The 55,981-nt window shown below is 59.0% G+C and carries 56 protein-coding genes, 2 tRNA genes and 1 rRNA gene (1 of these 59 cut by a window edge); 45 read left to right on the forward strand and 14 right to left on the reverse strand.

Annotated elements, in window-relative coordinates; translation table 11 throughout:
* Together AWX27_RS23295 and dkgB are read left to right on the forward strand one after the other, a co-directional pair.
* Positions 1-74: ribosomal RNA gene (locus AWX27_RS23295) — 23S ribosomal RNA — on the forward strand; the annotation flags it as partial.
* A 245-nt stretch (positions 75-319) separates the two neighbouring features.
* Positions 320-1,123 carry a 2,5-didehydrogluconate reductase DkgB gene (gene dkgB, locus AWX27_RS23300; protein ID WP_060425251.1) on the forward strand — a complete coding sequence of 268 codons (804 nt, stop codon included), beginning with the start codon at positions 320-322 and terminating at the stop codon, positions 1,121-1,123.
* Between the two features lie 46 nt (positions 1,124-1,169).
* Here dkgB and yafC read toward each other — a convergent pair whose 3' ends face one another.
* A complete protein-coding gene (gene yafC, locus AWX27_RS23305) occupies positions 1,170-2,054 on the reverse strand; it encodes a DNA-binding transcriptional regulator YafC (RefSeq protein WP_060425254.1) in 885 nt (294 codons plus the stop codon).
* 330 nt (positions 2,055-2,384) lie between these two features.
* On the opposite strand from yafC, the gene AWX27_RS23310 reads away from it, so the two are divergent.
* A complete protein-coding gene (locus AWX27_RS23310; protein WP_025160092.1) occupies positions 2,385-3,179 on the forward strand; it encodes an endonuclease/exonuclease/phosphatase family protein in 795 nt (264 codons plus the stop codon).
* A gap of 52 nt (positions 3,180-3,231) precedes the next feature.
* Here AWX27_RS23310 and mltD read toward each other — a convergent pair whose 3' ends face one another.
* Positions 3,232-4,614, reverse strand: a complete 1,383-nt coding sequence (mltD, locus tag AWX27_RS23315; protein WP_060440648.1) for a murein transglycosylase D — start codon at positions 4,612-4,614, stop codon at positions 3,232-3,234.
* A gap of 71 nt (positions 4,615-4,685) precedes the next feature.
* Positions 4,686-5,441: a hydroxyacylglutathione hydrolase gene (gene gloB / locus AWX27_RS24810; RefSeq protein ID WP_072265509.1), complete on the reverse strand. Its 756-nt coding sequence runs from the start codon at positions 5,439-5,441 to the stop codon at positions 4,686-4,688.
* Between the two features lie 44 nt (positions 5,442-5,485).
* Between gloB and AWX27_RS23325 the strand changes: the two genes are divergently transcribed.
* Entirely contained in the window at positions 5,486-6,205 is a 720-nt protein-coding gene (locus AWX27_RS23325; protein ID WP_060425259.1) for a class I SAM-dependent methyltransferase, read from the forward strand.
* Here AWX27_RS23325 and rnhA read toward each other — a convergent pair.
* Complete coding sequence (gene rnhA / locus AWX27_RS23330; RefSeq protein WP_004930193.1) at positions 6,202-6,669, reverse strand: ribonuclease HI; 468 nt, start codon at positions 6,667-6,669, stop codon at positions 6,202-6,204. The two genes, AWX27_RS23325 and rnhA, sit on opposite strands and share 4 nt — an antisense overlap.
* 72 nt (positions 6,670-6,741) lie before the next feature.
* Between rnhA and dnaQ the strand changes: the two genes are divergently transcribed.
* Both dnaQ and AWX27_RS23340 read left to right on the forward strand, forming a co-directional pair.
* Positions 6,742-7,485, forward strand: a complete 744-nt coding sequence (gene dnaQ, locus AWX27_RS23335; RefSeq protein ID WP_038871384.1) for a DNA polymerase III subunit epsilon — start codon at positions 6,742-6,744, stop codon at positions 7,483-7,485.
* 143 nt (positions 7,486-7,628) lie between these two features.
* Positions 7,629-7,705: transfer RNA gene (locus tag AWX27_RS23340), tRNA-Asp, on the forward strand.
* Between the two features lie 106 nt (positions 7,706-7,811).
* Here AWX27_RS23340 and AWX27_RS23345 read toward each other — a convergent pair.
* On the reverse strand, positions 7,812-10,052 hold the full coding sequence (locus AWX27_RS23345) for a TonB-dependent siderophore receptor (RefSeq protein ID WP_060425261.1): 2,241 nt from the start codon (positions 10,050-10,052) through the stop codon (positions 7,812-7,814).
* Positions 10,053-10,281: 229 nt separating this feature from the next.
* Between AWX27_RS23345 and AWX27_RS23350 the strand changes: the two genes are divergently transcribed.
* The 4 genes from AWX27_RS23350 (at position 10,282) to hpxK (ending at position 14,839) form a co-directional block, all read left to right on the forward strand.
* Positions 10,282-11,160, forward strand: coding sequence for a siderophore-interacting protein (locus tag AWX27_RS23350; protein WP_060425264.1), 879 nt, complete (start codon positions 10,282-10,284; stop codon positions 11,158-11,160).
* Positions 11,161-11,296: 136 nt separating this feature from the next.
* Positions 11,297-12,136 (forward strand): MurR/RpiR family transcriptional regulator, encoded by an 840-nt coding sequence (locus tag AWX27_RS23355; RefSeq protein WP_060425266.1) that lies wholly within the window; start codon positions 11,297-11,299, stop codon positions 12,134-12,136.
* A 208-nt stretch (positions 12,137-12,344) separates the two neighbouring features.
* Positions 12,345-13,589 (forward strand): pyridoxal-phosphate-dependent aminotransferase family protein, encoded by a 1,245-nt coding sequence (locus AWX27_RS23360; RefSeq protein ID WP_060425268.1) that lies wholly within the window; start codon positions 12,345-12,347, stop codon positions 13,587-13,589.
* Positions 13,586-14,839 carry an allantoate amidohydrolase gene (gene hpxK, locus AWX27_RS23365; RefSeq protein ID WP_060425270.1) on the forward strand — a complete coding sequence of 418 codons (1,254 nt, stop codon included), beginning with the start codon at positions 13,586-13,588 and terminating at the stop codon, positions 14,837-14,839. The genes AWX27_RS23360 and hpxK overlap by 4 nt, the downstream gene beginning before the upstream one ends.
* Here the strand turns inward: hpxK and AWX27_RS23370 are convergent.
* On the reverse strand, positions 14,831-15,604 hold the full coding sequence (locus AWX27_RS23370) for an amidohydrolase (protein ID WP_060425273.1): 774 nt from the start codon (positions 15,602-15,604) through the stop codon (positions 14,831-14,833). The two genes, hpxK and AWX27_RS23370, sit on opposite strands and share 9 nt — an antisense overlap.
* Complete coding sequence (locus tag AWX27_RS23375; RefSeq protein WP_060425275.1) at positions 15,592-16,752, reverse strand: pyridoxal phosphate-dependent aminotransferase; 1,161 nt, start codon at positions 16,750-16,752, stop codon at positions 15,592-15,594. Before AWX27_RS23375 ends, AWX27_RS23370 begins: the two co-directional genes overlap by 13 nt.
* Positions 16,753-16,911: 159 nt before the next feature.
* On the opposite strand from AWX27_RS23375, the gene AWX27_RS23380 reads away from it, so the two are divergent.
* Genes AWX27_RS23380 through AWX27_RS23390 form a run of 3 tightly spaced genes read left to right on the forward strand, consistent with a single transcriptional unit; the run spans position 16,912 to position 18,751 of the window.
* Positions 16,912-17,526, forward strand: coding sequence for a methylthioribulose 1-phosphate dehydratase (locus AWX27_RS23380; RefSeq protein WP_060425279.1), 615 nt, complete (start codon positions 16,912-16,914; stop codon positions 17,524-17,526).
* The gene (gene mtnC / locus AWX27_RS23385) at positions 17,523-18,212 is read left to right on the forward strand and encodes an acireductone synthase (protein WP_060425282.1); all 690 of its coding nucleotides are present in this window, start codon (positions 17,523-17,525) and stop codon (positions 18,210-18,212) included. The genes AWX27_RS23380 and mtnC overlap by 4 nt, the downstream gene beginning before the upstream one ends.
* Positions 18,209-18,751 (forward strand): 1,2-dihydroxy-3-keto-5-methylthiopentene dioxygenase, encoded by a 543-nt coding sequence (locus AWX27_RS23390; protein ID WP_060425285.1) that lies wholly within the window; start codon positions 18,209-18,211, stop codon positions 18,749-18,751. The genes mtnC and AWX27_RS23390 overlap by 4 nt, the downstream gene beginning before the upstream one ends.
* Positions 18,752-18,768: 17 nt before the next feature.
* On the opposite strand, the gene mtnA is transcribed toward AWX27_RS23390, so the two are convergent.
* Positions 18,769-19,797, reverse strand: coding sequence for an S-methyl-5-thioribose-1-phosphate isomerase (gene mtnA, locus AWX27_RS23395; protein WP_060425286.1), 1,029 nt, complete (start codon positions 19,795-19,797; stop codon positions 18,769-18,771).
* 146 nt (positions 19,798-19,943) lie between these two features.
* Here mtnA and mtnK point away from each other — a divergent pair, with 146 nt between their 5' ends.
* The 10 genes from mtnK to AWX27_RS23445 all read left to right on the forward strand — a co-directional run bounded on the left by mtnK (position 19,944) and on the right by AWX27_RS23445 (position 29,148).
* Positions 19,944-21,143 (forward strand): S-methyl-5-thioribose kinase, encoded by a 1,200-nt coding sequence (gene mtnK / locus AWX27_RS23400; RefSeq protein ID WP_060425288.1) that lies wholly within the window; start codon positions 19,944-19,946, stop codon positions 21,141-21,143.
* Between the two features lie 510 nt (positions 21,144-21,653).
* Positions 21,654-21,956: an urease subunit gamma gene (locus tag AWX27_RS23405; protein WP_025160087.1), complete on the forward strand. Its 303-nt coding sequence runs from the start codon at positions 21,654-21,656 to the stop codon at positions 21,954-21,956.
* Between the two features lie 55 nt (positions 21,957-22,011).
* Positions 22,012-22,458, forward strand: coding sequence for an urease subunit beta (locus AWX27_RS23410; RefSeq protein WP_087763216.1), 447 nt, complete (start codon positions 22,012-22,014; stop codon positions 22,456-22,458).
* A 3-nt stretch (positions 22,459-22,461) separates the two neighbouring features.
* Positions 22,462-24,177 (forward strand): urease subunit alpha, encoded by a 1,716-nt coding sequence (locus AWX27_RS23415; protein ID WP_060425291.1) that lies wholly within the window; start codon positions 22,462-22,464, stop codon positions 24,175-24,177.
* 12 nt (positions 24,178-24,189) lie between these two features.
* Positions 24,190-24,786, forward strand: a complete 597-nt coding sequence (gene ureE / locus AWX27_RS23420) for an urease accessory protein UreE (RefSeq protein ID WP_047572557.1) — start codon at positions 24,190-24,192, stop codon at positions 24,784-24,786.
* Entirely contained in the window at positions 24,783-25,469 is a 687-nt protein-coding gene (locus AWX27_RS23425; protein WP_049202285.1) for an urease accessory protein UreF, read from the forward strand. Before ureE ends, AWX27_RS23425 begins: the two co-directional genes overlap by 4 nt.
* A gap of 18 nt (positions 25,470-25,487) precedes the next feature.
* Entirely contained in the window at positions 25,488-26,123 is a 636-nt protein-coding gene (gene ureG, locus AWX27_RS23430) for an urease accessory protein UreG (RefSeq protein WP_019454316.1), read from the forward strand.
* Positions 26,120-27,067 (forward strand): urease accessory protein UreD, encoded by a 948-nt coding sequence (locus AWX27_RS23435; RefSeq protein WP_049202286.1) that lies wholly within the window; start codon positions 26,120-26,122, stop codon positions 27,065-27,067. Before ureG ends, AWX27_RS23435 begins: the two co-directional genes overlap by 4 nt.
* A gap of 19 nt (positions 27,068-27,086) precedes the next feature.
* Positions 27,087-28,064, forward strand: a complete 978-nt coding sequence (yut, locus tag AWX27_RS23440; protein WP_060425293.1) for an urea transporter — start codon at positions 27,087-27,089, stop codon at positions 28,062-28,064.
* 40 nt (positions 28,065-28,104) lie between these two features.
* Positions 28,105-29,148: a HoxN/HupN/NixA family nickel/cobalt transporter gene (locus AWX27_RS23445; protein ID WP_049271941.1), complete on the forward strand. Its 1,044-nt coding sequence runs from the start codon at positions 28,105-28,107 to the stop codon at positions 29,146-29,148.
* A gap of 73 nt (positions 29,149-29,221) precedes the next feature.
* Here the strand turns inward: AWX27_RS23445 and AWX27_RS23450 are convergent, their stop codons facing one another.
* Both AWX27_RS23450 and fadE read right to left on the reverse strand, forming a co-directional pair.
* Positions 29,222-29,374, reverse strand: coding sequence for a Hok/Gef family protein (locus AWX27_RS23450; protein WP_060425294.1), 153 nt, complete (start codon positions 29,372-29,374; stop codon positions 29,222-29,224).
* A gap of 289 nt (positions 29,375-29,663) precedes the next feature.
* Complete coding sequence (gene fadE / locus AWX27_RS23455) at positions 29,664-32,120, reverse strand: acyl-CoA dehydrogenase FadE (RefSeq protein ID WP_038871338.1); 2,457 nt, start codon at positions 32,118-32,120, stop codon at positions 29,664-29,666.
* 246 nt (positions 32,121-32,366) lie between these two features.
* Here fadE and lpcA point away from each other — a divergent pair, with 246 nt between their 5' ends.
* Complete coding sequence (gene lpcA / locus AWX27_RS23460; RefSeq protein ID WP_004930220.1) at positions 32,367-32,948, forward strand: D-sedoheptulose 7-phosphate isomerase; 582 nt, start codon at positions 32,367-32,369, stop codon at positions 32,946-32,948.
* A gap of 97 nt (positions 32,949-33,045) precedes the next feature.
* Positions 33,046-33,849, forward strand: coding sequence for a class II glutamine amidotransferase (locus tag AWX27_RS23465; protein ID WP_004930222.1), 804 nt, complete (start codon positions 33,046-33,048; stop codon positions 33,847-33,849).
* On the opposite strand, the gene dpaA is transcribed toward AWX27_RS23465, so the two are convergent.
* A complete protein-coding gene (gene dpaA / locus AWX27_RS23470) occupies positions 33,784-34,551 on the reverse strand; it encodes a peptidoglycan meso-diaminopimelic acid protein amidase (protein ID WP_060425295.1) in 768 nt (255 codons plus the stop codon). The genes AWX27_RS23465 and dpaA overlap by 66 nt on opposite strands.
* 553 nt (positions 34,552-35,104) lie before the next feature.
* On the opposite strand from dpaA, the gene AWX27_RS23475 reads away from it, so the two are divergent.
* From AWX27_RS23475 to AWX27_RS23520, 10 genes are all read left to right on the forward strand, one after another.
* On the forward strand, positions 35,105-36,454 hold the full coding sequence (locus AWX27_RS23475) for a Na(+)-translocating NADH-quinone reductase subunit A (protein WP_060425296.1): 1,350 nt from the start codon (positions 35,105-35,107) through the stop codon (positions 36,452-36,454).
* A gap of 3 nt (positions 36,455-36,457) precedes the next feature.
* On the forward strand, positions 36,458-37,699 hold the full coding sequence (locus AWX27_RS23480; RefSeq protein ID WP_033649926.1) for an NADH:ubiquinone reductase (Na(+)-transporting) subunit B: 1,242 nt from the start codon (positions 36,458-36,460) through the stop codon (positions 37,697-37,699).
* Entirely contained in the window at positions 37,689-38,483 is a 795-nt protein-coding gene (locus AWX27_RS23485; protein ID WP_015376731.1) for a Na(+)-translocating NADH-quinone reductase subunit C, read from the forward strand. Before AWX27_RS23480 ends, AWX27_RS23485 begins: the two co-directional genes overlap by 11 nt.
* The gene (locus AWX27_RS23490) at positions 38,476-39,105 is read left to right on the forward strand and encodes an NADH:ubiquinone reductase (Na(+)-transporting) subunit D (RefSeq protein WP_004930232.1); all 630 of its coding nucleotides are present in this window, start codon (positions 38,476-38,478) and stop codon (positions 39,103-39,105) included. Before AWX27_RS23485 ends, AWX27_RS23490 begins: the two co-directional genes overlap by 8 nt.
* A gap of 6 nt (positions 39,106-39,111) precedes the next feature.
* Entirely contained in the window at positions 39,112-39,708 is a 597-nt protein-coding gene (gene nqrE / locus AWX27_RS23495) for an NADH:ubiquinone reductase (Na(+)-transporting) subunit E (RefSeq protein WP_015376732.1), read from the forward strand.
* A 15-nt stretch (positions 39,709-39,723) separates the two neighbouring features.
* The gene (gene nqrF / locus AWX27_RS23500; RefSeq protein WP_033637209.1) at positions 39,724-40,947 is read left to right on the forward strand and encodes an NADH:ubiquinone reductase (Na(+)-transporting) subunit F; all 1,224 of its coding nucleotides are present in this window, start codon (positions 39,724-39,726) and stop codon (positions 40,945-40,947) included.
* Positions 40,948-41,979 carry an FAD:protein FMN transferase gene (locus AWX27_RS23505; RefSeq protein WP_060425297.1) on the forward strand — a complete coding sequence of 344 codons (1,032 nt, stop codon included), beginning with the start codon at positions 40,948-40,950 and terminating at the stop codon, positions 41,977-41,979.
* A gap of 7 nt (positions 41,980-41,986) precedes the next feature.
* Positions 41,987-42,214 (forward strand): (Na+)-NQR maturation NqrM, encoded by a 228-nt coding sequence (gene nqrM / locus AWX27_RS23510; RefSeq protein WP_004930244.1) that lies wholly within the window; start codon positions 41,987-41,989, stop codon positions 42,212-42,214.
* A gap of 422 nt (positions 42,215-42,636) precedes the next feature.
* Entirely contained in the window at positions 42,637-43,170 is a 534-nt protein-coding gene (locus AWX27_RS23515; protein WP_060425298.1) for a hypothetical protein, read from the forward strand.
* Between the two features lie 4 nt (positions 43,171-43,174).
* A complete protein-coding gene (locus AWX27_RS23520; protein WP_060425299.1) occupies positions 43,175-43,594 on the forward strand; it encodes a putative T6SS immunity periplasmic lipoprotein in 420 nt (139 codons plus the stop codon).
* A gap of 66 nt (positions 43,595-43,660) precedes the next feature.
* Here the strand turns inward: AWX27_RS23520 and AWX27_RS23525 are convergent, their stop codons facing one another.
* The gene (locus AWX27_RS23525) at positions 43,661-44,557 is read right to left on the reverse strand and encodes a glycerophosphodiester phosphodiesterase family protein (protein ID WP_060425300.1); all 897 of its coding nucleotides are present in this window, start codon (positions 44,555-44,557) and stop codon (positions 43,661-43,663) included.
* A gap of 183 nt (positions 44,558-44,740) precedes the next feature.
* On the opposite strand from AWX27_RS23525, the gene dinB reads away from it, so the two are divergent.
* The gene (gene dinB / locus AWX27_RS23530; RefSeq protein ID WP_016928981.1) at positions 44,741-45,802 is read left to right on the forward strand and encodes a DNA polymerase IV; all 1,062 of its coding nucleotides are present in this window, start codon (positions 44,741-44,743) and stop codon (positions 45,800-45,802) included.
* Between the two features lie 42 nt (positions 45,803-45,844).
* On the opposite strand, the gene pepD is transcribed toward dinB, so the two are convergent.
* On the reverse strand, positions 45,845-47,305 hold the full coding sequence (pepD, locus tag AWX27_RS23535) for a beta-Ala-His dipeptidase (RefSeq protein ID WP_060425301.1): 1,461 nt from the start codon (positions 47,303-47,305) through the stop codon (positions 45,845-45,847).
* Between the two features lie 338 nt (positions 47,306-47,643).
* Here pepD and gpt point away from each other — a divergent pair, with 338 nt between their 5' ends.
* The 6 genes from gpt to AWX27_RS23565 all read left to right on the forward strand — a co-directional run bounded on the left by gpt (position 47,644) and on the right by AWX27_RS23565 (position 52,699).
* The gene (gene gpt / locus AWX27_RS23540) at positions 47,644-48,102 is read left to right on the forward strand and encodes a xanthine phosphoribosyltransferase (protein WP_025301674.1); all 459 of its coding nucleotides are present in this window, start codon (positions 47,644-47,646) and stop codon (positions 48,100-48,102) included.
* Between the two features lie 141 nt (positions 48,103-48,243).
* Positions 48,244-49,491, forward strand: coding sequence for an esterase FrsA (gene frsA, locus AWX27_RS23545; protein ID WP_060425302.1), 1,248 nt, complete (start codon positions 48,244-48,246; stop codon positions 49,489-49,491).
* A gap of 60 nt (positions 49,492-49,551) precedes the next feature.
* Positions 49,552-49,953: a sigma factor-binding protein Crl gene (gene crl / locus AWX27_RS23550; RefSeq protein ID WP_033641981.1), complete on the forward strand. Its 402-nt coding sequence runs from the start codon at positions 49,552-49,554 to the stop codon at positions 49,951-49,953.
* A 116-nt stretch (positions 49,954-50,069) separates the two neighbouring features.
* The gene (gene proB / locus AWX27_RS23555) at positions 50,070-51,173 is read left to right on the forward strand and encodes a glutamate 5-kinase (RefSeq protein ID WP_015376738.1); all 1,104 of its coding nucleotides are present in this window, start codon (positions 50,070-50,072) and stop codon (positions 51,171-51,173) included.
* Between the two features lie 9 nt (positions 51,174-51,182).
* On the forward strand, positions 51,183-52,436 hold the full coding sequence (proA, locus tag AWX27_RS23560) for a glutamate-5-semialdehyde dehydrogenase (protein ID WP_060425303.1): 1,254 nt from the start codon (positions 51,183-51,185) through the stop codon (positions 52,434-52,436).
* Positions 52,437-52,623: 187 nt separating this feature from the next.
* Positions 52,624-52,699, forward strand: a tRNA-Thr gene (locus AWX27_RS23565).
* 324 nt (positions 52,700-53,023) lie between these two features.
* Here AWX27_RS23565 and AWX27_RS23570 read toward each other — a convergent pair.
* Complete coding sequence (locus AWX27_RS23570) at positions 53,024-53,431, reverse strand: helix-turn-helix domain-containing protein (protein WP_060425304.1); 408 nt, start codon at positions 53,429-53,431, stop codon at positions 53,024-53,026.
* Positions 53,432-53,740: 309 nt separating this feature from the next.
* Here AWX27_RS23570 and AWX27_RS23575 point away from each other — a divergent pair, with 309 nt between their 5' ends.
* The 3 genes from AWX27_RS23575 to AWX27_RS23585 all read left to right on the forward strand — a co-directional run.
* Positions 53,741-54,436 carry a response regulator transcription factor gene (locus AWX27_RS23575; protein WP_060425305.1) on the forward strand — a complete coding sequence of 232 codons (696 nt, stop codon included), beginning with the start codon at positions 53,741-53,743 and terminating at the stop codon, positions 54,434-54,436.
* On the forward strand, positions 54,433-55,617 hold the full coding sequence (locus tag AWX27_RS23580; protein WP_060425306.1) for a sensor histidine kinase: 1,185 nt from the start codon (positions 54,433-54,435) through the stop codon (positions 55,615-55,617). The genes AWX27_RS23575 and AWX27_RS23580 overlap by 4 nt, the downstream gene beginning before the upstream one ends.
* Positions 55,618-55,696: 79 nt before the next feature.
* Positions 55,697-55,981, forward strand: partial view of an efflux RND transporter periplasmic adaptor subunit gene (locus AWX27_RS23585; RefSeq protein ID WP_060425307.1) — the start only. 837 nt of this gene lie beyond the right edge of the window; only the first 285 of its 1,122 coding nucleotides appear in the window; its start codon is at positions 55,697-55,699; its stop codon lies off the right edge, out of view.

The raw sequence follows: 55,981 nt of genomic DNA on the forward strand, positions 1-55,981 counted from the left end.
GTTGATAGGCTGGGTGTGTAAGTGCAGCGATGCATTGAGCTAACCAGTACTAATGATCCGTGAGGCTTAACCTTACAACACCGAAGGTGTTTTGGTGAGACCGAGACAATATTCAGCTTGTTTACAGATTGGTTCTGATGGCTTTACGAGAGTGAAGCGATTGGAATGAAACAGAATTTGCCTGGCGGCAATAGCGCGGTGGTCCCACTTGTTGCCTGTTGATCAAAAGTCTTATGCCGAACCTGGCGTTTTTGCTCACTAAAAATATTGCCATACTCTCTCGCATCGCTATTTATCCACTAATGAGAGAGTAAACATTGTGAGCATTCCTGCATTTGGTTTAGGTACTTTCCGCCTTCAGGATCAGGTCGTTATCGACTCGGTGAGTACGGCGCTGGAACTGGGCTATCGGGCTATCGATACCGCACAGATCTATGAAAACGAAGCGGCCGTCGGCCAGGCTATCGCAGCCAGCGGTGTGCCGCGTGACGAGCTGTTCATCACGACCAAAATTTGGATCGCGAATCTGGCCAAGGGGTCATTAATTCCCAGCCTGCGAGACAGCTTGGTCAAACTGCAGACCTCGTATGTCGATCTGACATTGATTCACTGGCCATCGCCAAATGATGAAGTGTCGGTCGCCGAGTTTATGGCTGAATTGCTGGAAGCCAAGCGATTGGGGCTAACCCGTCAGATAGGGGTATCCAATTTCACGGTCGATCTGATGCAGCAGGCGATTGACGCGGTCGGTGCCGATCAGATCGCAACCAACCAGATCGAACTGTCGCCGTTCTTGCAGAATGAGAAAGTGGTGGCGTTCGCACGGCAGCATGGCATTGCCATCACCTCTTATATGACGCTGGCGTATGGCAAAGCGTTGCAGGAGGAGACGATCAAGCGTATCGCGGCGCGGCACAAGGCGACGCCGGCACAGGTGGTCCTGGCCTGGGCGCTGAAGCTCGGCTATGCGGTGATCCCTTCCTCGACCAAGCGTGAAAACCTGGAAAGCAACCTGCTAGCGCAGCAGCTGCAGCTGAGTGATGAAGATATGGCACAGATTGCCGCGCTGGAAAGCAACGGCCGGTTGGTCAGCCCGGAAGGTCTGGCACCCGACTGGGACTAATCTTCAGATATGATGACCTCAGGCGCTCGAGAGAGCGCCTTTTTTATCACTTTAACCGCTCGCTGATAAAATCGATAAAGCTGCGCAGGCGGTTACTGACGGCGCTATCGCTGTAGTACACCGCGTTGATCGGCATTTCGAGTGGCAGCGTGTCCCCCACCAGAAGGGGGACCAGATCCCCGCGTTTGACGTCTTCATCACTCATAAAGTCCGACAGGCAGGCGATGCCGTTGCCGTGCAGGCACAGGTGGCGCTGGGTTTCGCCGCTGTTGGTGGTCAGCCCTGGAACGATCTCCAGTTGGCGACCATCGGCACAGGCCAGCGGCCAGCGGTTTAGGTTAGGCAGGTCGTTAAAGCCGATGCAGCAATGGTGTTCCAGATCGGCCACCGTCTTTGGCGCGCCATACTGCGCCAGGTAGGCGGGGGAGGCCAGGATGCGCCGATAGCTGGCCATTAGCTTGCGCGCTTTCAGCGTAGAGTCCGTCAGCTCGCCGACGCGGATTGCGATATCCACTTTCCGTTCGATCAAATTGATGAAGTTTTCCGAAGAGACTAACGATAGCGACATTTCCGGATAGCGTTCACGAAACTCGGCGACCAGCGGCGTCAACAGATGCAAGACGACCGGCGTTGCGGCATCGACGCGCAGCAGCCCCTGCGGGCGTTGGCGGCTTTCCAGCAACGCATTTTCCGCTGCGGCCATATCGCTCAACACCTTTTGCACCTGCCGAAAGTAGTTTTCGCCTTCCTGTGTCAGGCTGATTTGGCGTGTCGTACGGTTGAGCAGGGTCACGCCCAGCTTGCTCTCCAGTTTTTTTACCGTACGGCTAACCACGGAGTTGGCCTGCTGCAGGCGCTCTGCCGCCCGGCTGAAGCTGCCGCTCTCCACTACGGTGACGAAGGTGATAAGCTCGTCCGAATTCGCTTTCATTTTTGCTCCACAGGCAAACATCGTTTGAAATTTTGAGCGATTTCGTCATTTAATCACGTCGGAGCATCGCCGTCACCCACTTGAGCGCGAACCTGTACATTCCGATATCCCGTGCGCATTTTGCTGGCCTTTTCGCATTTTTCACCTCTGATGCGTCACCTTTACACAGCTATACCCTCAGAATATTGAAATCACCGCAGACGGCCCCTATAACTGAAAAGATTATGCCTGTAAAAGCCATGCCCTCTGTGCGGGGCAGGCGTATAATCAATTCACCGTTGGCGAAGTCTTCATCGCCAGTTTCATGCTAATGGGTAATAGGCGAATCGCGTGCCGAAACGAACTTATGCAATGAGGTATGTTGCAGGCCAGCCAGTTGAGCGAATTTTTCCTGGCGCCGTTAACCAGCCGTTGCCGCCAGGGGCTGCGCTGCCGACGACCGGCGCTCTGCGCGTCATGGTATGGAATATTTTCAAACAGCAACGAGCCGACTGGCTTTCGGTGCTGAAAAATCATGGCAAAGATGCGCAGCTGGTGTTGTTGCAAGAGGCGCAAACCACGCCGGAGCTGGTGAGCTACGCTACCGCCAACTATCTGGCGGCCGATCAGGTGCCGGCCTTTGTGTTGCCGCAACATCCTTCCGGCGTGATGACGCTGGCAGCCGCTCATCCGGTTTACTGCTGCCCGCTGCGTGAGCGTGAGCCGCTGCTGCGGCTGTCCAAATCGGCCTTGATCACCGTTTACCCGCTGTACAATGGCGAGCTGTTGATGGTGGTGAATATCCATGCGGTGAACTTCAGCCTGGGAGTCGACGTCTATAGCAAGCAGCTGGGGCCGATTGGCGAGCAGATCGCCAGCCATCGGGGGCCAGTGATCATGGCGGGGGACTTCAACGCCTGGAGCCGTAAACGTATCAACGCGCTGTATGACTTTGCCGGCGAAATGGCGCTGCGCGAGGTTAGCTTCACCGACGATCATCGTCGCAAGGCCTTTGGTCGCCCGCTGGACTTCGTGTTTTACCGTAACCTGGGTGTTGTTGAGGCCTCGGTGCTGGTGACCAGCGCGTCGGATCACAATCCGTTGTTGGTGGAGTTCCACCCGGAAAAAGACTCCCCCGTCTGGTGAATCGCAGGTAATAAAAAAGCACCCCGAGGGGTGCTTTTTTTGTGCCGGAAACTTAGGTATCCGGCGTTAGCTTGTTGCCGACAAACAGGGTCAACTTCAGACCGGGTTGCAGACTGCCTTTACCGAGCGTTGAATTCCAACGCATCACGTCGTTAATATCGACGCCGTGACGACGTGCAATGCTGGCGAGCGAATCACCTTTGCGAACCTGATAGGTGATACTGCTGTTACTGCCCGTATTGCTGGCCACTTGCAGGGTTTGCCCAACTTTTAAGGCGCTCTTGGCGCGCAAGTTGTTCCAACTCTGCAAATCGCTGGTCTTAACGTTCAGCCGCTTGGCAATGCCCGATAAAGTGTCGCCGGAGCGTACTTTATACGAACTGCCACCGGACAAACCGCTGTTCTTCGCCAACTGCGTCGTTGGCTGAGTCACGGCGATCTGGCCATCGGCCAGCGAGTCTTTCAGCTGATCGGCATGCCCTTTGGGAACCATGATGTAATGGGGCCCGTTAGGTGCCGTAACGCCTTTTTTGTAGCCTGGGTTATACGCTTTCATCTTGGTGACCGAAAGCCCTGCCATCTCAGCCGCCTGAGTCAGCTGGATCTGCTGTCCGACATCGATACGCGCCAGCGCACGGGTTTCATCCGTTTTCGGGAGTTTCACGCCGTACTTCTTGCTGTTCTTGATGATGTCGCTCAGCGCCAGCATTTTCGGGACATAGATTGACGTTTCACGCGGAAGCGACAGTGCCCAGAAATTGGTTGGCTTACCCTGGCGTTTGTTTGCCTTCACCGCTTGCATCACGCGGCCTTCACCACTGTTATAGGCGGCTACGGTCAATAACCAGTCGCCGTTAAACATGCGGTTCAAGCGTTGCATCATGTTAAGCGCAGCGGTTGTCGAGGCGACGACATCGCGTCGACCGTCATACCACTGATTGTTTTTCAAACCATAATTGCGACCCGTTTGCGGCACGATTTGCCATAGCCCTGCGGCGTTGGCACTTGACGTGGCGTGTGGGTCAAAAGCGCTCTCCACTATGGGTAGCAGTACCAGTTCCATCGGCATATTACGTTTCTTAATCTGCCCGACTATCCAGTACATGTACGGCTCTGCCCGTAATGTTACATCGTGGAGATAGCTCTTACTTTTTAAGTACTTTCTTTTCTGATCACGGATCCGGGAATTTTCCGGAACCTCCATCTTCAGCTCGTCGCTAATGAAGTTCCACAGGTCCTGTTGCGCGGCGGGACTGTTGTTATCCAACCACCGCGCCGAGCTCGCTCGGCCATTTGCTGTGTACTCTCCTGCTTCACCATCTTGACCAGCCGAAGACAAACTCTGTGCATGCTGTTCTGGCGCCGGTGCGTCCTGCCTGGACGACTGGCAACCCACTAGCAAGACTGAGGCGAGAAATATCGCTTTAGCCTTCATGTGTGTGTCAATGTAGTTGCTTAAAAGACGAGCAATAATACTTTGCTTCGCCAAATAACACAACTAAAAGCTTAGAAGTTATCTTTCCGCAGGCGTAATTCGGAAAAAACTGAATGAAGGCTTTCCGGTGGTGAATTAAAGCCTAATTTCTTTTGTAAATCAGCGTCATGGCAACGTAAAAACAGGTTAATTTTGCGCTCTAATTGCAATGTGGTTGGCACGCTGGCTTGGCCTTTTGCCCTTAACGCTTCAACATGTTGTTGATATGTTTCAATCTCTCGATCTTCCGGCAAAATAGCCCGCGCAAACTTAAGATTTGAAAGAGTATATTCATGCGCGCAGCAAATTAAGGTGTTATCGGGAAGTTGCGCGAGTTGTTGAAATGAGTCGTACATTTGTTTGGCGGTGCCTTCAAACAGCCTGCCGCAGCCGGCAGAGAACATTGTGTCGCCGCAGAACAGATAAGGGGCACTATAGAATGCCACATGGCCTAACGTATGGCCGGGGACGGCGAACGTCCTGTAATGGCGGCCATCGATGTCAAAGGTGTCGCCGTCGCGGACGATGTGATTGGCGCCTTTGTCTGCGGTTTCTTGCGGCCCATAGACGGCCAGGCCGGGATACTGGGCCACGATCTGCGCCACGCCGCCGACGTGATCGTGATGGTGGTGGGTCAGCAGGATCGCCGCCGGCACCAGCTGCAGGCGCTGCAGCGCTTCGAGCACCGGCTGCGCCTCACCCGGATCGACGATAATGCAGCGTCCCTGCCGGTCATCCAATAACCAAATGTAATTGTCCTGGAAGGCGGGAATACTGATAAGATTCATGGTGTACCTCTCGTTGGCAACGGCTTGAAAGAAGATAATAAATCATGAAACCAGCCCATACTCTACAAAAGCTCACCGGCCCGCAGTCCTGGGCGGCGCTGCCGTGGGGGGAGTACTATCGTGAAGCGCTCGAGCGGCAGTTGCAACCCTGGTGGCCGAAGCTGTTCGGTTTCCATCTGCTGAAGATGGGCATGCTCAGCGCCGAGTTGGCCACGGACAAATGCGCGATTTCCCATCAGGTCAACGTAGGGCTGGAGGGCGAAGGGCTGCAGGTGATCGCCGATGCTTATCAACTGCCGTTTGCCGCCAAGTCGGTGGATGCCTGCCTGTTGGCGCATACGCTGTCCTACGCGGACGATCCGCACCGCATGTTGCGCGAGGTGGACAGGGTATTGATCGACGACGGCTGGTTGGTTATCAGCAGCTTCAATCCGTTCAGCCTGTTGGGATTGGGCAAGCTGGTGCCCGGATTGCGTCATCGCCAGCCCTATGTCAGCCGCATGTTTACCCAGATGCGGCTGCTGGATTGGCTTAGCCTGCTGAATTATGAGGTGCTGCACCAGGCGCGTTTTCACGTGCTGCCGTGGCATCGCCAGGGTGGAAAATTTTTATGCACCCATTTGCCGGCGCTGGGCTGCATGAGCGTGATTGTGGCGCGCAAACGCACCTTGCCGCTGACGCCCACGCCGATGAAACTGGGGGCGAGAAAACCGTCTCTCAGCCGCGCGGTGGGCGCGACCAAGAGCTACCGCAAACTGCCTTAGGCTTCCGGTTGATAACCGACGTCTTCCTGCGTCGGCTTGCCGGCCGCTTCGCGCGCCAGCACGTCACAACGTTCGTTCTCCGGGTGGCCGGCGTGGCCCTTGACCCATTCCCATTTTACCTCGTGGCGCTGAATGGCCTGATCCAACCGCTGCCACAGATCGACATTCTTGACCGGCTTTTTGTCGGCGGTTTTCCAGCCGCGCTTCTTCCAGTTATGGATCCAACTGGTGATGCCCTGGCGTACATACTGGCTGTCAGTGCTGAGCGTCACGGCGCAGGGTACGGTCAGCGCTTCCAGCGCCACGATCGCCGCCATCATTTCCATGCGGTTATTGGTGGTCAGACGAAAACCCTCGCTGAAAGTTTTTTCCGTCTGCTTATAGCGTAATATCGCACCGTAACCCCCGGGGCCGGGATTGCCAAGGCAGGAGCCATCGGTGAAAATTTCTACCTGTTTGAGCATCTCTGGTAGACTCTTCCTATCAGTTTTATAAAAGCCAAGTCTGACATAAACGAGCGCTGTGAGCACTGCAATATGATCTCTACAACCACCAGACAGATTGTCCTCGATACCGAAACCACCGGTATGAACAAGCTTGGGGTGCACTACGAAGGGCACCGCATCATCGAAATCGGTGCGGTGGAGGTGATTAACCGCCGCCTGACCGGGCGTAACTTCCACGTTTACATCAAGCCGGATCGGCTGGTGGATCCGGAAGCTTACGGCGTACACGGCATCAGCGACGATTTCCTGGCCGACAAGCCGACCTTCGATCAGGTTGCCGACGAATTCCTCGACTTTATCCGCGGCGGCGAGTTGGTGATCCATAACGCGGCGTTCGATATCGGCTTTATGGATCACGAATTCCGCATGTTGCAGCAGGGCATCCCGAAGACCGAGACCTTCTGCACTATCACCGACAGCCTGCTGATGGCGCGCCGCCTGTTCCCGGGCAAGCGTAACAACCTCGATGCCTTGTGCAGCCGCTATGAGATAGACAACAGCAAGCGTACGCTGCACGGCGCATTGCTCGATGCCGAGATCCTGGCTGAAGTCTATCTGGCGATGACCGGCGGTCAGACCTCGATAGCGTTCCAGATGGAGGGTGATACCCAGCAAAACGACGCCGCGCAAGAAATTCAGCGCATTGTCCGCCCGGCGACCGCGATGAAAGTGGTCTACGCCAGCGACGAAGAAGTGAAGGCGCACGAGGCGCGTCTGGATCTGGTGGCGAAAAAGGGCGGCAGCTGCCTGTGGCGCGGTGCGCCGGCCGAGTAACGGCATTGTTGCACGAAAAAACGCACCGGATGAACCTTTGTTGAAAAACTGTGCAAACGGTTCATTTGGTGAGAAAAAGGCGTTGACGGAACCGAGAGGCGTCCGTAATATGCGCCTCGTTCCCCCGCAAGAGGGAATGGCGCGGAGCGGTAGTTCAGTTGGTTAGAATACCTGCCTGTCACGCAGGGGGTCGCGGGTTCGAGCCCCGTCCGTTCCGCCACTATTCAGAAGCCCTGAGTTAGCGATAACTCAGGGCTTCGTCGTTTCTGCTCTCTGCAAAACGGTGCGGTCCAATAAACGGGGCCGGCAGACCGGCCCCTTATTCCTCAGAACAACACCGAGTAGTTCAAGCCGAAGGTGCGTCCGCGGCCTTTATAACTGTACAGCTCAGGCGAGCCGTAGGTCGGGCTGTACAGGATCGGCGCGCGTTGGCCCCAAACGGTGGTGTACTCTTTGTCCAGTAGGTTTTCCACGCTGAAGCTGATTTTCCCCACCGGCAGGGTATAGCTGCCGAGGAAGTCGAGGGTGTTGTAGCCATCGATCTTGCGGCCCTGGGTGGAATTGGCCTTGGTGTAATCACCGTCGTCCGACACGTCGAAGGTTTGCTGCGACTGTAAGCGCAGATTCCAGTCGCCCGGCGCCCAGCCGACATAAGCGGTGACTTTCGATGGGCTGGCGGTATCCACCACCAGCTTCTTCCATTCGCCGTTGACCTTGGTTTCGGAACGGATAACGTTGAAGTTGGTGCCGGCGCTCCAGTCGCTGTCTTCAAAGAAATAATCCACCGCGCCTTCCACTCCGTAGATGCGGCGCTTGTCCGCATTGACGTTGATGGTCATGTCGGTTTTGTTGATGGCGATGCTCTTGTCGGACAGCGAATAGTAGGCGGCGATTTGCGTGCGCAGGTTATCGCCGGTATAGCGCCAACCCAGCTCGAAGGCATTGACCTTGATGCCTTCCAGCTTGGAATCGCCGACGTTAACGCTCTTCAGCAGCCGGTAATGGCCGCCGTTCAACGCGTAGGTGCCGTTGCCGTAATACTTGCCCGGGTCCGGGATCTCGAAGCCCTGAGAGAAGTTGAACCAGGTTTGCTGGCGATCGGTCAGGTGCGCCAACAGGCCGGCGTTGAACAGCGCGTTGTTGTAGTCGGTTTTCCCTCCCGGTATCGCGTCGGCGGACGTCGCGGCGCCGGTGGCGATCACCTGCTGTTGGTTATAGCCGACGAAGTCGTCAATCTTGTTTTCGGTGTACTGGTAACGCACGCCACCGCTCAGGGTGAAGATCGGGTTGATGTCGTAGCTGGCCTGCAGGAACGACGCCAGGTTGCTGGTGGTATAGCTCGGGTAGCGGCCGGTATTGTAGGCGTTCTCCAGCGTCATGCCGCCGGACTGTTGCGCCTTCGCCAGGTTGAAGAACTGTTGATTGGCGTTGAAGCTCTCATGCTCGGCGTCGAGGCCGTAAGTCAGCGTCAGCGCATCGACAGGCTTGCTGTTTAACGTCAGCTTGCCGCCGTAGAAATCGGTTTTTTGCTGCGAAGCGCCAATGCTGCTGACGTAATAGTTCGGCGCTTTGCCCGCCAGCGTCGGGAACGGGTAGAAGGTCAGGGTTTCGTCACGGTAGTAGACCTGCGCCACCAAATCCTGGCCGAGGAAATCGGTGTTGGAATACTGCAGGTTGATCAGATGGCGTTCGGTGCCGGGGATACGGTCGGAATTTAAGTTGCCGCTGTTGTATGCCTTGGCATTGCCGGTCACCGCCGCAAAGTTCTCTCCCAGGAACAGGCCGTGATCGCCGTCGGATTGGCTTTTATAGTATTGAGTGGTCAGCTGCAGCTGTTGGTGTTCGTCGATGTTGAGGGTGCCGGTGCCCATGACGTCGAGGCGATCGGAATACTGCAGGCCGGTTTGGGTATTGTCGATCAGCACCTCGTTGCCTTTGCCGTCGTACCAGCCACCGTAGCGTTGGTAAGAAACGGACAGGCGCCCCGAGGCGTTGTCGTTGCCACCGCTGACCGCCGCCGCCACGTTTTCGTCGTGATCGTTATGGCCGCCAAAGCCGGTTTTACCGCCGATCTGCAACTCGACCTGCTGTTCCTGTTGCCCTTTTTTGGTGACGATGTTGATCAGGCCGCCGGTGCTGCCGCCGCCGTACAGCGAGGTCGCGCCGGAAATCACCTCAATATGATCGATATTGAACGGATCGATCGAATCCAACTGGCGGCTGTCGCTGCGCGATGAATTCAGGCGTACGCCGTCGATCATCACCATCATCGAACGGCCGCGCATATTCATGCCATAGTTGGTGCGGCCCTGGCCGCTGACGTCCATGCCGGGGATCAGCTGCGCCAACATGTCCTTGATCTCTTTACCGCCCTGAACCTGCTGTTCGATCTCCTGGCTTTCAATGATCCAGGTCGTTTGCGCCATTTCCGCCGCGCTACGGTGCGAACGGCTGGCGGAGACCACCAACTGCTCTTCGTTGCCGGCTTTCTGATCCTCTGCCCAAGCCGCCGGCGCAAGCATTGCCAGCAGACAAGGGTTCAATACCCAAAGGTGTTTGCGTTTCATCGTTATTTCCCAGGTGATATTGTTATTACGTTATTTTTGAGAATGATTCTTTTATCAATAACGTTTCTTGTTATCAATAAAATCATGATATGATTTTTTGCGATACCTTAACGTAATTAATTAGTTTTATTAACATTTTACCCGCTGCACGATCGCGCACTCCACGCCGTCAAACGGTAGCCGATCGGCCATACGTATAAGCGACAGCCGTTGCCGGAGAATCGAGAACATGTCCGCCAGCTACAGAATTTTTGATATCACCTTGAAAAGCAAAACGCTGATTTCACCTTCGCTGGTGCGCTGCGTGTTTGAAGGTGCGGATATTCATCGGATGAAGCTGGAAGCGCCGGATCAGCGCATCAAACTGTTGTTCCCGGCGGAGGACGGCAAGATCCCGCAGTTGGTCAACGGCCCGGACTGGTACGGCGATTACATGGCGATCCCCAAAGAACAGCGTCCGGTGATGCGCACCTATACGCTGCGTGCGCTGCGCTGTGAGCAGAATCAGATGGACGTCGAATTCGTGCTGCATGGCGTGAACGGCCCGGCCTCCGCTTGGGCGACCCACGCCGAGCCGGGTGACGCCCTTCAGACGGTCGCTCCCAACGCTGACTTCGACGGCGACAGCGGCGGCTACGAATGGGTGCCGCCGGCGCAGTTGCAGCAGGCGCTGTTGATCGCCGATGAGACGGCGGTGCCGGCGGCGATGGGTATTCTGGAGCAGCTGGCGCAGCAGGCCAATCCGCCGCGAGTGCAGGCATTTTTTGAGGTGCCGGTGGCGGGGGATTGCCTGGATTTGGCCCGTTTCCCGTTCGCCGAGGTTTACTGGCTGCCGCGTGACGTGGGCCACCAACTGGCGCATGGCACGCTGCTGGTGGAGGCGGTGCGCCAGCGGGTCGATATCCCCGCGTCGGCGTGTGCGCAGGCGCAGTCCCTGGCGGAAAGCAGCCTGAGCGATGAGGTGTTGTGGGAGCGTGCGGCCGGCGGTAACGCTTTTTATGCCTGGGTGGCGGCCGAGTCTTCCACGGTGAAAACGCTGCGGCGTTATCTGATCGGCGAACGCGATCTGGATCGCGCTACCGTCAACTTCATGGCCTATTGGTGCTGAACGCGCGGCCCTTTTCCGGCATTGATGCGGGAGAAGGGCATGCCGCTGCCATTTCCTACCAACGAATAATCACTTGCCAGCGGGTAGTTCGACCGTGTTATGTTCCGCTGAAACGAATGTTACAGCGAGAACGATAATGCAACGGTTCGACGAACGCCTGCGCCGCGACTACCCACAGCTGACGCCACAGGAGCAGCGGGTGGCCGACTTCATTTTCGATCACTATGACGATTTGATCGGTTACAACAGCGCCGAGCTGGCGCGTCTGAGCGGCGTTTCCAAAGCCACGGTCAGCCGCTTGTTCAAACGGCTGGGCTACCCCAACTACCGCGCCATGCGCGATGAGCTGCGCACCCTGCGCCAAAGTGGCATGCCGCTGACCGACAGCCGCGATGCGGTGCAGGGCGATACGCTGCTGGCGCGGCACTGTAAGCAGGAAATGGCCAATCTCACCCGCTGGGTAAAGCAGATCGATGCGGTGCAGTTCAGCGCGGCGATCGCCGCACTGGCGCAGGCGCGAGGCGTAATGCTGCTGGGGCTGCGCAACAGCTATCCGGTGGCGATGCACCTGCGCCAGCAGCTGATGCAGGTGCGTGAACAGGTGCTGCTGGCGCCGCAGCCGGGGCAGACGCTGGCGGAAGATCTGGCGGGGCTGACGCCACAGGACGTGGCGGTGGTGGTGGCGTTCCGTCGCCGGCCGCGCCAGATAAAGGCAGTGCTGGCGCTGTTGCAAAGCCGCGGGGTACCGACGCTGTTGATCTGTGAACCGCAGGCGCAGGCGTTGTTCCCGTTGGCCAACTGGCATTTGACCGTGCCGCTCGACAGCGTGTCGGCCTTTGACAGCTATGCTGCCGCCATGAGCCTGGCCAGCCTGCTCAGCAATGCGTTGCTGCATGAGAGGCTGGCGCAGGGGCGGCAGCGCATTCATCACGTCGCCGAACTGTTCCAGGCGCTGGACGAACTGGAGCTGCGTTAAGCACGGCAGTTCATTTCCCTTCTTTCACCTTCCGCCGTTTAAGGCGGATCGGTCACCTCATTGTGTTACTTTTGTTTCATAAATTGATTATAAGAATCTTTTGTTTCAACTGAATCCCTATCGGGAGTAGGCTGTTGGGCAGCAAACAAACGTCATGTCGACGCTGACGGCATAACTCAATAACTTACTAAGCTGACAGGGAATGAACATGTTGGATATTTCGCAATTCGATCAGATTAACCCGCCGGCGCGCCTGCTGATGGGGCCGGGGCCGATCAACGCCGATCCGCGCGTGCTGCGCGCCATGTCGAGTCAGCTGATCGGCCAGTACGATCCGGCGATGACCGGTTACATGAATCAGGTCATGGCGCTGTACCGCGCGCTGTTCCGCACCGAAAACCGCTGGACGATGCTGGTGGACGGCACCTCGCGCGCCGGCATCGAGGCACTGCTGGTTTCCGCCATTCGACCGGGCGATAAGGTGCTGGTGCCGGTCTTCGGCCGTTTCGGGCATCTGCTGTGCGAGATTGCCCGCCGCTGCCGTGCCGAGGTACACACGATCGAGGTACCGTGGGGCGAAGTGTTCAGCGCCGATCGCATCGAAGACGCGATTAAGCGAGTGCGCCCGCGCCTGCTGCTGACGGTGCAGGGCGACACGTCCACCACCATGCTGCAGCCGCTGTATGAGCTGGGCGATATCTGCCGCCGCCACGGCGTGCTGTTCTATACCGACGCGACGGCTTCCTTCGGCGGTAACCCGCTGGAGACCGATGCCTGGGGGCTGGATGCGGTCTCCGCCGGGCTGCAGAAGTGCCTGGGCGGCCCCTCCGGCAGCTCGCCGGTCACTCTCAGCCCGCAGTTTGAAGAGATTGTGCGCCGCCGTAAATGCGTGGAGGAGGGGATCCGCACCGCCGAGCACGCCGATGGCGACGACGAGATGATCTACTCCAACTATTTCGACATCGGCATGATCATGGATTATTGGGGGCCGGAGCGCCTCAATCACCACACCGAAGCCACCAGCATGCTGTTCGCGGCGCGGGAATGCGCGCGGGTGATCCTCGAAGAAGGGCTGGATCACGCCATCGCCCGCCACCGGCTGCACGGCGCGGCAATGCTGGCGGGCATCCGGGGCATGGGGCTGGCAGTGTTCGGCGATCTTGAGCACCGCATGAACAACGTGCTTGGCGTGATGATCCCGCCGCAAGTACAGGGTGAACAGGTGCGGCAGATGATGCTGAACGACTTTGGCATTGAAATCGGCACCTCGTTTGGCCCGCTGCAGGGCAAGATCTGGCGCATTGGCACCATGGGTTACAACGCGCGCAAAGATTGCGTGCTGCAAACCCTGGCGGCGCTGGAGGCGGTGCTGAACCGCCTCGGTTTCGCCAGCAAGCAGGGCGAGGCGTTGCAGGCCGCCTGGAACGTTTATGACACAGGCAAGCGTGGATGACGCCGCTGGAGGCACAGCAGGCCGCCGCACGGGTGATGGCGCGCTGTGACGAGCTGGCGGCGATCAGCGCAGAGCCCGATCGGCTGACGCGTCTTTATCTCTCCGCCGAACATCGGCGCGCCAATCACCGAGTCGGGGAGTGGATGCGTGAGAGCGGCATGCAGGTTTGGCAGGACAGCGTCGGCAATATCTGCGGCCGCTATGAAGGGCACACGCCCGGCGCCCCCGCGCTGCTGCTCGGTTCGCATTTGGACACGGTGCGTAACGCCGGGCGCTATGACGGCATGCTCGGCGTGCTCACGGCGCTGGAAACGGTGGCGCACTATCACCGCCAGGGGCATCGATTACCGCTGGCGCTGGAGGTGATCGGCTTTGCCGACGAGGAGGGCGCGCGCTTTGGCGTCACGCTGCTCGGCAGCCGCGGCCTGACCGGCCAGTGGCCCGCAGAGTGGCTGGCGCGCACTGATGCCGACGGCGTGAGCATAGCGCAGGCGATGCGCGACTTTGGGCTGGATCCGGCGGCGATCGCGCAGGCGCGTCGCGCACCAAACGAAATTCGCGCCTATCTCGAATTACATATCGAACAGGGCCCATGTCTGGAGGCGGCCGATTTGGCGCTGGGCGTGGTGACGGCGATCAATGGCGCGCGCCGGCTTAACTGCACTTTCAGCGGCGAGGCGGGCCACGCTGGCACGGTGCCGATGGGGCAGCGCAAAGATGCGCTGGCGGCCGCAGCAGAATGGATCACGGCGGTCGAAACGCTGACCTGCGCCGCCGATTCGCCACTGGTGGCCACCGTCGGCTGCATCGAGAGTCTGCCGGGCGCGGTCAATGTGATCCCCGGTGAGGTGAAATTGACGCTCGATGTGCGCGGCCCGCAGGATGCGCCGCTGGCGGCGCTATTGACGGCGTTGCTGGCGCAGGCGCAGGCGATCTGCGCGCGGCGTGGAATGCGCTTCGCCAGCGAGGCGTTTTATCGCATCGATGCCACCGCCTGCGACGTGGACCTGCAGCGCCGCTGGCAGGCGGCTGTCGCACAAGTGCAGGGCCGTAGCCTGGCGTTGCCGAGCGGCGCTGGGCATGACGCCATCGCCGTGGCGGCGCAATGGCCGGTCGGCATGCTGTTCGTGCGTTGCGCCGGCGGCGTCAGCCATCATCCGGACGAAGCGGTGCGGCAGGAGGACGTGGCGCTGGCGATCCAGGCCTATTGCCTGATGATCGCCGGCTGGGAGAAGGGGGAATCAGTCTAAACGCAGAAAGCTGTCGGCATCGCGCCAGGCCGGGAAGGCGCTGCGGTAACTCTGCAGGGTTTCCAGCGACAGCTCGGCGTCCAGCAGCGTGGCCGCGCCGGGCTCCGCATTCGCCAGGATCTCGCCCTGAGGGCTGATGATCAGGCTGTCTCCGCTGTAGCTCAGGCCGTTGGGATCTTCGCCCACCCGGTTGCAGCCCGCCACGTACACCTGGTTTTCAATCGCCCGCGCCGCCAGCAGCGTTTGCCAATGGTTGCTGCGCGGCGCCGGCCAGTTGGCGACGTACAGCGCCAGATCGTAATCCTGCTGATAGCGCGCCCAGACCGGGAAACGCAGGTCGTAGCAGATCTGCGGCAGGATGCGCCAGCCGCGCCATTCGAAGATTTCACGCCGGTTGCCGGCTTGGTAGTGCAGATGTTCGCCGGCCATGCGGAACAGGTGGCGTTTGTCATAGGCGTGCACCTGGCCGCCCGGCTCAACCAGCAGGAAGCGGTTGACCGCACCCTCGTCAGTTTTCAGCGCCACGCTGCCGCCGATTAACGCGTGGCTTTTCACCGCCCAACCGTGCAGCCAGTCGATCACCTGCTGTTCGGGCAGGGCGCTCTCGCCGGCATCCATGGCGAAACCGGTGGTGAACATCTCCGGCAAGACGATGAGATCTCGGCCAACGATCGGCGCCAGCAACGCATCGAAAGCCGCCAGGTTGGCGGGGCCGTCGCGCCAGACCAGCGGTTGCTGCAACAGGGTAATTTTTAAAGTCGACATAACCGCTCCGCAGCTGCATCCAGCGTGGCGTCCTGTTTAGCGAAGCACAGCCGGATCAATTTATGGGGGAAAGGATCGGCACAGAAGACCGACAGCGGAATGGCCGCCACGCCCACGTGCTCGGTTAACCAATGGCAGAATGCCACATCGTCCAGATCGGAGATGGCGCTGTAGTCCGCCAGCAAGAAGTATGTACCTGCACAGGGTAAAATTTCCAGTCGGCTGCTCGTCAGCGCCTGCACAAAGCGGTCGCGTTTGGCGCGATAGAACGCCGGCAGCTGTCGCCAGTGCTCCGGCTCGGCGCGCAGGCTATCCGCCAGCGCCAGCTGGGCCGGGGTATTGACCGAAAAGGTCAGGTATTGATGCACTTTGCGCACCTCGGCGCTCAGCGCGGCGGATGCCACGCAATAGCCCACTTTCCAGCCGGTCATGTGGAAGGTTTTGCCGAAAGAGGACACCGCGATCGCGCGTTGGCGCAGCTGCGGGTGGGCCAGCACGCTGGCGTGCCCGCCTTTGGCGAAGCAGATGTGTTCGTAAACCTCGTCGCTGAGCACGTAGATTTCGCGTTCGGCGATAGCGTGCCACAGCTGCTGCATGTCTTCCGCCTGCCAGGCGGTGGCGGACGGGTTGTGCGGCGTGTTGACGATCACCAGGCGGGTGCGTGGCGACAGCGCGGCGGCGAACCCTGGCCAATCCACGGCAAACGCGGGCGGCTGCAGGGCGATGCGTTTGAGTATGCCGCCGGCCAACGTGACCGCCGGCGCATAGCTGTCATAGCTGGGATCGAAGCAGACCACTTCGTCGCCGGGGCGCACCAGCGCACTGATGGCGGCGAACAGCGCTTCGGTGGCGCCGGCGGTGACGGTCACTTCGGCGGTGGCGTCCGGTTGCCAGCCATACAGCTCGGCGGTTTTGTCGGCGATGGCTTCGCGCAGCGGCGCCACGCCGGTCATTGGCGCATACTGGTTGGCGCCCTGGGCGACGTGCCAGGCCAGACGTTCTTTCAGGTAGTCCGGGCCGTCGAAATCGGGGAAGCCCTGCGACAGGTTGATCGCCTGGTGCTGCTGCGCCAGCGCGCTCATCTGGGTAAAGATGGTGGTACCCAGTGAGGGCAGTTTACTTTTGGGAACCAATGCGGAAGTGCTCATAGCAGGTGAATACTCCAGGCGCTTATATTGCCGTCAATATAACACGATGCTAGTATTTGGCAATCAAGACGCTTAGATGGCTAAATGCGAAAAAGTGCTTAGCCCGCCACGCGGCACGCCTCATCTGCCGGCCGCCTTACTGAACGGGAAACGATAATAATGACGGAGAATCCGCAACTTACCGCATTGCTGGCGGCCTGCCACTGGATTGGCGACAAAGGCTGGTGCCCGGCGACCGGCGGCAACATGTCGCTGCGCCTGGATGAACGTCAGTGCCTGGTCACCGAGTCCGGTAAAGACAAGGGCAGCCTCAGCGCCACCGATTTTCTGCGGGTGGATATCGCCGACAATCATGTGCCGAGCGGCCGCACGCCATCGGCGGAGACTGGGCTGCATACGCTGCTCTACCGCCTGTCCGCGCACATCGGCGCGGTGCTGCATACCCATTCCGTCAACGCTACCGTCCTGTCACGGGTGGAGCGCGGCGATGCGCTGGTGCTGCAAGGGTACGAAATGCAGAAGTCGCTGGCGGGCCAGCGCAGCCACCTGGACAGCGTGGCGATCCCCATTTTCGACAACGATCAGGATATCCCTCGGCTGGTGGCGCGCGTGGCGGCCTATGCCGAGGCCACGCCGCTGCAATACGGCTTTCTGGTACGCGGCCACGGCCTGTATTGCTGGGGGAGCCAGGTGGCGGAAGCCCGCCGCCATCTCGAAGGGCTGGAATTCCTGTTCCAGTGTGAACTGCAACGCCGCTTACTGGAGGCGAAATGATCCGCGCTATCGTGACCGATATTGAAGGTACCACCAGCGATATTCGCTTTGTGCATCAGGTACTGTTTCCTTACGCCCGCGAACGGCTGGCGGATTTTGTGCGCCGCCATGCCGCTGAGAGCGAAGTCGCCGCGCCGCTGGCGGCGCTGCGCGCTGAAATTGACCAGCCGCAGGCAGATCTCGACACGCTGATCGCCGCGCTGTACCGCTTTATGGATGAAGACCGTAAATCTACCGCGCTCAAGGCGTTGCAGGGCATCATCTGGCGCAGCGGTTACCGCGAAGGGGACTTCCGCGGGCATCTTTATCCGGAGGTCGCCGGGCAGTTGGCCGCCTGGCAGCGGCTGGGGGTGAAGCTTTACGTCTATTCTTCCGGTTCGGTGGAAGCGCAGAAACTGCTGTTCGGCCACAGCGATGCGGGCGATCTGCAGCCGCTGTTCAGCGGCTATTTCGATACGCACGTCGGCGCCAAGCGTGAAACCGCGTCGTACCGCAACATCGCGCAGGCTATCGGCATCGCGCCCGACGAGCTGCTGTTTTTGTCCGACATCCGCCAGGAGCTGGATGCGGCGCAGGCCGCCGGCTGGCATACCTGCCAGCTGATCCGCGATGAGGCGGACGAGCAGAGCCGGCATCCGCAGGTTAACCGTTTTGATCGTATCGATTTAGGGGAGTTCGTCTCATGAGTGGATTGACCATTTTCAGCGATAAAGCGCCGCAGCAGCCGCTGTGGCAGAGCCGCGACGCGCAGGAGATCCAGCGCCAGTTGGCGCAGATCGGCGTGCGCTTTGAGCGCTGGCAAGCGGATCGCGAGCTGGGCGATAACCCGCAGCCGGAGGCGGTGATCGCCGCCTACCAGCATGAGATAGACCGGCTGGTGGCGGAAAAGGGTTACCAGAGCTGGGATGTGATCAGCATGCGGCCGGACCATGAGCAGCGTCAGGCGCTGCGTGAAAAATTCCTGTCCGAACATACGCACGGCGAAGATGAAGTACGCTTTTTCGTCGAAGGAGCAGGGCTGTTTTGCCTGCATCTGGACGGCAAGATCTTCCAGATCCTGTGCGAAAAGAACGATCTGATCTCGGTGCCGGCCAACACCCGGCACTGGTTCGATATGGGATCGGCCCCGCATTTCACCGCGATCCGGGTGTTCGACAACCCGGAAGGCTGGGTGGCGCATTTCACCGGCGACACGATCGCCGATGACTATCCACGTCTGGACTGATCGTCAACCCGCGGGCGTTAACCCAACGTCCGTCGGAAGATCCCCGCTTCAACCTGCTGCGGCGTAATCACGCCGCTGTCGAATACCCATCCGCTGATGAGCTTCGCCGGCGTGACGTCGAACGCCGGATTGTAGACCGGTGCCTCGTTCGGCGCCCACTGACAGGCGCCGAAGCTGCCTGAAACGCCGGTGACTTCGGCCGCCGCGCGCTGCTCGATCGGAATGGCGGCGCCGTCCGGGCAGTGCGGATCGTGGGTGGTATGCGGGGCAGCCACGTAGAATGGAATGCCATGGTAGTGCGCCAGCACCGCCAGGCTGTAAGTGCCAATCTTGTTGGCGACGTCGCCGTTGGCGGCGATGCGATCCGCGCCGACCCACACCGCATCGACCTGGCCCTGCGCCATCAGGCTGGCGGCCATCGAATCGCAGATCAGGCGATAGGGAATGCCCAGCTCGCCCAGTTCCCAGGCGGTCAGGCGGCCGCCCTGCAGCAGCGGCCGGGTTTCATCGACCCACACCTGTTGCACCTTGCCTTGCCGGTGAGCGTGCAGCAGCACGCCGATAGCGGTGCCGACGCCGGCGGTGGCCAACCCGCCGGTATTGCAGTGGGTCAGCAGGCGGCTGCCGGGCTTGACCAGCCCAGCGCCGTGATCGGCAATGCGATCGCACAATCGGCGATCTTCTTCCACCAACCGCAGCGCTTCGTTCACCATTGCCGGCACCCAATCAGGCTCCGCCAGCGCCAGCTTCATGCGATCCAGATTATTCATCAGGTTGACCGCCGTCGGGCGCGCGGCGCGCAGCGTGTGCAGCGCCTGCTCCAGCTCGGCACGCGGCAGACCGCGTTCCGCGAGCAGCGCCAACAGCAGGCTGGCAGACAGCCCGATCAGCGGCGCGCCGCGCACCCGCAGGCTGTGAATGTGCCCGACCAATTCCTCCACGCTGTCGCAGGCGCGCCACCGCTTTTCCTGCGGCAGGGCTTGCTGATCGAGGATCCAAAGGCGGTTGTCCTGCAGGGTCAAACTGGTGGTGTTAAGCGCTTGCATCGGCGGTTAATTCCTTGTTGCGTGGTTATTGCATCTGAAACGCTATTCTGCCAACATGACTTCCAGATGTATAGACGTCCAAATGCTTTTACGTCTAAATAAACAGAATCGCTGGGATCGGTGAGAGAGAACAGAGGGGTTGGGGAATGTCGCTTTATCGTACGTTTACGGCTACCGACGCCGTTGAATACGCCCGCCAATACGGTCGGGTGTCTGAACCGCAGGCACTGGTCAGCGCCGACGAGATCGGTGACGGCAACCTGAACCTGGTGTTCAAGATCCGCGATCGCGAAGGGGTGAGCCGGGTGATCGTCAAGCAGGCGCTGCCCTACGTGCGTTGCGTGGGCGAATCCTGGCCGTTGACGCTGGATCGGGCGCGCATCGAAGCGGAAACGCTGCTGGTCCACGGCGGCTTCTGCCCGCGACATACGGTAAAAGTCTTGCATCACGATCCCGAATTGGCGGTGATGGTGCAGGAAGACCTTTCCGACCATCGCATCTGGCGCAGCGAGCTGGTGCAGGGCAACTATCACCCGCTGGCGGCCGGGCAACTGGCGGAATACCTGGCGCAGACGCTGTTCCACACCTCCGATTTTTATCAGTCGGCGCAGCAGAAGAAGGCGGAAGTCAGCCGTTTCACCAACCCCGAGCTGTGCCAGATCACCGAAGATCTGTTCTTTACCGATCCTTATATCGATCATGAGCGCAATCGCTTCGAGGCGGCGCTGTTGCCGCAGGTGCAGGCGCTGCGTGAGGATACGCCGCTGAAGCTGGCCGTCGCCGGCCTGAAACATCGCTTTCTCAGCAAGGCGGAGGCGCTGCTGCACGGGGATATTCACAGCGGTTCGATCTTCGTGGCGGAAGGACGGTTGAAAGCGATCGACGCCGAATTCGGTTTCTACGGCCCGATCGGTTTCGATATCGGTACCGCATTGGGCAATCTGCTGCTCAACTATTGCGGGCTGCCAGGGCTGTTCGGGCCGCGCGAAGCCGCCGCCGGGCGCGAGCAGCGCTTGCAGGATGTGCGCGAGCTGTGGCTGATCTTTGCCGATCGCTTCCTGGCGCTGTGCCATCAGCAAAGCCGGGATGCGGCGCTGGCGACGCCGGGTTACGCCGAGCAGTTCCTGCAACAGGTCTGGGCCGATGCGGTCGGGTACTGCGGTACCGAACTGATTCGGCGCACCATCGGCCTGGCGCACGTCGCCGATCTGGACAGCATCGCCGACGCCGACATGCGCCTCGACTGCCAGCGGCATGCGCTGGGACTGGGGCGAACGCTGATCGTCAATGCGCCGCAGATCGAGCATATTGACGCGCTGTTGGCGCGCATTCGTCAGCAAGGCTGAATAACTCGGCAATGAGGCAAACCCGGCTGCGGCCGGGTTTTTTATTTTTAAGAACTTATTGGTATCAGCAATAGAATAGATAAATTGTTTTTAACTAAAAATGTATTTTTGCTCGTGTCTTATTTGTAAATTTAATTATATTTTCTGACCGTTGGTTACATGTGTTTAATATTGGTGGTTTGGTGCCTGAGGAGGGTATTTTTCTGGGTTTTATTGAGGTGGTGAAAACAAAGCCGGGCGGGCTGTGCTTTTTTTGATCGTTTTATTGTGGAAACAGAAAGAGAAAAAAAGAAATTTTATCGATAAAAACTATCATGTCACCGTTACTTTTTTATGGCGTGGGATAACTCATGCTCTAACGTGAATAAAGTTGTGGGTTGATCATCTCAATATTACCTCCTAGATTGTTCGAGGGTCAGATAAACGCAAATAAATAACGCAAGGTTATTAACTATTAATCACCTTTGGCCTCGTTTTGTCTGATTATTCCTATCGAGATCGGAGTGCCCCATGCAATTAACGCCAAGAGAAATTGAAAAGTTGATGGTCTATACCCTGGCCGACGTCGCATTAAAGCGAAAGTCCAGAGGGATAAAGCTGAATTACCCCGAGGCGGTGGCGATTATTACCACCGCAGCGCTGGAAGGCGCCCGCGAGGGAAAAACGCTGGAAGAAGTCATGAACGACACGCGGCAGGTATTGAGCCGCGATGACGTGATGGACGGCGTGGCGGATCTGATCCCGCACGTGCAGGTCGAAGCGATATTCAGCGACGGCAGCCGCCTGGTGACGGTGCACGATCCGATTCAGTAAGTGCGGTTTGCGTTCCTGATTGCCACGGATAAACCTTATCAGCACAGGTATTTCGATGAAAAAGCATGACCCAGAAAAGCACGTGCCGCCCGGCGGCTATATCCTGTCCGAAACCCCCATTACCTTCAATGAAGATCGCGAAAGCCTTATTTTAACGGTGCGTAACACCGGCGACAGGCCTATTCAGGTCGGTTCGCATTTTCATTTCTTTGAGGCCAACAAAGCCTTGCAATTCGATCGCGCTGCCGCCTTTGGCAAGCGTTTGAATATCACTGCCACGACGGCGATCCGTTTTGAACCCGGTGACGAGATTGAGGTGGCGCTTATTGCCATCGGCGGCAAACAAACGGTCTACGGTTTTAATAATCTGGTGGACGGTTGGGCGGGGGACAGCCCGGTTGCGGCCGGTGAAAGAGTAAAGAAAACGATAGATGTAAAGCGAGCTATTGAGCTGGGTTATAAAAACCTCGATCAGGCGCCGACGAAAACGAGCGAGGAATAACGCATGCCAACTCTCTCCAGGCAAGAATATGCCGGGCTGTTCGGCCCAACCACCGGCGATAAAATTCGTTTGGGCGATACGCAACTGTTTATTGAAATAGAGAAAGACCTGCGCGGCTACGGCGAGGAATCGGTCTACGGCGGCGGCAAGTCGCTGCGTGACGGCATGGGCGCCGACAACCGATTAACCAGCGATAACGTGCTGGATCTGGTGATTACCAACGTAACGATTTTGGACGCCCGGCAAGGGGTGATCAAGGCGGACGTCGGCATCAAAAACGGCCTGATCGCCGGCATCGGCAAAAGCGGCAACCCGGCGATGATGAACGGCGTCACGCCCGGGATGGTGGTGGGCGTCAGCACCGACGCTATCTCGGGCGAGCACCTGATCCTGACCGCCGCCGGCATCGATACGCATATCCACTTCATTTCGCCGCAGCAGGCGGCGCATGCGCTTTCCAACGGCGTGACGACGTTCTTCGGCGGTGGCGTCGGGCCGACCGACGGCTCCAACGGCACCACCGTGACCGCCGGGCCCTGGCATATCCACCGCATGCTGCGCGCCTTCGAGACTATGCCGGTCAACGTGGGGATGCTCGGCAAGGGGCACGCTTCGCACGCTGCGCCGCTGGTCGAACAAATCGCCGCCGGCGTGGCGGGGCTGAAAGTGCATGAGGACTGGGGCGCCACCAACTCCGCGCTGCGCCACGCGTTGCGCGTGGCCGACGACATGGATATTCAGGTGGCGGTGCACACCGACAGCCTGAATGAAGGCGGCTACGTCGAGGACACCATCGACGCCTTTGAAGGGCGCACCATCCACACCTTCCACACCGAAGGCGCCGGCGGCGGGCACTCGCCGGATATCATCAAGGTTGCCGCGCAGATGAACGTGTTGCCGAGCTCCACCAACCCCACGCTGCCGTTCGGCATCAACAGCCAGGCCGAATTGTTCGACATGATCATGGTGTGCCACAACCTCAATCCCAATGTGCCGGCCGACGTGGCGTTCTCCGAAAGCCGGGTGCGGCCGGAAACCATCGCGGCGGAAAACGTGCTGCACGACATGGGCGTGCTGTCGATGTTTTCCAGCGATTCCCAGGCGATGGGGCGGGTCGGCGAAAACTGGTTGCGGGTGATGCAGACGGCACATGCGATGAAAGTCGCGCGCGGCAAGCTGCCGGAAGACGCGGCGGAGCACGACAACTTCCGCGTGTTGCGCTACGTGGCGAAGATCACCATCAACCCGGCGATTGCGCAGGGCATCAGCCACGTGCTGGGTTCGGTCGAGGTCGGCAAGATGGCCGATCTGGTGCTGTGGGAGCCGCGCTTCTTCGGCGCCAAGCCGAAGCTGGTGATCAAGGGCGGGATGATCAACTGGGCGGTGATGGGCGATCCCAACGCGTCGTTGCCGACGCCGCAGCCCACGTTCTACCGCCCGATGTTCGGTGCCATGGGCAAATCGCTGCAGGAAACCTGCGTCACCTTCGTCTCCGGCGCCGCGTTGCACGACGGCATCAAAGAGAGACTGGGGCTGGAGCGGCAGGTGATGGCGGTGCATAACTGCCGGGCGATCTCCAAGCAGGACATGGTGCGCAATGCGGAAACGCCGAACATCGAGGTGGATCCCGAAACCTTCGCGGTCAAGGTCAACGGCGAACACGCCACGGTGAAGCCCATCTCCACCGCCGTGCTTAATCAACGCTACTTCTTCAGCTAGGAACCGCCGCTCATGATCGTGATTGAAAAGATACTCGGCAATATCAAACGGGATGCCGACTGGCGCGAACGCTTGCAACACGCCTCGCTGGACGTGCTGGCGCTTTCGCAGTGGGAGGCGCAGAAAAGCCGCTGCCGCAAGACGACCCGCGACGGCCAGGATCTCGGCATCTCCCTCGATCGTCATCAGGTGCTGGCCGACGGCGACGTGTTGCTTTGGGACGAAGCGAACCGCAGCGCGGTGGTGGTGCAGATGAACCTGCGCGACGTGATGGTCATCCATCTTGAGTCGTTGCTGGCGACCGATATGGCGACGGTGCTGAAGACTGCGTTCGAACTGGGGCATGCGCTGGGCAATCAGCACTGGAAATCGGTCATCAAAGGGAATCGCATCTTTATTCCGCTGACGGTGGCGACCAAGGTGATGGATTCGGTGATGAAAACCCACGGTTTCCACGCGTTGCCTTATTCGTTCGTGAAGGGCGAAAGCATTTTGCCGCATTTGACCCAGCCCGAAGCGCGCTTGCTGTTCGGCGGCGCGGAGGATTCCGCCACCCATGTGCATGTCGACAGCCCCTTCCTCGGCCAGCATGTGATCAAACTGAAATGAACGCCGTCCAGTTGATTCGCATCCTGCAGTTTGCCGACTCGGTGCTGCCGGTGGGGGCGTTCGCCTTTTCCAACGGCGTCGAGTCGGCGATCCAGGCCGGCATCGTGCGCGATGCCGACACGCTGCAGTCGTTCACCCGCACCGCCTTGCAACAGGCGGCGGGCGGCGACGGCCGAGCGGTGACGGCGGCCTGCCGGGCGCTGCAGGCCGGCGATCGCGAGGCGGCGATGGGCCACGACTGGGCACTGTTCAACCGCAAGCTGAACGAAGAGGGCCGCAACATGGTGGTGCGGATGGGAAAAAAGCTGGCGGAAATGGCGGCGGCCATCTGCGACGAACCTCAGGTGGTCTGGTGGCTTGAGCAGATCAAAACCGGCCGCGCCGCCGGCACCTATCCGGTGACGCAGGCGGTGGTGATGACGGCGCTGGGCGCCGGCCCGCGCGAGGTGGCGGTGATGCATCAGTACGGCGTGGCGATGACCATTCTCAGCGCCGCCATGCGCCTGATGCGCGTCACCCATATCGACACCCAACGCATCCTGTTTCAACTCAACCGGGACATCGACGTTTTTTGTGACGAAGCCGAACGCGGCGGCGTTGAACAAATGGCCTCTTACGCGCCGGTGACCGATGTCCTGGCCGCACTGCACGTCGGCGCATTTACCCGACTGTTCAGCAACTGATAATAAGGAACGAGCAGAGTGAAGAAAATTACCCGCATCGGTATCGGCGGCCCGGTAGGCTCGGGCAAGACCGCGATCATTGAAGTCATCACGCCGCGCTTGATCGAGCGGGGCATCAGCCCGCTGATCATCACCAACGACATCGTCACCACCGAAGACGCCAAACAGGTCAAGCGCACGCTCAAGGGGATCCTGGACGAGGAGAAAATTCTGGGCGTGGAAACCGGCGCTTGCCCGCATACCGCCGTGCGGGAGGATCCGAGCATGAATATCGCGGCGGTAGAGGAGATGGAGGCCCGCTTTCCGGAAAGCGACGTGGTGATGATCGAGAGCGGCGGCGATAACCTGACGCTGACCTTCAGCCCGGCGCTGGCGGACTTTTACATCTATGTCATCGACGTCGCCGAAGGGGAAAAGATCCCGCGTAAAAACGGGCCGGGCCTGGTGCAGGCCGACATCCTGGTGATCAACAAAATCGATCTGGCCCCCTATGTCGGCGCCAGCCTGGCGGTGATGGAACACGACACCCGCGTGGTGCGCGGCGAGCGGCCTTATATTCTCACCAACTGCAAAACCGGCGAAGGCATCGACGAGCTGGTGGACATGATCATGCGTGATTTCCTGTTCACCCATGCGCCGTCGGCGGCGGTATGACGGCGGTCAGTGAAGCCGCGAGGCGCGTCGCGCAGCTTGGCGCCGATGCGCCGGAGCTGGCCGATTATCAGGATGAGCCGCCGCAAATGGCCAGCGGCGGCGTGGGCAAAACCGGCTATCTGCGGCTGGGGTTTGCGCTAAGCGGGCATCGCAGCGTGCTGCGGCAGATGGAGCGGCGCGTACCGTTTCTGGTGCAGCGGGCGCTGTATTGGGATGAAGCGCTGCCGCAGATGCCGTGCGTGTTCGTCATCTCCACCTCGGGATGCATCTTGCAGGGCGATCGCCTGACGCTCGAGGTGCAGGTCGCTCCCCAGGCCTGCGGGCATGTCACCACCCAGTCGGCGACCAAGATCCACGCCATGGAAAATAATTACGCGGCGCAGATGCAGACGCTGACGCTCGAAGAGGGCAGCTATCTGGAGATGATGCCCGATCCGGTGATCCCCCACTGCGGTTCGCGCTTCATTACCGATACCCGCATTACGCTACACCCGACGGCGACGCTGCTCTACGGCGAGATCCTGATGTCGGGGCGCAAACACCATCAGGCGGATCGCGGGTTCAGATTCGACGTGTACTCCTCGCGCATCAGCGCCTGCCGCCCCGAGGGCAAGACGCTGTTTGTCGAACGCTATGTGCTGGAGCCGCATAAACACCCGCTGAACGGGGTCGGCGTGATGGGGCCGTTCGACGTGTTCGGCAATGTGATCCTGCTGACGCCGCCCGAGCACCATCAGCGGATCCTCGATCGCATCGCGCCCCATTATGACGAGGTTGAGGGGATCGCCAGCGGCGTCAGCCGGTTGCCCAACGAGTGCGGGCTGATCTTTAAGGCCCTGGGCAAAGAGGCGCGCCAGGTGAAGGCGGCCATTCGCGTTTTCTGGCGCGTCGCCCGGGAAGAGATCCTGGGCGTGACGCTGCCGGAGCCCTTTATCTGGCGCTAATCTGCAGCGGGAAGCGGTCATGACGACAAGGTGGAGTTGGGGCGGTCTGTGTGCCCACAGCCGGATAGCGGTGGCGACGGATGCGGTGCTGCGCGGCTGTTCGCAGGTGATGTTTCAAAATAACCCGTTGACCGGATTACTGTTTTTTATCGCCATTTTCGTGGGCGCCTATGAGGAAGGGTTGCCGCAGGTGGCCTTCGGCTGTCTGCTGGGCACTGCGTCGGCGACGCTGAGCGCGGCGTGGCTGGTGGACGATCGCACGGCGTTGCGCTCTGGGCTGTATGGCTACAACGGCTGCCTGGTCGGCGCCGCGCTGCCGACCTTTTTACTGCCCTCGGCCTGGCTGTGGATCGGCGTGATGTTCAGCAGCACGATCTCGGTGATCGTCACCGTTGGCCTCAATCGGCTGTTGCGCACCTGGAAGATCGCGGCGCTGACGGCGCCTTTCGTGCTGACCACCTGGACGGTGCTGTTGGCCAGCTACCCGTTCAGCCATCTGCGGCATGTACGGTTGCCGGCGGCGGCCATCCCGGCCGACGGGGCGGTGTTCTACGCGCATCCCGGCGTCGCAGAGATGCTGAGCGGCGCGCTGCATGGCGTTTCTCAGGTCTTTTTGTGCAGCAGCGTGAGCGGTGGCGTACTGCTGTTGCTCGGGCTGGCGGTGTCGTCGCCGCGGGCGATGCTGCTGGGTTTTTTCGGCGCGTTGCTGGCGGTGGCCACATCGCTGGCGATCGGCGCCGATCCGCAGGCGGTTTTCGCCGGGCTGTACGCCTTCAGCGCAGTGCTGACGGCGGTGGCGCTGGGATCCGTCTTCAACCCGCCCGGCCGGCGAGTGCTGATCTATACGCTGCTCGGCGTGATTTTTACGGTGCTGGTACAGGGCGCGTTCAATACCCTGCTGGCCCCGCTGGGCATGCCGTCGTTGACCATGCCGTTCGTGATCGCGTCCTGGCTGTTTTTGAGCGCCAATCCGGCGGTGATCGCGGCGCGGCGCTAATCCATTGATTTGAACATAACGATAAAACAGGAGTGTGGGTATGGCGGTAGTTTCCGAAGGATTGCATGGCGCGGCCCGGCGACGGGCGGTATCCCTGTTGCTGGGGCTGGTGGCGGTCAACGTCATCGTCTGGCTGCTGGCGCTGGCGGTGTTCAAAGACAATGCCGCGCTGATGGGCACCGCCTTGCTGGCCTACAGTTTTGGTCTGCGCCATGCGGTGGATGCCGATCACATCGCCGCGATCGACAACGTGACCCGCAAGCTGATGCAGCAGGGCAAAACGCCGGTGGCGGTCGGTACCTTCTTCTCGCTCGGCCACTCGACCATCGTGGTGCTGGCCTCGGCCGCGATTGCCGCGACGGCGATGATGTTCAGCCGTCAGATGGGCTGGTTTCACGAAACCGGCGGCCTGATCGGCACGCTGGTGTCCTCGTTGTTTTTGCTGACGGTGGCCTTTATCAATCTGCTGGTGCTGATCTCCGTGTGGCGAGCGTTCCGGCAGGTGAAGGCGGGCGAACTGCCTGCGCATCAATCGCTGGATCTGCTGATGAGCGGCGGCGGTGTGCTGGCGCGTTGTTTCCGCCCGCTGTTCAGGCTGGTGAACCAGAGCTGGCACATGTACCTGGTGGGTTTCTTGTTTGGCCTGGGCTTCGACACCGCCACCGAGGTCGGGCTGCTGGGGATTTCGGCCGCCGGTGCGGGCCATGGCATGAATCTGTGGAGCATCATGCTGTTCCCGGCGCTGTTCGCCGCCGGCATGGCGCTGATCGACTCCATCGACAACTTCGTGATGATTGGCGCTTACGGTTGGGCGTTCTCCAAACCGATCCGCAAGTTGTACTACAACATGACCATCACGGCGGCGTCGGTGATCATCGCGGTGTTTATCGGCGGCATCGAAGCGCTCGGGCTTATCGCCGACAAGCTGGCGCTGTCCGGCCCGCTGTGGGACGCCGTCGCACGGCTCAACGATCATCTGGGGGAGATGGGCTATTGGGTGATCGCCGTGTTCATCTTCTGCTGGTTGGTGTCGGTGGTGAATTACCGCCTGCGCGGCTACGACAAACTGACGGTCAGCGGTTGAAAAGACGGGTGCTCGTGGATCCTGCCTGACACCATCGGCCAACGGGCGGGGCGAACCCCGCCGTTGGGTTGCCTTACCGTTCGGATTCGTAAGCCAAAGTGGCCGCAACCTCCGAGTCTCCCAGCCTGATGCGCAGTTCGCACAGCGAACCGCGGGTTAGCCAGATGAACGCGATCAGCGTCATACAGACGATCACCCGTTTAAGTACGACCCGTTTTTGCTGCATTTTTGACCTCCCTATCCTTGCCTTGCGGCGGGTAAGAGGCTAACCTGATGTTGCTTGGCATCAGAGTGGCCTCGGGTTGATAATATCGACTCGGGGCCTTTCTCTTTCTCTCCTTTGCCAAGGCACCGGACAGAAAGATCCAGAGCACCCGCCGCGCAGTCTACTCGAACTTCCTTCCCGTGAAATCCGCCGTTGCGCCAACCTGCGGCGCGGTGCGCAGTTCGTGATGCAAGAAAAGAAAAAGGGGCGATGATGATCGCCCCTTGGATGCGTGAAGCTTGAATTGGCGTTAAGCCGCTTCGGTCTGCTGTTGGCGCTTAGACTGCGCCGCCGGCTTTTCCGGCTTGGCGGCCGCCAGCGCATCCGGCGCAAAGTCGTCCACGTTGATGGAGCGCAGACGGCTCTCTTCGGCTTTCACCAGAATTTTCGCTTCGTCGGCGCTGATCTTGCCTTCTTCCAGCGCGCGTTCCGCCAAACGATCCAGACGGGTGAACGGCAGGTTTTTGCCGACTGCCTTGCACAGACGTTCGTGAATCGGCTCGGCGGCCATCACGTCGGCCAGCGCCGCTTCCAGCAGGCCGATTGGGTTATGTTCGCTCGGCGTCAGGTACTGGCCGCGCCCCAGACGGCTGCGGGTGGCGGAAGGTACCTGCAGGATCTTGGCCAACTGGTGATCCAGACGATCAGACGGTGCGGTATGCACACGGCCGAGCGGGAAGACCACGAAGCGCATCGCGCCGGCGATAAAGCGGTTCGGGAAGTTACGCAGCAGGTCATCCAGCGCCTGTTCGGCTTTATGCAGGCTGTCTTGCACGCCCCAATGCACCAGCGGCAGATCTTCTTTCTGACGGCCTTCGTCGTCAAAGCGTTTCAGCACGGCGGAAGCCAAATACATCTGGCTGAGGATGTCCCCCAGGCGAGCGGAGATGCGCTCGCGGCGCTTCAGGCTACCGCCCAGCACGCCCATGGAAACGTCCGACAGCAACGCCAGGTTGGCGCTCAGGCGGTTCAATTGCTGATAGTAACGACGGGTCGCGTCCTTGGTCGGCGTGGCGCTGGTGCGGCCGTTGGTCAGGCCCAGCCAGAAGCTGCGTACCTTGTTGCTGCCGACGTGGCCCAGATGGCCGAACAGCGATTTATCGAAGGCGTTCAGATCGTTGCTCTGCGCCGCCGCCATTTCATCCAGCACATAAGGATGGCAGCGGATCGCGCCTTGACCGAAGATCATCATGGTGCGGGTCAGGATGTTCGCGCCTTCCACCGTGATGGCGATCGGTGCGCCCTGATAGGCGCGAGCCAGGAAGTTGGATTCACCGAGCATGATGCCTTTACCGCCGGCGATGTCCATGGCGTCAACGATCGACTGCTGGCCGCGGTGCGTACAGTGGTATTTGACGATGGCAGACAGCACGGCCGGCTTCTCGCCCTGCACCAGCGCATAGGTGATCAGCGAAGCGGCGGCGTCCATCACATAGGTGTTGCCGGCGATGCGCGCCAACGGCTCTTCGATCCCTTCCATCTTGCCGATGGAGATCTTGAACTGACGGCGAATGTGCGCGTAGGCACCGGTCGCCAGGGCGATGGATTTCAGGCTGCCGGTAGAGTTGGACGGCAGGGTGATGCCGCGACCGACCGACAGACACTCAACCAGCATGCGCCAGCCCTGGCCGGCCATTTTCGGGCCGCCGATGATGTAATCGATCGGGACGAACACGTCGGTGCCGCGGGTCGGGCCGTTTTGGAACGGCACGTTCAGCGGGAAGTGGCGGTTGCCGATTTCCACGCCCGGCGTGCTGGTCGGGATCAGCGCACAGGTGATGCCCGGGGATTCGTTGTCGCTCAGCAGGCGGTTCGGGTCATGCAATTTGAACGCCAGGCCCAGTACGGTGGCGACCGGCGCCAGCGTGATGTAGCGCTTGTTCCAGGTCAGGCGCATGCCCAGCACCTGTTTGCCCTGCCAGTCGCCCATGCACACGGTGCCGACGTCCGGAATGGCGCCGGCATCGGAGCCCGCTTCCGGGCTGGTCAGCGCGAAGCAAGGGATCTCGTCGCCGCGCGCCAGGCCCGGCAGATAGTGGTTTTTCTGTTCTTCGGTGCCGTAGTGCTGCAGCAGTTCGCCCGGGCCGAGGGAGTTCGGCACGCCGACGGTGATCGCCAGGATGCCGGAAACGCCGGCCAGTTTTTGCAGCACCATCGCCTGAGCATAAGGAGAGAATTCCAGACCGCCGTACTCTTTCTTGATGATCATCGCGAAGAAACGGTGTTCTTTCAGGTACGCCCAGAGTTCAGGCGGCAGATCGGCCAGTTCGTGGGTGATCTGGAAGTCGTTGGCCATGCGGCAGGCTTCTTCCACCGGGCCGTCGATAAACGCCTGCTCTTCTTCCGTCAGGCGCGGTTTCGGGTAGCTGTGCAGCTTGTTCCAGTCCGGCGCGCCGCGGAACAGATCGCCTTCCCACCAGGTGGTGCCGGCGTCGATCGCCTCCTTCTCGGTGGTGGACATCGGCGGCATCACCTTGCGGAAGGCGCGCAACGCCGGTGCGGAGAGCAGGGAACGGCGCAGGGAGGAAAGGTTCAGCGGCAGCAGCACGATCGCCAGCGGCAGCAACAGCCAGAAGCTCCACAGGCCAATCGCGCCCATGGCGGCGGTGTACGCCACCAGGATCAGGCTGCTGAGGGTAAGGTTCACTCGGTGGTAGAACACCACGCCGAGGAGAGCCAGTAAAACGACAATACTAAGAACCATCATAAGAAGCTCCGAAGTAGTAAGAGGTCTGACCTGTTGTGTGTATGTAATAGGTTTTAGTACAAGGCAGAATTTTTATCAATGCGTTTACAGTTTAATTACAACTCAGGTCACAAACTGACAGCACCAATCATCAAAAACCTCTCCGCTTCCTTAACCGGCACGCTGTTTGGCTGAGAATGCTTCTCGCTGTTTCCGCGATCCGGTACACTGCGGAGCGGAAGATTTGACGATAACAAGAGGTTCCTCATGTACCACGACCTTATTCGCAGTGAACTGAACGAAGCGGCTGATACCCTGGCGAAATTTATCAATGACGACGCCAACATCGACGCCATCCAACGTGCGGCGGTGCTGCTGGCGGATTCCTTCAAAGCCGGCGGTAAAGTGATTTCCTGCGGCAACGGCGGTTCCCATTGCGACGCGATGCACTTCGCCGAAGAGCTGACCGGCCGCTACCGTGAAAACCGCCCGGGCTACCCGGCGATTGCCATCTCGGACGTGAGCCACCTGTCCTGCGTCAGCAACGACTTCGGCTATGAGTACGTCTTCTCTCGCTATGTGGAAGCGGTAGGCCGCGAAGGCGACGTGCTGCTGGGCATTTCCACCTCCGGCAACTCCGGCAACATCATCAAGGCCATCGACGCGGCGCGCGCCAAGGGGATGAAAGTGATCACCCTGACCGGCAAGGACGGCGGCAAGATGGCGGGTTCCGCCGATGTGGAAATTCGCGTGCCGCACTTCGGCTACGCCGACCGCATTCAGGAAATCCACATCAAAGCGATTCACATCTTGATTCAGCTGATCGAAAAAGAGATGGTTAAGGCTTGATAGCCTGCGGGGAGCTGCGGCTCCCCAAGAATAAGACTGCGGGCGCCGCATGCTGCGCCCGCACGGCCTGTGTCAGTGTGGTTAAGGAGTGCTGGCGATGTGTGAACTGCTCGGGATGAGCGCAAACGTACCGACCGATATCTGCTTCAGCTTTACCGGCCTGGTACAGCGCGGCGGCCGCACCGGGCCGCATAAGGATGGCTGGGGCATTACCTTCTATGAAGGGAACGGCTGCCGCACATTCAAGGATCCGCAGCCGAGCTTCAACTCGCCGATCGCCCGCCTGGTGCAGGACTACCCGATCAAGTCCTGTGCGGTGGTGTCCCATATTCGCCAGGCCAACCGCGGCGAAGTGGCGCTGGAAAACACCCACCCGTTCACCCGCGAACTGTGGGGCCGCAACTGGACCTACGCGCACAACGGCCAGTTGAAAGGCTACCGTCAGCTGGATACCGGCACGTTTCGCCCGGTCGGCCAGACCGACAGCGAATACGCGTTCTGCTGGCTGCTGCATCAGCTGGCGCTGAAATACCCGCGCACCCCGAGCCAGTGGCCGGCGGTTTTCCGCTACATCGGCCTGTTGGCGAGCCAGCTGCGCAAGAAAGGGGTATTCAACATGCTGTTGTCGGACGGGCGCTTCGTGATGGCCTATTGCTCCACCAACCTGTATTGGATCACGCGCCGCGCGCCGTTCGGCAAGGCGACGCTGCTCGATCAGGATGTGGAAATCGATTTTCAGCAGCAGACCACACCGAACGATGTGGTCACGGTGATCGCCACCCAACCGCTGACCGCCAACGAAACCTGGCACAAGATTGAGCCAGGCGAGTTCGCGTTATTTCACTTCGGTGAGCGGCTTGTTCTGAGCGAAGGGGTTGGTGTTGGGCGTCGGGCTGGCTGACGCGTACTGCGTCATCTGGCCGCTGCTCATCAACGGTTGACCCAGCACGTACTGGCCGTTGTCCACGGTCATCATCGGCGGCTGGTGGTTCTTCGCGAAGTAATCGTAGCCCGGCTTCAGCTGGCGCCAGAAGGCGATATAGCTGGATGACGCATGGCGCTTGAGGTTTTGCTCGGTCATGCGGAACGGGTAGATGCTGATGTCGACGCGGCTTTGGCCATAGGCGAAGGCGGCTTCGACATAGCGATAGATCTCATCCATATAGGTGTTGGTCATCGCGTAACAGCCGATCGATTTACATTCACCGTGGATCATCAGATAAGCACCGGAATAGCCCTGCGATTTATCGTAATCATTAGGGAAACCGATATTGATCGCCCGATAATACTTGCTGTCGGGTTTCAGATGGCGCGCGTCAACGCTATAAAAGCCTTCCGGACTTTTAAAGTCGCCTTCACGACGCTTAGGACCCAGCCCGCCGGAGAAATTACAGATCGGGAACGTGTTGACCAGGCGGAATTCATTGCCCATTTTGGCATACAATTCCAGCTTGCGTTCCTCTTTGAAGATCTGAATATAGACCGGCGAACCCAATAATTGCTGTTTAACTACCGGCGTTTCCGGTACCTGCTCGCTGGCGCTGCAGGCCGTGATCATCGGCATAGAAACAAGCATCGCAAACAACAGCGCGATTTTGCTCATTATTATTCCTGCTTATATTTATCTGCCGGCGCAATGACGTTGGTCGGCATGCCACTGATTATTGTTTTTACTGCTGCAAAACACCGCCAGATTACCAGCGCGTTTATTTTTAGCAATACGTGATATGTATAAAAAAACGACAAAGCTCGATAAAAGTGAAATGACCGGCAGATTTTAACGATAAGTAGTGAAAAACAGGCGAAATTTAATTGTGTTTGCTTGACCCAAGTCACGACGGAACGCAGAACAATGTTGCGAACAATGTTAATATTCCCTCTTCAATTTAACGCGCTGTGGCGATTGAAGCGGCAGGGGTTATGGCATATAACCCGGCCGTTTTGATGGTTATTTGGCTACAGGCCGTTAACACATCGACTGTCGAGCAAACAACGGAAAGGGGGAATCAAGGGAATGCGCGTTACCCCGATTTTTCACTGCGAGAAAGTTCATGTTGGGCGTGCCGCCATGCGCACTGCCCGGCAATCCTGGCATCGTCAGCACCCGCCTCTGGGGCCGGGCAGACGTGTAAACCAAACTACATCGTATAAATCCTATGATTAAGATCAGAAAAGGGTTAGATCTGCCAATAGCCGGGGCTCCGGTTCAGGCGATCCAAGACGGCCCGAACATTCAGCATGTCGCCCTGCTTGGGGAAGAGTATGTCGGAATGCGTCCCTCCATGCTGGTGCAGGAAGGCGATACCGTTAAGAAAGGCCAGGCGTTGTTCGAAGATAAGAAAAACCCCGGGGTTTTCTTCACGGCTCCCGCCAGCGGCCGCATCGCCGCGATTAACCGCGGCGAACGGCGCGTATTGCAATCGGTGGTGATTGCGCTGGAAAACGGCGGTGACGATCAGCTCGAGTTTGCGCATTACCCGCTGGGCGAGCTGGCCCAGCTACCGCGCGAACAGGTCGAGAGTGAACTGATCGCCAGCGGCCTGTGGACCGCGCTGCGCACCCGTCCGTTCAGCAAAACGCCGAGCCCCGGCAGCGAAGCGCGCGCTATTTTCGTCACCGCGATGGATACCCAGCCGCTGGCCGCCGATCCGCAGGTGATCATCGCCGAACAGCAGGCGGCGTTCAACGCCGGGCTGCTGGTGTTGGCGCGCCTGACGACGGGCAAGGTACACGTATGCCACGCCGCCGGTGCCTCCGTTGGCCAGCAGAGCAGCCCGCAGATCGCCTACAGCGAATTTGCCGGCCCGCACCCCGCCGGGCTGGTGGGTACGCACATTCACTTCCTGGAACCGGTCAGCCTGAAGAAAACCGTTTGGCACATCGGCTACCAGGACGTCATCGCCATCGGCACGCTGTTCACCACCGGTAAGCTCGATACCCGCCGGGTCGTGGCGCTGGCCGGGCCGCAGGTGGCGCAGCCGGCGCTGCTGCGCACCCGCCTGGGGGCCAGCCTCGAGGAGCTGACCGCCGGCCGCCTGAAAGACGGCGAGAACCGGGTGATCTCCGGTTCGGTGCTGAACGGCATGCACGCCGCAGGCCCGAACGCCTGGCTCGGCCGTTTCCACTCGCAGGTGTCGGTGCTGGAAGAAGGGCGCGACAAAGAGCTGTTCGGTTGGATCGTGCCTTCGCCGAACAAGTTCTCCATTACCCGCACCACGCTGGGCCACTTCCTGAAGAACAAACTGTTCGCCTTCTCGACTACCACTAACGGCGGCGAGCGCGCCATGGTGCCGATCGGCAACTACGAGCGGGTGATGCCGCTGGATATTCTGCCGACGCTGCTGCTGCGCGATCTGCTGGCGGGCGACAGCGACAGCGCGCAGGCGCTGGGCTGCCTGGAGCTGGACGAGGAAGATCTGGCGCTGTGCACCTTCGTTTGCCCCGGCAAGTATGAGTACGCGCCGGTGCTGCGCGAGGTGCTGACCAAGATTGAGCAGGAAGGATAACCGATGGGCCTGAAGAATTATTTTGAGAAGATAGAGCACCACTTCACGCCGGGCGGCAAACTGGAAAAGTGGTACCCGCTGTATGAAGCGACCACCACGGTGTTTTATACCCCCGGCACGGTGACGCGCGGCGCTTCGCACGTGCGCGACGCCATCGATTTGAAACGTATGATGATCCTGGTGTGGCTGGCGGTATTCCCGGCGATGTTCTGGGGCATGTACAACGTCGGCCAGCAGGCAATCCCGGCGCTGCACCATCTGTACAGCGGCGACGAGCTGCAACAGGTGCTGGCGGGCGACTGGCATTATCGCCTGGCGCAGTGGCTCGGCGCCTCGCTGGCGGCCGACGCCGGCTGGGTCAGCAAGATGGTGCTGGGCGCCTGTTACTTCCTGCCGATCTACGCCGTGGTGTTTGTCGTCGGCGGCTTCTGGGAAGTGCTGTTTGCCATTATCCGCAAGCATGAGGTCAACGAAGGCTTCTTCGTCACCTCTATCCTGTTCGCGCTGATCGTGCCGCCGACCCTGCCGCTGTGGCAGGCCGCGCTGGGCATCACCTTCGGCGTGGTGGTGGCCAAAGAGATCTTCGGCGGCACCGGGCGCAACTTCCTCAACCCGGCGTTGGCCGGCCGCGCCTTCCTGTTCTTCGCCTATCCGGCGCAGATCTCCGGCGATCTGGTGTGGACCTCTGCGGACGGTTTCTCCGGCGCGACGCCGCTGGCGCAGTGGAGCGCTGGCGGGGCGCACAGCCTGAGCAACGTGGCCACCGGCCAGTCCATCAGCTGGATGGACGCCTTCCTCGGCAACATTCCCGGCTCCATCGGTGAAGTCTCCACGCTGATGATCCTGATCGGCGGGGCGATTATCCTGTTCGGCCGCGTGGCCTCCTGGCGCATCGTCGCCGGCGTAATGCTCGGCATGGTGGCTTCCGCCCTGTTGTTCAACGCCATCGGTTCCGATACCAACCCGATGTTCGCCATGCCGTGGTACTGGCATCTGGTGCTGGGCGGTTTCGCCTTCGGCATGATCTTTATGGCGACCGACCCGGTTTCCGCCTCCTTCACCAACAAGGGGAAATGGTGGTACGGCATTCTGATCGGCGTGATGTGCGTGCTGATCCGGGTGGTCAACCCCGCCTATCCGGAAGGCATGATGCTGGCGATCCTGTTCGCCAACCTGTTCGCACCGCTGTTCGATTATCTGGTGGTGCAGGCCAACATCAAGCGGAGAAAAGCCCGTGGCGAATGAAGCGAAAAACGACGGCATCGGTAAAACGCTGCTGGTAGTGCTGCTGCTGTGTTTAGTGTGTTCTGTGGTGGTGGCGGGCTCCGCCGTCGGCCTGAAGTCCAAACAGCAGGAGCAAAAGCTGCTCGATAAGCAGCGCAATATTCTCGACGTAGCCGGCCTGTTGCAGCCGAAAATGGAGAGCGAGCAGGTCAAGCGCCTGTACAGCGAGCGCATCGAGCCGCGCCTGGTGGATCTGAACAGCGGCGAGTTTGTCGCCGGCAAGGCGGCGGCGTTCGATCTGGGCGCCGCGCTGCGCGACGACGCCAAAAGCGTGGCGCTGGCGGCGGGCGACGATCCGGCCGGCATCAAGCGCCGCAGCAATCAGGCGGAAATCTACCTGGTGCGCGATGAAAGCGGCCAGGTGAACAAGATTGTGCTGCCGGTATACGGCACCGGCCTGTGGTCGATGATGTACGCCTTCGTGGCGCTGGATAACGACGGCAACACGGTCAAGGGCATCACCTACTACGACCAGGGGGAAACCCCGGGGCTGGGTGGCGAGGTCGAGAACCCGTCCTGGCGCCAGCAGTGGGTCGGCAAACAGCTGTTCGACGACAACGGCCAGCCGGCGATCCGCGTGGTGAAAGGCGGCGCGCGTCAGGGGGATGTGCACGGGGTGGACGGCCTGTCCGGCGCCACGCTGACCTCCAACGGCGTGCAGCATACGTTTGATTTCTGGTTGGGCGAGCACGGCTTCGGCCCGTTCCTGAAAAAAGTTCGTGAAGGAGCGCTGAAAAATGGCTGATTCCAAAGAGATAAAGCGGGTCCTGCTGGGGCCGCTGTTCGATAATAACCCGATCGCCCTGCAGGTGCTGGGCGTTTGTTCTGCGTTGGCGGTGACCACCAAGCTGGAGACGGCGGTGGTGATGACCATTGCGGTGACGCTGGTCACGGCGTTCTCCAGCTTCTTCATCTCGCTGATCCGTCACCATATTCCCAACAGCGTGCGCATCATCGTGCAGATGGCGATCATCGCCTCGCTGGTGATCGTGGTCGATCAGCTGTTGCGCGCCTACGCGTTCGAGATCTCCAAGCAGCTGTCGGTGTTCGTCGGCCTTATCATCACCAACTGTATCGTGATGGGGCGCGCCGAGGCTTACGCCATGAAGTCGCCGCCGATCGAGAGCTTTATGGACGGCATCGGCAACGGGCTGGGCTACGGGGTGATCCTGGTGCTGGTCGGTTTCCTGCGCGAGCTTATTGGCTCCGGCAAGCTGTTCGGCGTCCCGGTGCTGGAAACGGTGCAGAACGGCGGCTGGTATCAGCCGAACGGCCTGTTCCTGCTGGCGCCGAGCGCGTTCTTCATCATCGGCCTGCTGATCTGGGTGCTGCGCACCCTGAAGCCGGCGCAGATCGAAAAGGAGTAAAGGCCGATGGAACACTATATCAGCCTGTTTGTGCGCGCGGTGTTCGTTGAGAACATGGCGCTGGCGTTCTTCCTCGGGATGTGTACCTTCCTGGCGGTGTCGAAGAAGGTCTCGACCGCCTTTGGCCTGGGCATCGCGGTGACCATCGTGCTCGGCATTTCGGTGCCGGTGAACAACCTGGTCTACAACCTGATCCTGCGCGACGGCGCGCTGGTGGAAGGCGTCGATCTGAGCTTCCTCAACTTCATCACCTTCATCGGCGTGATCGCGGCGCTGGTGCAGATTTTGGAGATGATCCTCGATCGCTTCTTCCCGTCGCTGTATAACGCGCTCGGCATCTTCCTGCCGCTCATCACCGTGAACTGCGCCATCTTCGGCGGCGTGTCCTTCATGGTGCAGCGCGACTACAACTTCGCCGAATCGGTGGTGTACGGCATCGGCTCCGGCACCGGCTGGATGCTGGCGATCGTCGCCATGGCGGGGATCCGCGAAAAACTCAAGTATGCCAACGTGCCGGCGGGACTGCGCGGCTTGGGCATTACCTTTATCACCACCGGACTGATGGCGCTGGGCTTCATGTCCTTCTCCGGTGTTCAGTTGTAAAGGCGGGAAGAATTTATGGAAATTATTTTAGGCGTAGCAATGTTCACCACCATCGTGATGGTGCTGGTATTGCTGATCCTGTTCGCCAAATCGAAGCTGGTGAACACCGGCGACATCGCGGTGGAGATCAACGGCGATTTGGATAAGAGCTTCCATGCGCCGGCGGGCGACAAGCTGCTCAACGTGCTCTCCAGCCAGGGAATTTTCGTCTCCTCGGCTTGCGGCGGCGGCGGTTCCTGCGGCCAGTGCCGGGTGGTGATCAAAGAGGGCGGCGGCGATATCCTGCCGACCGAGCTCTCGCACATCAACAAGCGCGAAGCAAAAGAGGGTTGCCGCCTGGCGTGCCAGGTGAACGTGAAGCAGAACCTGAAGATCGAGCTGCCGGAAGAGATCTTCGGCGTGAAGAAATGGGAGTGCGAGGTTATCTCCAACGATAACAAAGCCACCTTTATCAAAGAGCTGAAGCTGAAGATCCCCGATGGCGAAGACGTGCCGTTCCGCGCGGGCGGTTTCATCCAGATCGAAGCCCCGGCGCACGACATCAGCTACGCCGACTTCGACGTGCCGCAGGAGTATCGCGGCGACTGGGACAAGTTCAACCTGTTCCGCTACCGCTCGACGGTGAACGACACCACGGTGCGCGCCTACTCGATGGCCAACTACCCGGAAGAGAAGGGCATCATCATGCTCAACGTGCGTATCGCCACGCCGCCGCCAAACAACCCGGACGTGCCGCCGGGCATCATGTCTTCCTATATCTGGTCGCTGAAGGCGGGTGACAAGGTGACCATCTCCGGGCCGTTCGGCGAGTTCTTCGCCAAGGAAACCGACGCCGAAATGATCTTCATCGGCGGCGGCGCGGGCATGGCGCCGATGCGTTCGCACATCTTCGATCAGCTCAAGCGCCTGAACTCGAAGCGCAAGATCACCTTCTGGTACGGCGCGCGTTCGCTGCGCGAGATGTTCTATGAAGACGACTTCAACCAGCTGCAGGCGGAGAACGACAACTTCACCTGGCACGTGGCGCTGTCGGATCCGCAGCCGGAAGATAACTGGACCGGCTACACCGGCTTTATCCATAATGTCCTGCTGGAGAACTACCTGAGGAATCACCCGGCGCCGGAGGACTGCGAGTTTTACATGTGCGGGCCGCCGATGATGAACGCTGCGGTGATCAAGATGCTGAAAGATCTGGGCGTCGAAGACGAAAACATCATGCTGGATGACTTTGGTGGCTAAATGCGCGCATTGGCGATGAAGAACTGGCTGACGGGCGTGGCGCTGAGCGCCACCCTGCTGCTGACCGGCTGCGGGCCGGAACAGGTGGACCTGACGGGTAAAACCATGGGCACCTCGTATTCGATCCGTTATGTGACCGGCGACGATACGCCGTCGGCGCGCGAGATGCAGGCGGAGATCGATAAACGGCTGGAGCAGGTGAACGACCAGATGTCCACCTACCGGCCGGACTCCGAGCTGAGCCGCTTCAACGCCAGCCGCGACATTGACCGGCCATTCCCGGTTTCGCCGGCGACCGCCGAGGTGGTGCGCGAAGCGCTGCGCATCAACCGCGTGACCGATGGCGCGCTGGACGTGACCGTCGGGCCGCTGGTCAATCTGTGGGGCTTCGGCCCGGAAGGGCGGCCGGATAAAGTGCCGAGCGAGGCGGAGCTGGCGCACCGCCGCGCCTGGACCGGTGCCGATAAACTGACGGTGCAGGGCAGCGCGCTGGTGAAAAGCATCCCCGAACTGTATGTCGACCTGTCGTCGATCGCCAAAGGATACGGCGTGGACGTGGTGGCGGAGTATCTGCAATCGCAACACGTGCAAAATTACATGGTGGATATCGGCGGTGAGGTGCGCACGCGCGGGCGCAACGGCGAGCAAAAGCCGTGGCGCATCGCCATCGAGCGCCCGACCGCCGGTGCGCAGCAGCAGGCGCAGTTGGTGATCCAGCCAGGGGAGATGTCGATCGCCACCTCGGGTGACTATCGCAACTACTTCGAGCAGGACGGGGTGCGCTATTCGCACACCATCGATCCTATCACCGGCCGGCCGATCAACCACCGCCTGGTGTCGATCACCGTACTGAGCCCGACCTGTATGACCGCTGACGGCCTGTCCACCGGCCTGAACGTGATGGGGCCGGAGCGCGGCCTGGCGCTGGCCAATCTGCTCGGTATCCCGGTGTTCATGATCGTGAAAACCGCCGACGGGTTTGAGGAGCGTTATTCGGACGCGTTCAAACCCTACCTGAAAAAGAGTTCGTGAGGTTGCTATGCTGACGGTATTCGCCGCCACCTTCGTGTTGTTCCTGCTGATCGTCGGCGGGATGTCGCTGGGCTACGTGTTCAAACGCAAAAGCCTGCAGGGCAGCTGCGGCGGCATCACCGCATTGGGGATGGAGAAAGTCTGCGACTGCCCGGAACCTTGCGATGCGCGCAAAAAGCGCGAAGCCAAAGCGGCGCAGCGGCGCGAGCAGTTGGACAAGCACCGCATTCTGTAGCTGTAGCGAAAACCCGGCCTTGGCCGGGTTTTTTTATTTGGGGGAGGTATTTGATTTTGAATAGGCCAGGTTGCTGAGTATACCACCCACGAAACAGCACAACATCCGGCCAACAATCCAGTCTGAGAGAAAGGAAAAAGCCAGGAGCATGAGACTGATACCTATTATCTTATCGCACCGGAAATAATTGCTGCTATCCGTTTCATATCACCTGCCAGAACCAGACTTCTTTTGATTCAAAGAAATCGCTAAAACGCCCATCGTAATCTTTAATCTTGCTCAGGATTAAATCGTAAGGTTGATACATCTCTCATTGTAGAATCATTCGGATCTTCCTGATAATTCTCAGCAGGTTAGTCTATTGACTCGGTTGGTTAAAATATCGTCTTATTAGGTTTCTTTTGGATTCAGGGAGTTCCAGGATGGGACAACAACAAGAAAGGATAAAACGGGCGTTAACAGTGGGTGAAATTAATTTGGCTCGTTCGGTGTTTGGCCGTTCAGTTTTCTATGAGAAGGTGTATGTCCACTGCGATAGCTATCTGCCGTTTGGATTGCAAGCCAGCAGAACGGCCATGGCGCCCAACGGAGAAATCTGGTTTAGACAAGCTTTGTATAAGGCTGATTTTTCCACGGCCGCCGCAGGTTTCCAGCATGTATTTATCCACGAAATGAGCCATGTCTGGCAGCATCAAAAAGGCATGTGGGTGAGAACCCGAGGGCTATTGAGTTGGGCTGCTGAATACAAATATCGACTCGATGGTAAACAGCTGTTGCATAACTACTCTATGGAACAGCAGGCTTCAATCATCGCTGATTATTGGTTCCTGAAGAAGTATGGTTACACTATCTGGCTAGGCGCGATTAACAATGGCGTGAATTTTCAGGGTGTAACGGATAAAACTATCGCCAGAAAATACGAATATGCGCTTTCTCAGTTTTTTAAGCAGAGGTAACAGGATGAACCGCATTATTTTGGCTGGAACGCTGACTTTGCTGCTCGCCGGCTGTATGCACATGAACGATCCGAGGCCAAAGAACTACGCGGCCAGCGTCGCTGTCGTTGATAACCACGTTTGCGTGCGGGTTCAACCGGAAGGGGACGAGCGGTTGGCCGGCGTCATTATCGAAGAAATCGGCAACGCCAACGCTATCTTCGGCAAGAACTTCGCGGATAACGAGATGCCTGCGGTCACCGCGGCTACGTGCATTTCTGACGATAACTATAAATTCGAGGGCGGGAGGTCTTACGGGGTTTCGGTAACGCTGTTGTCGCGGGATAAACGAAGTAAAGGTATTGAGCCTGCTGCCCGGCTATTTGGGGCAGGGTTTAGCGTACGCAATGAAAATGGCATCATCCAGGTGGTTCCTGCTCACTAACGGATGTTGAAAGCCGGGGGGCATAAGGTGGGTTTGTCGAACCGCCTTATGCCCTTGGCCGATGATTTATTTCGCCTTGCGGAAGCTTTTCGCCTCGGCCGGCGAGTTGACCATCACGCCGTCGGCGCCCAGTGCCAGCGCCTGCTGATACGCCTGCGGCGTGTTGACGCCGAACAGAATGATGTGCGCCGGGCCCTGCGAGCGGAAACAATCCATCGACTCTTTATCCCAGGTCAGAAACGCCTTCGACCGCCCTTCGCCGAGGGTGTACTTCTCCACCACTTCCACCTCGCGCTTCAGCTCCAGCCCGTACCAGCGCGGCTGCCGGTTGTCCGGTTTGACATCGCACTGGTGCGCCATGGTGACGTTGGCCAGCAGCGTGCGGGTTTCGTCGCGGCTTTCGAAGCGCGGGACGGCCGGCGGCAGCGCCTGCAGGTATTTGGCGTCGGTAGAGTAGACGCGGGTGCGATTCAGGCTGTCGGTGCTTTCCAGCGTCGCCAGCAGCGCCTGGCCAAACTGCGCCGGATCGGCATCCGGGGATTTGATGTCCAGATAGAAAGTCACGCGCGGAAAGGCCTTCAACACCTCATCCAGCCGCGGAATGCCGATGCCCTGGCCGCGGAACGGATGCGCATCGCCTTTGGCGAACGCCCAGCCGGCATCGGTCTCGGCCAACTGCGCGGCAGTATAGGCAGAGACCGGGCCCTGCCGGTTGGTCAGCGCCTTCAGATCTGAGGGGCGATACAGCACGATGACGCCGTCTTTGGATGCTTGCAGGGTGATCCAAACGGCGTCGGCGCCGTTTTTCAGCGCGGTTTCGATGGCGATGCGGGTGTTCTCCGGCGCATCGGCGGTGCCGCCGCGGTGGGCGACGATCGCCGGCGCGTGACCGGCGGCGGCGCTGGCCGCCAGCGCGCTCAGCGACAGTGCGGAAGCCAGCAGCCAATGAGAAAATCTGATCATGTAGAGTACCTTGTCGTTATCGTTGTGGTGAGCCGCACGGGATGGCGGAAATCATACTATTGAAAAATTAAGCTTTTTTAACAACGCGGAAATATCTGGCGGAAACGGCGCTTTCATCGAAGCCTGCGGCCTTGAGCTTTCGGTATCTGACTGTATACTTATCCAGTGTTACTGGAGGGTGCGATGCGTAAAATCATTCATGTCGATATGGACTGCTTCTTCGCGGCGGTGGAAATGCGCGACGATCCCAGCCTGCGCGATATCCCGCTGGCGATTGGCGGCAGCGCCGATCGGCGCGGGGTGATCAGCACCGCCAACTACCCGGCGCGGCGCTACGGCGTGCATAGCGCCATGTCCACGGCGATGGCGCTCAAGCTGTGTCCGCATCTCACCCTGCTGCCGGGGCGCATGGCGGCCTACAAAGAGGCTTCGCAACACATCCGTGAAATCTTCGCCCGCTACACCCCGTTGATCGAGCCGCTGTCGCTCGATGAAGCCTATCTCGACGTGACCGACAGCCCGCAATGCAACGGTTCGGCGACGCTGATCGCTCAGGAGATCCGTCAGGCGATCGCCGACGAGCTGAACCTCACCGCGTCGGCCGGCATCGCGCCAATCAAGTTTCTCGCTAAAATCGCCTCCGAGATGAACAAGCCGAACGGGCAATACGTGATCACGCCGGCGCAGGTACCGGCGTTTTTGCAGCAGCTGCCGCTCAGCAAGATCCCCGGCGTCGGCAAGGTGACCGCCAAGCGGCTGGAAGAGGTGGGGCTCATCACCTGCGCTGACGTGCAGCAATACGATTTGGCGCAGTTGCTCAAGCGTTTCGGCAAGTTCGGCCGGGTGCTGTGGGAGCGGTGTCAGGGCATCGATCGGCGCGAAATCTCGGCGGAGCGGCTGCGTAAATCGGTGGGGGTGGAGCGCACGTTGGCGGAAGACATTCACGATTGGGAAGACTGCGAAACGCTGATTATCGACAAACTCTACCCCGAGCTGGAGATGCGGCTGCGCAAGGTGAAGCCGGATCTGCACATCGCCCGGCAAGGCGTGAAGCTGAAGTTTCAGGATTTTCAGCAAACCACTCAGGAACACGTGTTCCCGGTGCTGAACCGGCAGGATTTGCTGGAGGTGGCGCGGCAGGCGTGGCGCGAGCGGCGAGAAGGGCGCGGCGTGCGGCTGGTGGGGCTGCATGTGACGCTGCTCGATCCGCAGCTGGAGCGGCAGCTGGCGCTGCCTTGGGAATAAAAAAGCCGGCAAGTCGCCGGCTTTTTGCGTTAAGCGCGCAGCTTACGCGCGCTCAGGGATCGCTTTCAGCAGCGAGGTCAGCAGCTTCCAGTACAGACCGACGCTTTCGATATGCACCTGTTCATCCGGCGAGTGCGGGCCGGTGATGGTTGGCCCGATCGATACCATGTCCATGTTTGGATACGGCTTTTTGAACAGACCGCACTCCAGACCGGCGTGGATCACCATGATGTTCGGCGTCTTGTTGAACAGCTCCTGATACAGCTCGCGCACCAGGTGCATCACCGGCGAGTCGGCGTCCGGCTGCCAGCCCGGGTAGCCGCCCTTCGGCGCCACCTTGGCACCGGCCAGCTGGCCCAACGCGGTCAGCATCTCGACCACATAGTCTTTGCCGCTGTCGATCAGGGAGCGGATCAGGCAGATGATTTCCGCTTCGTTTTCGCTGGTGGTGACCACGCCGACGTTCAGTGAGGTTTCCACCACGCCTTTTACCGCGTCGCTCATGCGGATCACGCCGTTCGGCGTGCCGTTCAGCAGCGCCAGGAAGCGCTGCTGGCTGTCGGCGCTCAGCGCCTGCGAAGCGCTGGTGGTCGGCTCCAACAGTACGGTGATGTTCTTCTCTTTGGCGGAGAGTTCGTTCTGCAGCACCGCCAGGAACTCCTGGCTCAGGGCTTTCAGCGCGTCGGCCTTGTCCGCCGGCACCGCAACCACCGCGGAGGCTTCACGCGGGATGGCGTTGCGCAGGGTGCCGCCGTTCAGATCCAGCACGCGCAGGTTCAGCGCCGCCGCATGGGCGAACAGGAAGCGCGCCAGCAGCTTGTTGGCGTTGCCCAGCCCGACGTGGATCTCGGCGCCGGAGTGGCCGCCTTTCAGGCCCTTGAGCGTCAGCTTCAGGGTTTGGTAACCGGCCGGTACCGCTTCGCGCTGCAGCGGCAGGGTAGTGATGAAGTCGATACCGCCGGCGCAACCCATATAGATTTCGCCTTCCTCTTCGGAATCGGTATTGATCAGGATGTCCGCCTGCAGCCAGTTCGGCTGCAGCCCGAAGGCGCCGTCCATACCCGCTTCTTCGGTCATGGTCAGCAGCACTTCCAGCGGGCCGTGCTCTACGCTGTCGTCGGCCAGCACCGCCAGGGCGGAGGCCATGCCGATGCCGTTGTCGGCGCCCAGCGTGGTGCCGCGCGCTTTCACCCACTCGCCGGCGATATAAGGCTGGATCGGATCCTTGGCAAAGTCGTGTACGGTGTCGTTATTCTTTTGCGGCACCATGTCCAGGTGCGCCTGCAGCGCGACCGGCTTGCGGTTTTCCATGCCTTTGGTGGCCGGCTTGCGCAGCAGGATATTGCCGACCCGATCGCGCTCTGCGTGCAGGTTCTTTTCTTTGGCCCAGGTGAGGATGTGCTGCGCCAGCGCTTCTTCATGATAAGAAGGGTGTGGGATAGAACAGATCTTGGCGAAAATATCCCACAGCGGCTGTGGCGAAAGCTGAGACAATTCAGACACTATAAGTCTCCTGTGACGGCAGGCTCCGACAGGACGGGCGTGCCGCGCGGTTAAGGTGAGTGGGCATCTGTGCGTCGTGGCACGATCATCAGAGAATATCACTTTATTTCCGGCGGTGCGCGCCCCGTATTGTGCGGTTTAAGCGCTTGATCACACGGCTTCGCTGCGGGAACGTTCGTTTTTTCAGCATCAATCACCGGAAAGCCGCGCGGCGGAAATCGCGAGGTTTTCCTCGGTACAGCTGGAATTCAATGCGGCCAGTCTCTATAATCTCGCGCAACCTTTTTTCCCCTGAACTATAAAATAAGCCGCTTCACCGCCGGCTGGGACACGATTCTATGAGCGAAAAATACGTTGTTACCTGGGATATGCTGCAAATGCACGCACGCAAGCTGGCGCACCGCCTGCTGCCTGCCGACAAATGGACAGGCATCATTGCCGTAAGCCGCGGCGGTCTGGTACCGGCGGGCCTGCTGGCGCGCGAACTGGGCATCCGCTATGTGGATACCGTCTGCATTTCCAGCTATGACCATGACAACCAACGCGAAATGAAAGTGCTCAAGCGCGCCGAAGGCGACGGTGAAGGCTTCATCGTGGTGGATGATCTGGTGGATACCGGCGGCACCGCGAAAGCGATCCGCGACATGTACCCGAAAGCGCATTTCGTGACCATCTTCGCCAAACCGGCGGGCCGTCCGCTGGTGGACGACTACGAGGTCGACATCCCGCAGGATACCTGGATCGAACAGCCGTGGGACATGGGCGTCAGCTTCGTTCCCCCGATCGGCGGCCGCTAAGCCTAGCCAGTTCTAAGTCAACGCCCGGTTATGCCGGGCGTTTGCGTTATCTTGGTTTATCCCGCCAGAGTTAGGTACACTACCTCCAGTTAAGTAGGCCTTTTGCGGCCTATCGCCAGATTTACGGAGGCTGTTGTTACCATGGCACAGGCCAACCTTTCTGAAATTCTTTTCAAGCCTAAATTCAAACACCCTGAAACCTCGACGCTGGTGCTGCGCGCGCGCAACAAAGTGAGCGCCGCCATGCATTCCGCGTTGGAAGGCGACACCACCGGCAGCTGGTACCGCATGCTGAATCCACTGCTGTGGGCCTGGCGCGGCGTCAGCCCGATCGAAATCCACGAAGTGCTGGCGCGCATCGCCGCCTCGGACGCCGAGCGCAGCAATCCGCAGCGGCTGGATACCGTGGTGGGCTACCGCAACGGCAACTGGATCTACGAGTGGATCCATCAGGGCATGCAGTGGCAGCAGCGGGCGACGGAGCAGCAGGATCCGCTGCTCGGCGGCGAATACTGGCTGAAGGCCGCGAGCCTGTACAGCATCGCCGGTTACCCGCACCTGAAGGGCGACGAGCTGGCTGAACAGGCGGAGATGCTCGCCAACCGTGCTTATGAAGAGGCGGCGCTGCTGCTGCCGTATCAGCTGAAAGAGCTGGAGTTTCGCATCGAAGGCGGCGGCAGCGTCACCGGTTTCCTGCACATGCCGGAGACCGGCGAAGCGCCGTTCCCGACGGTGCTGATGTGCGGCAGCCTCGACACGCTGCAGACCGACTACCACCGCCTGTTCCGCGACTACCTGGCGCCGCACGGCATCGCCATGCTGACGCTCGACATGCCGTCGATCGGCTCCTCCTGCAAATGGAAGCTGACGCAGGACTCCAGCTACCTGCACCAACAGGTGCTGATCCAGCTGGCCTCGGTGCCATGGGTGGACCATCAGCGGGTGAGCGCCTTTGGCTTCCGCTTCGGCGCCAACGTGGCGGTGCGATTGGCCTACCTGGAGCCGCAGCGGATGCGCGGCGTAGCCTGCCTGGGGCCGGTGGTGCATCGCCTGCTGTGCGACAGCAGCACCCAGCTGAACGTGCCGGACATGTATATGGACGTGCTGGCCAGCCGCATGGGCATGGCTAACGCCTCGGACAACGTGCTGAAGGTGGAGCTGAACAGCTACTCGCTGAAAATGCAGGGGCTGCTGGGGCGCCGCTGCCCGACGCCGATGATCTCCGGCTACTGGGAGCGCGATACGCTCAGCCCGAAAGAAGAGTCGCAGCTGATCGTCACCTCTTCGGTGAGCGGCAAGCTGGTCGCCATCCCGCGCACCCCGGTTTACGACAGCTTCCATCGGGCGCTGCTGCAGATGTCCGGCTGGCTGAAGGACAAAATGCGTTAATTAGTTGCTAAATTTTAACAGTTTGTTAAAAAGAGTGGTCTACATTGAGGAGGTTAGAGAATGACGTTACCGAGTGGTCACCCTAAAAGCCGACTAATGAAACGTTTTGCCAGCTTGGGGCCGTACCTGCGTGAAGGGCAATGTGAAAACGACCGTTTTTTCTTTGATTGTTTGGCCGTCTGCGTCAATGTAAAGCCCGCTCCGGAGAAGCGCGAGTTCTGGGGCTGGTGGATGGAGCTGCAGGCGGAAGAGGCGCGCTTCACCTATTCGTACCAATTCGGCCTGTTCGACAAAGAAGGCGACTGGACGGCGCAAAACATTAAGGATGATGAAGTGAGCGCCAAGCTGGAAGACACCCTGCGCGACTTCCATCGCCGCCTGGGCGAGCTGCTGGCGACCATGGAACTGGGGCTGGAACCCGCCGACGATTTCAAAGAAAAACTGATCAAACTCTCCGCCTGACCCCGTTTGACCACGTATTGTGCTGATTTCGCGTTGTGCCTGTTGGCATAACGCGTCTCTCCTGTTACAAAGACCTTTGCACTCTTCTTCTCATCATTACACACGGCAGAAATACTATGAACGGCAGCCAGACATTGGTTGTGAAATTGGGCACCAGCGTGTTGACCGGCGGATCGCTGCGTCTGAACCGCGCCCACATCGTCGAATTGGTGCGCCAGTGCGCGCAGCAACACGCCGCGGGCCACCGCATCGTCATCGTCACCTCCGGCGCCATCGCCGCCGGGCGCGAACACCTGGGCTACCCCGAACTGCCCGCCACTATCGCTTCCAAGCAGCTGCTGGCGGCGGTGGGGCAGAGCCGGCTGATCCAGCTGTGGGAACAGCTGTTCTCCATTTACGGCATCCACGTCGGGCAGATGCTGCTGACGCGCGCCGATCTGGAAGACCGCGAGCGCTTCCTCAACGCGCGCGACACCATGACGGCGCTGCTGGACAACCGCATCGTGCCGGTAATCAATGAGAACGACGCCGTCGCCACCGCCGAAATCAAGGTGGGCGACAACGATAACCTGTCGGCGCTGGCGGCCATTCTGGCCGGGGCCGACAAACTGCTGCTGCTGACCGATCAGCAGGGCCTCTACACCGCCGATCCGCGTAACAACCCACAGGCTGAACTGATCCGTGAAGTGCACGGCATCGACGACGCGCTGCGCGCCATCGCCGGCGACAGCGTCTCCGGCCTGGGCACCGGCGGCATGGGCACCAAGCTGCAGGCGGCCGACGTGGCCTGCCGCGCCGGCATCGACGTGGTGATCGCCGCTGGCAGCAAGCCGGGCGTGGTGGCGGACGTGATCGAAGGCAAACCGGTGGGCACCCGTTTCCACGCGCTGGAAACCCCGCTGGAAAACCGCAAGCGCTGGATCTTTGGCGCGCCGCCGGCCGGTGAGATCACCGTCGACGATGGCGCGGTGGAAGCGATGATGGCGCGCGGCAGCTCGCTGCTGCCGAAGGGCATTCGCGAAGTGAAGGGCGACTTCTCGCGCGGCGAAGTGATCCGCATCCGCAACCTGGCGGGGCGCGATCTGGCGCACGGCGTCAGCCGCTACAACAGCGACGCGATGCGCATGATCGCCGGGCACCACTCGCAGGAAATCAGCGAAATCCTCGGTTATGAATACGGTCCGGTGGCAGTGCACCGCGACGATATGATTGTCAGTTAAGGAGTGAGCATGCTGGAGCAGATGGGGAAGGCCGCCAAGCAGGCCTCCTGGCAGCTGGCGGTGCTGAGCACGGCGAAGAAGAATCAGGTGCTGTCGGTGATGGCCGACAGGCTGGAAGCCAACAGCGAAGCGATCCTGCTGGCGAACGAACAAGACATGGCGCAGGCGCGCGCCACCGGCATGAGCGAAGCGCTGCTCGATCGCCTGCTGCTGACTCCGGCGCGGCTGGCGGCGATCGCCAACGACGTGCGCCAGGTGTGCCGCCTGAACGATCCGGTCGGCCACGTGCTGGACGGCAACCTGCTGGACAGCGGGCTGAAGCTGGAGCGCCGCCGGGTGCCGCTCGGCGTGATCGGCGTGATTTACGAGGCGCGGCCGAACGTCACCATCGACGTCGCCAGCCTGTGCCTGAAAACCGGCAACGCGGTGATCCTGCGCGGCGGTAAAGAGACGCACAATACCAACCAGGCAACGGTGAAAGTGATCCAGCAGGCGCTGGAACAGTGCGGCCTGCCGGCGGCGGCGGTGCAGGCGATCGACAGTCCGGATCGTGCGCTGGTGAACGAACTGCTGCGCCTGGATCGCTATGTCGACATGCTGATCCCGCGCGGCGGCGCCGGCCTGCACAAGCTGTGCCGCGAGCAATCGACCATCCCGGTAATCACCGGCGGCATCGGCGTGTGCCATACCTACGTGGATGCCGACGTCGATTTCGACAAGGCGCTGACGGTGATTGAAAACGCCAAGATCCAGCGCCCGAGCGCCTGTAACTCGCTGGAGACGCTGCTGGTGAACCGCAGCATCGCCACCGAGTTCCTGCCGGCGCTGAGCGCCAAAATGGCGGCGGCGGGCGTGACGCTGCACGCGGCGGAAAACGCGCTGCCGCTGCTGCAGGGCGGCCCGGCGACGGTGGTGCCGGTGAACGCGGAAGATTACGACGATGAATGGCTGTCGCTGGATCTGAACGTGCTGCTGGTGGACGATATCGATCAGGCCATCGACCACATCCGCACCCACGGCACCAACCACTCCGACGCGATCCTCACCCGCTCGCTGAGCAGCGCCGAGCACTTCGTGCGCGCGGTGGACTCCTCGGCGGTGTACGTCAACGCCAGCACCCGCTTCACCGACGGCGGCCAGTTCGGCCTGGGCGCGGAAGTGGCGGTAAGCACCCAGAAACTGCACGCCCGCGGCCCGATGGGCCTGGATGCGCTGACCACCTACAAGTGGATCGGCTACGGCGACGATCTGGTGCGCAGCTAAGGCCGCATTGCGATCATAAAGAGGTCAGGGCGCAGCGGGCTGCGCCCTGATTTTTTTGGAAGGGCCAACGCGCGGCAGTGTGGCTGCTTGCAAAACAACCAAACGCCCCGGCGGCTATTGACTCATTTCGCGCGCAGGTCTACCTTGTTCAACGCACTTCCGGCTTGCCCCGCAGGCCCGGCTCAATGCCGATATAGCTCAGTTGGTAGAGCAGCGCATTCGTAATGCGAAGGTCGTAGGTTCGACTCCTATTATCGGCACCACCTCAATATCCCAGACATTCGAGAAAGCAAAAGAATTCTAAAAGACAGTCGTATCACTATGTATTTGAGAAAGCCACCGGTTGGGACTAAGCGAATAAGATCGCGTTTGGCTGGCGACAGAAAATGTCGTTGATTGTATAATCAAGGAAAGTTATTCATTGGCTCTAGATGTTGCTAATTTATTGAGCTGATTGTTCGTGAAAAGGTATTCTAAATAAAAATTAATGGGTTATTTGGCCTTTTGTCATAAACATGCGCTGATTAATCATATCCTATTTTTCTTCATCGTTGACAACATGTTGTAACTTCGTTACGTTCTCGATTTTATTTCCCATCGTTTGTGAGTTTTACAAGCACTGTTTTCGCCGATATCCAAATATCCTCACGTGGCTTATTCATTTTTCGAAACATCGTAGGGGAAACGCCATAGTGGTTTTTAAAGATGCGACAGAAGGCCTGCTGTTCCAGATAACCATATTCAAGTGCAATATCTATGATCTTCCTGTCTGTAGATAAAATCATTTTCGCCGCCTCTGTCATTTTTCTTGATCTGATGTAAGACTTCATCGATATGCCGGCCAAAGCACAGAACTTACGTTGAACATACCATCTGGAATATCCAGTTTTATCAATCAGGTTGATGATGTTTATCGGTTGCCTGAGATGCATTTCCAACAGATTGATAACGCTATTAATAAATATTCTTGACTGTTCAACTTTGCTCATTTCCATTGCATCGGCTCCCGATATTTTCACCTGTTAGCGCTACTGAAATATCGATTATTGCTTAACTTTGTCAAGATGTTATCAATTTCTGTTTTTTTATTTTTGGGTTAATGCTGTTCCGTTGATAACTATTTGAATTTTAATGTTATTGTATTGTGTTTTTTGTCGGGCTGATTTTGAGTGAAGTCGTGCTGACTTTATTTTTAATCGTCAGATATGTACTATCTTCGTTTTTTGTTTATTCTTTAATTAAAAAAGTGCTAGACTTTATTATATTTTTTACTTGGTTAGCGTGACTGAATAGTAGGTTAATATATGGAAGAAAAAAGAATTTTAATCATCGAGGACGATATGCATGCTGCAGAAGTCCTGGAAGCTTATCTAAAAAGAGAGTGCTTTGCCGTTGCCAAGGTAGGCGATGGTGTTAAAGGGCTTGAGATGGTTTTTTCCTGGCAACCTGACTTGGTTTTATTAGACGTCATGCTGCCGGGAATAAATGGCAATGAAATATTGGCACGTGTGCGTAGAAAGAGCGATGTGCCGGTTATCATGGTGACGGCAATCGGCGAGATTCAGGATAAGATCTCCTCGTTGAGGCACGGCGTTGATGATTACATCGTGAAACCCTATAACCCGGGAGAGGTCGTTGCTCGGGTTCATGCTGTGCTGAGAAGAGCGACTGCTTTAAATATAAAATCTGATCTTATTATTTGTGGCCCGGTACAACTCGATGAAGAGGCGATGCTGGTTCACGTCTGCCCCGCCGAAAACATTAAAATTGTAGTGGATCTTACGCCGACTGAATTTTTATTGTTATCTGTGCTAATGCGTGCGCCCAAAAGAGCGTTTTCCCGCCAAACATTATTAAACATGTGTTTACCGGAAAGTGATGCATTTGAGCGAGTTGTCGATACACATATTTATAACTTGCGAAAAAAACTCAACTCGGTAGGGGTGGATGATGTACTGCTGACCGTTAGAGCGATGGGCTACAGGTATTGGGATAAATGAATAAAAAAGACAAAAGAGTTTCACTTTGGAAGTGGATTTGTGTGAGGGTAATTTCCCAATCTGTCGGGGTGATTGTTATTATTGCACTCTGTATGTGGTTGCGCTATGCCATTTATAGCGCCTGGGTTTTATATCATGAAATGCCGGCAGATGTCCGAAAAGAGTTCCTGCGGTTGCTTGAAAATCCCAATGAAGATTTGTACAGGTTTTATAGCCTTTTTCACTATTGGTATGGCATTGATTTTGCTAATCCGTCGATCACGTCGGGGGATTGGATTATGCTGGCTATTTTGGTGGTTGTCGCCATACCTCTGATGGTCTTACAGGGGCTTTATATGTCGCGGCCGTTGGCGAAGCAATTTTCCTACCTGGTCACTGCCGCGAGAAAAGTCGCGGAGGGAGATTTCTCTGTGCAAGCAAAATTAGAAGAGAAAGCGCCGGAAGAACTTCTTACTCTAACTCACGATTTCAATGAGATGACTAAAAAGCTGACTTATTATGAAGGAGAGTTGCGTGCTTCTCATATTGCCATGGCGCATGAATTACGTTCACCGTTAACGGCTTCAATTGCACGCCTTCAGGGCATTATGGATGGCGTGTTCGAGCCGGATAAGCATCAGTTAAATCTGGTCATGCAGCCATTGACCAGCCTAAATCGCCTTATTGATGATCTTCAAATGCTGTCGTTGTCGCAAGCCGGGGCGTTATCATTAGAAAAATACCATGTGAATCTTTGCGATTTGATTCAGGAGCGTTTGCAATGGCAAAAGGCGGAAGCTTCTCAGGAAAACTTCACGATTGAATTTGAATATACTACTCCTGTCTTCGTCTATGCCGATCCGTTCCGAATTGGGCAAGTTGTTACGATTATCATAAAAAATGCAATGCGCTACGCGCATTCCGGCAAGAAACTGACAGTCACCGTTAATCATTCTAATGATGGAGTTGTCGTCGGTTTTCGCGATTATGGGCCGGGGGTCAGTGAAGCCTTTTTGCCCTTGATGTTCAAACGTTTTTCGCGGGAGGAGAGCTCACGGTCGAGAAATCTGGGGGGGAGTGGGCTTGGGCTTTCTATCGCCATGGCGATAAGTCGGGAGCACGGCGGCAGTCTCAGTGCTCAGAATCATCCTGACGGTGGGATGCTATTTCAACTCATTCTTCCAATGAAAATAGAGTCTTGATGGTTCCTTGAAAAAACATGGACTAAATCTACACATAAAAAAGGTTTAATTCTTCGACAGACTATCAGGAGAATGTCTTATGTCAGTAGGTTTGTTCAGGTTAATAAGTGCGGTCAAGAGCGTGTTCTCATTTCAATATTGGAAACTGTTTATTATTCCCCTGGCCGTGTTTTTGGCGGGATGTGATGATAAAGCAAAGACACAGGAGGTGCCTACACGTTCCGTACGAACGCTTGTCGTCGATAATCCGGTTGGCGGAGTCTTAATAAAGCATACTGGAGAAATTCGCCCCCATGAGGAGTCTCAGCTCTCGTTTCGCATTGACGGCCGGCTCCTCAGCCGCCCAGTCGATGTGGGGGACAAA

Source organism: Serratia sp. 2880STDY5682894, from assembly GCF_001537385.1.
GTDB lineage: Bacteria > Pseudomonadota > Gammaproteobacteria > Enterobacterales > Enterobacteriaceae > Serratia > Serratia nevei.

Bases quoted from the DNA above. Each gene is read 5' to 3' on its own strand.
- yafC (WP_060425254.1), bottom strand. From the start codon at position 2,054: ATGAAAGCGAATTCGGACGAGCTTATCACCTTCGTCACCGTAGTGGAG.
- mltD (WP_060440648.1), bottom strand. From the start codon at position 4,614: ATGAAGGCTAAAGCGATATTTCTCGCCTCAGTCTTGCTAGTGGGTTGC.
- gloB (WP_072265509.1), bottom strand. From the start codon at position 5,441: ATGAATCTTATCAGTATTCCCGCCTTCCAGGACAATTACATTTGGTTA.
- AWX27_RS23325 (WP_060425259.1), top strand. From the start codon at position 5,486: ATGAAACCAGCCCATACTCTACAAAAGCTCACCGGCCCGCAGTCCTGG.
- rnhA (WP_004930193.1), bottom strand. From the start codon at position 6,669: ATGCTCAAACAGGTAGAAATTTTCACCGATGGCTCCTGCCTTGGCAAT.
- dnaQ (WP_038871384.1), top strand. From the start codon at position 6,742: ATGATCTCTACAACCACCAGACAGATTGTCCTCGATACCGAAACCACC.
- AWX27_RS23345 (WP_060425261.1), bottom strand. From the start codon at position 10,052: ATGAAACGCAAACACCTTTGGGTATTGAACCCTTGTCTGCTGGCAATG.
- AWX27_RS23350 (WP_060425264.1), top strand. From the start codon at position 10,282: ATGTCCGCCAGCTACAGAATTTTTGATATCACCTTGAAAAGCAAAACG.
- AWX27_RS23355 (WP_060425266.1), top strand. From the start codon at position 11,297: ATGCAACGGTTCGACGAACGCCTGCGCCGCGACTACCCACAGCTGACG.
- AWX27_RS23360 (WP_060425268.1), top strand. From the start codon at position 12,345: ATGTTGGATATTTCGCAATTCGATCAGATTAACCCGCCGGCGCGCCTG.
- hpxK (WP_060425270.1), top strand. From the start codon at position 13,586: ATGACGCCGCTGGAGGCACAGCAGGCCGCCGCACGGGTGATGGCGCGC.
- AWX27_RS23370 (WP_060425273.1), bottom strand. From the start codon at position 15,604: ATGTCGACTTTAAAAATTACCCTGTTGCAGCAACCGCTGGTCTGGCGC.
- AWX27_RS23375 (WP_060425275.1), bottom strand. From the start codon at position 16,752: ATGAGCACTTCCGCATTGGTTCCCAAAAGTAAACTGCCCTCACTGGGT.
- AWX27_RS23380 (WP_060425279.1), top strand. From the start codon at position 16,912: ATGACGGAGAATCCGCAACTTACCGCATTGCTGGCGGCCTGCCACTGG.
- mtnC (WP_060425282.1), top strand. From the start codon at position 17,523: ATGATCCGCGCTATCGTGACCGATATTGAAGGTACCACCAGCGATATT.
- AWX27_RS23390 (WP_060425285.1), top strand. From the start codon at position 18,209: ATGAGTGGATTGACCATTTTCAGCGATAAAGCGCCGCAGCAGCCGCTG.
- mtnA (WP_060425286.1), bottom strand. From the start codon at position 19,797: ATGCAAGCGCTTAACACCACCAGTTTGACCCTGCAGGACAACCGCCTT.
- mtnK (WP_060425288.1), top strand. From the start codon at position 19,944: ATGTCGCTTTATCGTACGTTTACGGCTACCGACGCCGTTGAATACGCC.
- AWX27_RS23405 (WP_025160087.1), top strand. From the start codon at position 21,654: ATGCAATTAACGCCAAGAGAAATTGAAAAGTTGATGGTCTATACCCTG.
- AWX27_RS23410 (WP_087763216.1), top strand. From the start codon at position 22,012: ATGAAAAAGCATGACCCAGAAAAGCACGTGCCGCCCGGCGGCTATATC.
- AWX27_RS23415 (WP_060425291.1), top strand. From the start codon at position 22,462: ATGCCAACTCTCTCCAGGCAAGAATATGCCGGGCTGTTCGGCCCAACC.
- ureE (WP_047572557.1), top strand. From the start codon at position 24,190: ATGATCGTGATTGAAAAGATACTCGGCAATATCAAACGGGATGCCGAC.
- AWX27_RS23425 (WP_049202285.1), top strand. From the start codon at position 24,783: ATGAACGCCGTCCAGTTGATTCGCATCCTGCAGTTTGCCGACTCGGTG.
- AWX27_RS23435 (WP_049202286.1), top strand. From the start codon at position 26,120: ATGACGGCGGTCAGTGAAGCCGCGAGGCGCGTCGCGCAGCTTGGCGCC.
- yut (WP_060425293.1), top strand. From the start codon at position 27,087: ATGACGACAAGGTGGAGTTGGGGCGGTCTGTGTGCCCACAGCCGGATA.
- AWX27_RS23445 (WP_049271941.1), top strand. From the start codon at position 28,105: ATGGCGGTAGTTTCCGAAGGATTGCATGGCGCGGCCCGGCGACGGGCG.
- AWX27_RS23450 (WP_060425294.1), bottom strand. From the start codon at position 29,374: ATGCAGCAAAAACGGGTCGTACTTAAACGGGTGATCGTCTGTATGACG.
- fadE (WP_038871338.1), bottom strand. From the start codon at position 32,120: ATGATGGTTCTTAGTATTGTCGTTTTACTGGCTCTCCTCGGCGTGGTG.
- lpcA (WP_004930220.1), top strand. From the start codon at position 32,367: ATGTACCACGACCTTATTCGCAGTGAACTGAACGAAGCGGCTGATACC.
- AWX27_RS23465 (WP_004930222.1), top strand. From the start codon at position 33,046: ATGTGTGAACTGCTCGGGATGAGCGCAAACGTACCGACCGATATCTGC.
- dpaA (WP_060425295.1), bottom strand. From the start codon at position 34,551: ATGAGCAAAATCGCGCTGTTGTTTGCGATGCTTGTTTCTATGCCGATG.
- AWX27_RS23475 (WP_060425296.1), top strand. From the start codon at position 35,105: ATGATTAAGATCAGAAAAGGGTTAGATCTGCCAATAGCCGGGGCTCCG.
- AWX27_RS23480 (WP_033649926.1), top strand. From the start codon at position 36,458: ATGGGCCTGAAGAATTATTTTGAGAAGATAGAGCACCACTTCACGCCG.
- AWX27_RS23490 (WP_004930232.1), top strand. From the start codon at position 38,476: ATGGCTGATTCCAAAGAGATAAAGCGGGTCCTGCTGGGGCCGCTGTTC.
- nqrE (WP_015376732.1), top strand. From the start codon at position 39,112: ATGGAACACTATATCAGCCTGTTTGTGCGCGCGGTGTTCGTTGAGAAC.
- nqrF (WP_033637209.1), top strand. From the start codon at position 39,724: ATGGAAATTATTTTAGGCGTAGCAATGTTCACCACCATCGTGATGGTG.
- AWX27_RS23505 (WP_060425297.1), top strand. From the start codon at position 40,948: ATGCGCGCATTGGCGATGAAGAACTGGCTGACGGGCGTGGCGCTGAGC.
- nqrM (WP_004930244.1), top strand. From the start codon at position 41,987: ATGCTGACGGTATTCGCCGCCACCTTCGTGTTGTTCCTGCTGATCGTC.
- AWX27_RS23515 (WP_060425298.1), top strand. From the start codon at position 42,637: ATGGGACAACAACAAGAAAGGATAAAACGGGCGTTAACAGTGGGTGAA.
- AWX27_RS23520 (WP_060425299.1), top strand. From the start codon at position 43,175: ATGAACCGCATTATTTTGGCTGGAACGCTGACTTTGCTGCTCGCCGGC.
- AWX27_RS23525 (WP_060425300.1), bottom strand. From the start codon at position 44,557: ATGATCAGATTTTCTCATTGGCTGCTGGCTTCCGCACTGTCGCTGAGC.
- dinB (WP_016928981.1), top strand. From the start codon at position 44,741: ATGCGTAAAATCATTCATGTCGATATGGACTGCTTCTTCGCGGCGGTG.
- gpt (WP_025301674.1), top strand. From the start codon at position 47,644: ATGAGCGAAAAATACGTTGTTACCTGGGATATGCTGCAAATGCACGCA.
- frsA (WP_060425302.1), top strand. From the start codon at position 48,244: ATGGCACAGGCCAACCTTTCTGAAATTCTTTTCAAGCCTAAATTCAAA.
- crl (WP_033641981.1), top strand. From the start codon at position 49,552: ATGACGTTACCGAGTGGTCACCCTAAAAGCCGACTAATGAAACGTTTT.
- proB (WP_015376738.1), top strand. From the start codon at position 50,070: ATGAACGGCAGCCAGACATTGGTTGTGAAATTGGGCACCAGCGTGTTG.
- proA (WP_060425303.1), top strand. From the start codon at position 51,183: ATGCTGGAGCAGATGGGGAAGGCCGCCAAGCAGGCCTCCTGGCAGCTG.
- AWX27_RS23570 (WP_060425304.1), bottom strand. From the start codon at position 53,431: ATGGAAATGAGCAAAGTTGAACAGTCAAGAATATTTATTAATAGCGTT.
- AWX27_RS23575 (WP_060425305.1), top strand. From the start codon at position 53,741: ATGGAAGAAAAAAGAATTTTAATCATCGAGGACGATATGCATGCTGCA.
- AWX27_RS23580 (WP_060425306.1), top strand. From the start codon at position 54,433: ATGAATAAAAAAGACAAAAGAGTTTCACTTTGGAAGTGGATTTGTGTG.